Annotated in this window: 45 protein-coding genes (1 of these 45 running past the window's edge); 22 read left to right on the forward strand and 23 right to left on the reverse strand. The window is 62.5% G+C overall.

Annotated features, from left to right (window positions below; translation table 11 throughout):
• The 3 genes from LQ956_RS04385 to LQ956_RS04395 form a co-directional block, all read left to right on the forward strand.
• The coding region (locus LQ956_RS04385; RefSeq protein ID WP_238629639.1) for a sensor domain-containing diguanylate cyclase at nt 1-723 on the forward strand (723 nt) is incomplete at its 5' end.
• 227 nt (nt 724-950) lie between these two features.
• The gene (locus LQ956_RS04390) at nt 951-1,592 is read left to right on the forward strand and encodes a Vat family streptogramin A O-acetyltransferase (protein ID WP_238629638.1); all 642 of its coding nucleotides are present in this window, start codon (nt 951-953) and stop codon (nt 1,590-1,592) included.
• 144 nt (nt 1,593-1,736) lie between these two features.
• A complete protein-coding gene (locus LQ956_RS04395) occupies nt 1,737-6,374 on the forward strand; it encodes an acyl-CoA dehydratase activase-related protein (protein WP_238629637.1) in 4,638 nt (1,545 codons plus the stop codon).
• A 78-nt stretch (nt 6,375-6,452) separates the two neighbouring features.
• On the opposite strand, the gene LQ956_RS04400 is transcribed toward LQ956_RS04395, so the two are convergent.
• The 3 genes from LQ956_RS04400 to LQ956_RS04410 are packed head-to-tail and all read right to left on the reverse strand — an operon-like array spanning nt 6,453 to nt 8,504.
• The gene (locus tag LQ956_RS04400) at nt 6,453-7,151 is read right to left on the reverse strand and encodes a DUF6064 family protein (protein WP_238623111.1); all 699 of its coding nucleotides are present in this window, start codon (nt 7,149-7,151) and stop codon (nt 6,453-6,455) included.
• A 7-nt stretch (nt 7,152-7,158) separates the two neighbouring features.
• Entirely contained in the window at nt 7,159-8,088 is a 930-nt protein-coding gene (locus tag LQ956_RS04405) for an aldo/keto reductase (RefSeq protein ID WP_238623112.1), read from the reverse strand.
• Nucleotides 8,085-8,504, reverse strand: a complete 420-nt coding sequence (locus LQ956_RS04410) for a hypothetical protein (protein WP_238623113.1) — start codon at nt 8,502-8,504, stop codon at nt 8,085-8,087. Before LQ956_RS04410 ends, LQ956_RS04405 begins: the two co-directional genes overlap by 4 nt.
• Nucleotides 8,505-8,771: 267 nt before the next feature.
• Between LQ956_RS04410 and corA the strand changes: the two genes are divergently transcribed.
• Entirely contained in the window at nt 8,772-9,842 is a 1,071-nt protein-coding gene (corA, locus tag LQ956_RS04415) for a magnesium/cobalt transporter CorA (RefSeq protein ID WP_238629636.1), read from the forward strand.
• Between the two features lie 153 nt (nt 9,843-9,995).
• Here corA and LQ956_RS04420 read toward each other — a convergent pair whose 3' ends face one another.
• From LQ956_RS04420 to LQ956_RS04465, 10 genes are all read right to left on the reverse strand, one after another.
• Nucleotides 9,996-10,391 carry a hypothetical protein gene (locus tag LQ956_RS04420; protein ID WP_238629635.1) on the reverse strand — a complete coding sequence of 132 codons (396 nt, stop codon included), beginning with the start codon at nt 10,389-10,391 and terminating at the stop codon, nt 9,996-9,998.
• Nucleotides 10,392-10,438: 47 nt separating this feature from the next.
• Entirely contained in the window at nt 10,439-10,738 is a 300-nt protein-coding gene (locus LQ956_RS04425) for a DUF3240 family protein (protein ID WP_238630363.1), read from the reverse strand.
• A gap of 11 nt (nt 10,739-10,749) precedes the next feature.
• Entirely contained in the window at nt 10,750-13,836 is a 3,087-nt protein-coding gene (locus LQ956_RS04430; RefSeq protein ID WP_238629634.1) for an efflux RND transporter permease subunit, read from the reverse strand.
• Between the two features lie 5 nt (nt 13,837-13,841).
• On the reverse strand, nt 13,842-14,930 hold the full coding sequence (locus tag LQ956_RS04435) for an efflux RND transporter periplasmic adaptor subunit (protein ID WP_238629633.1): 1,089 nt from the start codon (nt 14,928-14,930) through the stop codon (nt 13,842-13,844).
• Nucleotides 14,927-16,153, reverse strand: a complete 1,227-nt coding sequence (locus LQ956_RS04440) for a TolC family protein (RefSeq protein WP_238629632.1) — start codon at nt 16,151-16,153, stop codon at nt 14,927-14,929. Before LQ956_RS04440 ends, LQ956_RS04435 begins: the two co-directional genes overlap by 4 nt.
• 114 nt (nt 16,154-16,267) lie before the next feature.
• Nucleotides 16,268-16,582 carry a PepSY domain-containing protein gene (locus LQ956_RS04445; RefSeq protein ID WP_238629631.1) on the reverse strand — a complete coding sequence of 105 codons (315 nt, stop codon included), beginning with the start codon at nt 16,580-16,582 and terminating at the stop codon, nt 16,268-16,270.
• Between the two features lie 204 nt (nt 16,583-16,786).
• Nucleotides 16,787-17,359 (reverse strand): cytochrome b/b6 domain-containing protein, encoded by a 573-nt coding sequence (locus LQ956_RS04450; protein ID WP_238623474.1) that lies wholly within the window; start codon nt 17,357-17,359, stop codon nt 16,787-16,789.
• Between the two features lie 63 nt (nt 17,360-17,422).
• Complete coding sequence (locus LQ956_RS04455) at nt 17,423-18,109, reverse strand: response regulator transcription factor (RefSeq protein WP_238629630.1); 687 nt, start codon at nt 18,107-18,109, stop codon at nt 17,423-17,425.
• Entirely contained in the window at nt 18,090-19,478 is a 1,389-nt protein-coding gene (locus LQ956_RS04460; protein WP_238629629.1) for a sensor histidine kinase, read from the reverse strand. The genes LQ956_RS04455 and LQ956_RS04460 overlap by 20 nt, the downstream gene beginning before the upstream one ends.
• A gap of 99 nt (nt 19,479-19,577) precedes the next feature.
• Nucleotides 19,578-19,889 carry a PepSY domain-containing protein gene (locus LQ956_RS04465; protein WP_238623471.1) on the reverse strand — a complete coding sequence of 104 codons (312 nt, stop codon included), beginning with the start codon at nt 19,887-19,889 and terminating at the stop codon, nt 19,578-19,580.
• A gap of 183 nt (nt 19,890-20,072) precedes the next feature.
• On the opposite strand from LQ956_RS04465, the gene LQ956_RS04470 reads away from it, so the two are divergent.
• Nucleotides 20,073-20,813 carry a tellurite resistance TerB family protein gene (locus tag LQ956_RS04470; protein ID WP_238629628.1) on the forward strand — a complete coding sequence of 247 codons (741 nt, stop codon included), beginning with the start codon at nt 20,073-20,075 and terminating at the stop codon, nt 20,811-20,813.
• 432 nt (nt 20,814-21,245) lie between these two features.
• Here the strand turns inward: LQ956_RS04470 and LQ956_RS04475 are convergent, their stop codons facing one another.
• The gene (locus LQ956_RS04475) at nt 21,246-22,322 is read right to left on the reverse strand and encodes a GGDEF domain-containing protein (protein ID WP_238629627.1); all 1,077 of its coding nucleotides are present in this window, start codon (nt 22,320-22,322) and stop codon (nt 21,246-21,248) included.
• Between the two features lie 43 nt (nt 22,323-22,365).
• Entirely contained in the window at nt 22,366-22,509 is a 144-nt protein-coding gene (locus LQ956_RS04480) for a type II toxin-antitoxin system RelE/ParE family toxin (protein WP_238629626.1), read from the reverse strand.
• A 705-nt stretch (nt 22,510-23,214) separates the two neighbouring features.
• Between LQ956_RS04480 and LQ956_RS04485 the strand changes: the two genes are divergently transcribed.
• Nucleotides 23,215-23,754: a DUF2939 domain-containing protein gene (locus tag LQ956_RS04485; RefSeq protein WP_238623358.1), complete on the forward strand. Its 540-nt coding sequence runs from the start codon at nt 23,215-23,217 to the stop codon at nt 23,752-23,754.
• Nucleotides 23,755-23,768: 14 nt separating this feature from the next.
• On the opposite strand, the gene LQ956_RS04490 is transcribed toward LQ956_RS04485, so the two are convergent.
• Both LQ956_RS04490 and LQ956_RS04495 read right to left on the reverse strand, forming a co-directional pair.
• On the reverse strand, nt 23,769-25,091 hold the full coding sequence (locus tag LQ956_RS04490; RefSeq protein ID WP_238623359.1) for a citrate synthase: 1,323 nt from the start codon (nt 25,089-25,091) through the stop codon (nt 23,769-23,771).
• A 141-nt stretch (nt 25,092-25,232) separates the two neighbouring features.
• Nucleotides 25,233-26,375: a MinD/ParA family protein gene (locus LQ956_RS04495; RefSeq protein WP_238623360.1), complete on the reverse strand. Its 1,143-nt coding sequence runs from the start codon at nt 26,373-26,375 to the stop codon at nt 25,233-25,235.
• A gap of 272 nt (nt 26,376-26,647) precedes the next feature.
• On the opposite strand from LQ956_RS04495, the gene LQ956_RS04500 reads away from it, so the two are divergent.
• From LQ956_RS04500 to LQ956_RS04530, 7 genes are all read left to right on the forward strand, one after another.
• Nucleotides 26,648-28,699 (forward strand): HDOD domain-containing protein, encoded by a 2,052-nt coding sequence (locus LQ956_RS04500; protein ID WP_238629625.1) that lies wholly within the window; start codon nt 26,648-26,650, stop codon nt 28,697-28,699.
• Nucleotides 28,700-28,731: 32 nt separating this feature from the next.
• Nucleotides 28,732-30,909: a putative bifunctional diguanylate cyclase/phosphodiesterase gene (locus tag LQ956_RS04505; protein ID WP_238623362.1), complete on the forward strand. Its 2,178-nt coding sequence runs from the start codon at nt 28,732-28,734 to the stop codon at nt 30,907-30,909.
• 97 nt (nt 30,910-31,006) lie between these two features.
• Nucleotides 31,007-32,803, forward strand: coding sequence for a bifunctional diguanylate cyclase/phosphodiesterase (locus tag LQ956_RS15040; protein ID WP_238629624.1), 1,797 nt, complete (start codon nt 31,007-31,009; stop codon nt 32,801-32,803).
• Nucleotides 32,800-34,077 (forward strand): SpoIIE family protein phosphatase, encoded by a 1,278-nt coding sequence (locus LQ956_RS04515; RefSeq protein WP_238623321.1) that lies wholly within the window; start codon nt 32,800-32,802, stop codon nt 34,075-34,077. The genes LQ956_RS15040 and LQ956_RS04515 overlap by 4 nt, the downstream gene beginning before the upstream one ends.
• 11 nt (nt 34,078-34,088) lie before the next feature.
• Complete coding sequence (locus LQ956_RS04520; RefSeq protein ID WP_238623322.1) at nt 34,089-34,649, forward strand: SiaB family protein kinase; 561 nt, start codon at nt 34,089-34,091, stop codon at nt 34,647-34,649.
• A gap of 19 nt (nt 34,650-34,668) precedes the next feature.
• Nucleotides 34,669-35,061 carry a DUF1987 domain-containing protein gene (locus tag LQ956_RS04525; protein ID WP_238623323.1) on the forward strand — a complete coding sequence of 131 codons (393 nt, stop codon included), beginning with the start codon at nt 34,669-34,671 and terminating at the stop codon, nt 35,059-35,061.
• Nucleotides 35,062-35,089: 28 nt separating this feature from the next.
• A complete protein-coding gene (locus LQ956_RS04530; protein ID WP_238623324.1) occupies nt 35,090-35,812 on the forward strand; it encodes a GGDEF domain-containing protein in 723 nt (240 codons plus the stop codon).
• A gap of 230 nt (nt 35,813-36,042) precedes the next feature.
• Here the strand turns inward: LQ956_RS04530 and LQ956_RS04535 are convergent, their stop codons facing one another.
• The 5 genes from LQ956_RS04535 to LQ956_RS04555 all read right to left on the reverse strand — a co-directional run bounded on the left by LQ956_RS04535 (nt 36,043) and on the right by LQ956_RS04555 (nt 44,728).
• Nucleotides 36,043-37,548 carry an alkaline phosphatase gene (locus tag LQ956_RS04535; protein ID WP_238629623.1) on the reverse strand — a complete coding sequence of 502 codons (1,506 nt, stop codon included), beginning with the start codon at nt 37,546-37,548 and terminating at the stop codon, nt 36,043-36,045.
• Nucleotides 37,549-37,666: 118 nt separating this feature from the next.
• Nucleotides 37,667-39,703: a TonB-dependent receptor plug domain-containing protein gene (locus LQ956_RS04540; RefSeq protein WP_238630364.1), complete on the reverse strand. Its 2,037-nt coding sequence runs from the start codon at nt 39,701-39,703 to the stop codon at nt 37,667-37,669.
• A 74-nt stretch (nt 39,704-39,777) separates the two neighbouring features.
• Complete coding sequence (locus tag LQ956_RS04545) at nt 39,778-41,862, reverse strand: EAL domain-containing response regulator (protein WP_238629621.1); 2,085 nt, start codon at nt 41,860-41,862, stop codon at nt 39,778-39,780.
• On the reverse strand, nt 41,859-44,216 hold the full coding sequence (locus LQ956_RS04550; protein WP_238629620.1) for an ATP-binding protein: 2,358 nt from the start codon (nt 44,214-44,216) through the stop codon (nt 41,859-41,861). The genes LQ956_RS04545 and LQ956_RS04550 overlap by 4 nt, the downstream gene beginning before the upstream one ends.
• Nucleotides 44,213-44,728, reverse strand: coding sequence for a YfiR family protein (locus tag LQ956_RS04555; RefSeq protein WP_238629619.1), 516 nt, complete (start codon nt 44,726-44,728; stop codon nt 44,213-44,215). Before LQ956_RS04555 ends, LQ956_RS04550 begins: the two co-directional genes overlap by 4 nt.
• A gap of 190 nt (nt 44,729-44,918) precedes the next feature.
• On the opposite strand from LQ956_RS04555, the gene LQ956_RS04560 reads away from it, so the two are divergent.
• The 9 genes from LQ956_RS04560 (at nt 44,919) to LQ956_RS04600 (ending at nt 56,243) form a co-directional block, all read left to right on the forward strand.
• Nucleotides 44,919-45,359, forward strand: coding sequence for a DUF1841 family protein (locus LQ956_RS04560; RefSeq protein WP_238622521.1), 441 nt, complete (start codon nt 44,919-44,921; stop codon nt 45,357-45,359).
• A 353-nt stretch (nt 45,360-45,712) separates the two neighbouring features.
• A complete protein-coding gene (locus LQ956_RS04565) occupies nt 45,713-46,606 on the forward strand; it encodes an RnfABCDGE type electron transport complex subunit B (RefSeq protein ID WP_347402067.1) in 894 nt (297 codons plus the stop codon).
• A gap of 131 nt (nt 46,607-46,737) precedes the next feature.
• Nucleotides 46,738-51,759 (forward strand): 2-oxoacid:acceptor oxidoreductase family protein, encoded by a 5,022-nt coding sequence (locus LQ956_RS04570; protein WP_238622522.1) that lies wholly within the window; start codon nt 46,738-46,740, stop codon nt 51,757-51,759.
• Nucleotides 51,760-51,761: 2 nt separating this feature from the next.
• Nucleotides 51,762-53,099, forward strand: coding sequence for an electron transport complex subunit RsxC (gene rsxC, locus LQ956_RS04575; RefSeq protein WP_238622523.1), 1,338 nt, complete (start codon nt 51,762-51,764; stop codon nt 53,097-53,099).
• Nucleotides 53,096-54,118: an RnfABCDGE type electron transport complex subunit D gene (locus LQ956_RS04580; protein WP_238622524.1), complete on the forward strand. Its 1,023-nt coding sequence runs from the start codon at nt 53,096-53,098 to the stop codon at nt 54,116-54,118. Before rsxC ends, LQ956_RS04580 begins: the two co-directional genes overlap by 4 nt.
• Nucleotides 54,115-54,804 carry an RnfABCDGE type electron transport complex subunit G gene (locus LQ956_RS04585; RefSeq protein WP_238622525.1) on the forward strand — a complete coding sequence of 230 codons (690 nt, stop codon included), beginning with the start codon at nt 54,115-54,117 and terminating at the stop codon, nt 54,802-54,804. The genes LQ956_RS04580 and LQ956_RS04585 overlap by 4 nt, the downstream gene beginning before the upstream one ends.
• A gap of 2 nt (nt 54,805-54,806) precedes the next feature.
• Complete coding sequence (gene rsxE, locus LQ956_RS04590) at nt 54,807-55,466, forward strand: electron transport complex subunit RsxE (protein ID WP_238622526.1); 660 nt, start codon at nt 54,807-54,809, stop codon at nt 55,464-55,466.
• Nucleotides 55,456-56,046, forward strand: coding sequence for an electron transport complex protein RnfA (locus LQ956_RS04595; protein WP_008932382.1), 591 nt, complete (start codon nt 55,456-55,458; stop codon nt 56,044-56,046). The genes rsxE and LQ956_RS04595 overlap by 11 nt, the downstream gene beginning before the upstream one ends.
• On the forward strand, nt 56,043-56,243 hold the full coding sequence (locus LQ956_RS04600; RefSeq protein ID WP_238622527.1) for a hypothetical protein: 201 nt from the start codon (nt 56,043-56,045) through the stop codon (nt 56,241-56,243). The genes LQ956_RS04595 and LQ956_RS04600 overlap by 4 nt, the downstream gene beginning before the upstream one ends.
• Before the next feature lie 31 nt (nt 56,244-56,274).
• On the opposite strand, the gene LQ956_RS04605 is transcribed toward LQ956_RS04600, so the two are convergent.
• Nucleotides 56,275-57,671, reverse strand: the 3' portion of a protein-coding gene (locus tag LQ956_RS04605; RefSeq protein ID WP_238629618.1) for a sensor domain-containing protein. 1,039 nt of this gene lie beyond the right edge of the window; only the last 1,397 of its 2,436 coding nucleotides appear in the window; the start codon falls outside the window, past its right edge; its stop codon occupies nt 56,275-56,277.

Genomic DNA, 57,671 nt, shown 5'->3' on the forward strand with positions numbered 1-57,671 from the left:
CTAGAGCATCTGAACGAACACTTATGCTCGCACCTGGATGGACGTTTGTCGCATTTCGCTTGTGAGCATCGGGTTCGCACGGACCAGGGTGGATGGAAGTGGATATTGTCCCGGGGGCTGGTGGTGCGCCGCGATCCGCATGGCAAGCCGCTGCGTATGGTGGGTACTATCACCGATATCAGCGAGCGCAAACGTATGGAGCAGGAGCTCCGAGAAATGGCCACGACCGATTACCTCACGGGCTTGGCCAATCGCCGCCATTTTCTGGAGCGCGTGACCGAGGAGCTGGCCCGCCTGAAGCGGGATGGGGGCCATCAGGCGGTGGTGCTGCTGCTGGATCTGGATTACTTCAAGGCGGTGAATGACACCTACGGCCATTCTGCCGGTGATGCCGTCATCAGGCATTTTGCCCGGTTGATGCGTGATTGCCTGCGCAGGATGGATGTACCCGGGCGTGTGGGTGGCGAGGAGTTTTCGGTACTACTGCCCGACACCGATATCGATGCGGCCCTGCATCTGGCGGAAAGGCTGAGAGCTCGGGTCGCCGAGGCTCCCGTGCAGGTCGATCACCAGCAGATCCCGGTGACGGTCAGCATCGGGCTGACCTTGCTGACTCAGGCGGACGCCTCACCGTATGCTGCCCTGCAGCGCGCCGATTTGGCCCTTTACCGGGCCAAGGATAGGGGGCGTAATCGGGTGGAGGTGCTGTCCGCGGGGGATTAGAGCAGGGCGGTAGGGTCAGAAATGCCGGCACCAAGGTGTGCTATGCAGTTCCTGAAGGCAGGTGAGCAGTCGCCGAAAGGTATCGCGGTGCCTGCCTGGCCACCGACTGGAGGCCCTGTTCGGAGGGCCGAAAAGGAGAGGGCGCAGGCTCTCTGCACCCGGCTCCGATCACAGCCGTCCCGGTGGTCGCCGAGGCTCTTTATTAACCGCGAAACATAGGAGCAGTCATGCACGGCCCGAGCCCAGAGACGAAGCACCCGATGGAGGGGTTCCCGCAGGTTTGCTTCATCCGCAATACGGTGCGCAATCCGAACATCATCATCGGCGAGTACACGTATTACGACGACCCGGAGGACGCCGAGGATTTCGAACGCAACGTGCTCTATCACTTCCCGTTTGTCGGCGACCGCCTGATCATCGGAAAATTCTGCGCGATCGCGCGCGGCGTGCGGTTCATCATGAACGGCGCGAATCACGCGCTGTCCGGCATTTCGACCTATCCGTTCTACATCTTCGGCAACGGGTGGGAAGGGGCGGAACCGGCAGCGGCCGACCTTGCGTATAAGGGCGACACGATTGTCGGAAACGATGTCTGGATCGGCTACGAGACGCTGATCATGCCCGGGGTACATATCGGCAACGGCGCGATCGTTTCGGCACGTTCCGTGGTGGTGCGTGACGTGCCGCCGTACACCATCGTCGGCGGCAACCCGGCGCAGCCGATTCGCCCGCGCTTTGCGCCTGATGTCATCGCTCGCCTTGAGGCCGTCGCCTGGTGGGACTGGCCGATCCAGAAGATCACCGCCCACCTGGACAGAATCACGGGCGCCGATGTCGACGCGCTGGAGGCGGTTGCTGCGAGCAATTGAGTGTCACCGCCAGGCCGGTTGGGCAGCCCGAGCGCGACCGATTCTCGTCACGCCTTGATGTTCGGTGATCGGCAGAGTAATTAACAGCTTCACTCAATCAGATGACTTGTTGAGACCTGGCGCCAGCAGGACGACAATAAACGCATGTTGCGGAACGACTCGCCCAAGCTCTACATCGATGCCGGGATCAGCCAGGTGAGGGCGGCACTGTACGTCCACGGGTCACCGGTACGTGAGTGGGATCTGGCGGCTACCGGGGAATTACCCGGGCAGGTGCGCGACAGCGGCCTGAGGGCCGCAAGCCAGGACAGCGCGGTGCGCATCACCGGCAAACTCGCCGAACCGGTACGCCGGCTGCTAGGGCGGGGTACCCTCATCCTGCCCGCCGCAGCCCTGTGGGCTGCCTTGCGTGAGCGCCAGCAGCGTGACTATCCCGGACAGCGGGTAGGCCTTCTGGAGATCTCCGCTTCCGGCTATCTGGCCCTTGCCCTGGATTGCCACGGTGGCGCCGGTGACACCGGCCTGGTCATCCACCCCCGCTGTGGCGCCGGTTCCGGCACCAACCTCACCCGTGTGTTGCAAAAGCTGGATGTCCCCCCCGAGGCCGTGGACACGCTGCTCGCGGAATACCTGGGCGAGACCGGCCGGGAGCGGCGGTCGGCCCTGCCGGTGCGGGCTGACCGCTGTGGCGTCTTCGGGGCCTCGGCCACCATCTCCGACAAGAACCAGGGTATCCCGGTGGCCCATGCCCTGGCGGTCACCCTGAAGTCCGAGATCAACAAGGCCTGCCGAAGGCTGCCCCTGCCTGTGGATCGGGTACTGTTGTGCGGTGGCCTGTTCCGATGGGCCTTCGCCCGGGATTGCGCCGTGGATGCCCTGACCGCCGTCGGTGTGCCCCACGTCACCCACATGGCCGACGCCAACCTGACGCTGGAGGGGTTGCGGGCGCTGGATGCAACGGCGCCGGATCCGACCACCGCGCCATCCCCACCTGCGGCCGCGGCGCCGGCGTTTGATCACCCGGCTTTCACCGCCCTGGAGTCTCAACTGGAGGAACGGGACCAGTTGCACCGCCTGCCCGCGCCTGCGTTGGACCCCGATGACTGGCGCCCTGGCCATCCGGTGAACATCGGCCTGGACGTGGGTTCCACCATGGCCAAGATGGTCATCGCCGATGCCGAGGACGGCCGTCTGCTGCACGCCGCCTCCCAGAGCAACGCCGGCGAGACCATCGCCACGCTCAAGGCCCTGTTCACTGCCCTGCAGGATGCCGGCCACCGTCACCTGAACGTGGGCCGCATCGGCATCACCGGCAGCGCCCGCTACCAGGTGCGCGAGGCCCTCACCCGGCTTTATCCGGCACTTGAGGGACGGGTGGCGGTGATGGTGGAGAACTACGCCCACGCCCGGGGCTCCCTGGCGGTGGCCCGCGAGCACGTGGGCGCGCTGGCCGAGGCCGGGCATGATGTGGACACCCGCTGGTGCATCCTGGTGGATATCGGCGGTGAGGACACGAAGATCTCCACCCTGTTGCTGGAGCGCGGTGACCTGTTCGACAACGCCATGAACATCAAGTGCTCCGCCGGCACCGGCAGCCTCATGGACACCCTGGCCAGTCTGTTTGGTCTGCCCTCGGCCCGCGAGGCCTACGAACAGGCCCAGGCGGCGCCCGGCGCCCATGACCTGGATGCCACCTGCTCGGTGTTTCTCATGGAGCACGCCCGCACTCTGCAGGCCCGTGGCGTGGGCAACGATGTGATTCTCGCCTCCGCCTGTTGGGCGGTGGTGGAGAACATGGCCCGTACGCTATGGAACCAGATCAGCCTGCCGCCCCGGACCGTGGTGCTGTTGCACGGTCAGCCGATGCTGGGTCGGCCGCTCCCCGCGGCGGTGGTCAGCCGCCTGCAGCGCCTGGTGGGGGCGCCAATCCATGGCCTGGTGCCCCCCTTGCCGGGTCACCGGGCCTGCCTGGGCCTGCTGCCGGGACCGGCAGAGACCCAGGACACCGTCAGCGTGCACCTGAACACCTTCATCCAGCGTGAGTACGACAAGCGCATCATCACCTGCAAGGGGGCTGTCTGCGGCGATCCCCAGGCCCGTTGCCACCGCACGGCCCTGAAGAGCATTGATCCCATGCAGGGCACGCTGCGCCTCACCTTGGGTGGCTGCAGTGCCATCAATGAGGCCACCGGCCGCAAGGGTGTGCGGGCATCGCCACGGGTGGCGGATCCCTACCAGGCGCTCTGGCGGCAAAGCGACCAGCACCTGCCGCGCAGCGAGGCACCGGATCGACTGGTCATTCCCAGGGCCTTTGCCGTTTCCGAATGGGCGGGGTTTTTCGCCGAGCTGTTCACCCAACTGGATCTCCCCGTGCATGTGGACAATCCGCAAACCGACGATGTCCTGGCCGGGCAGTCGCGATTTCGCGTGGATACCTGCGCCCCGCATCTGGGGGCCGTGGGCCAGTTGACCCGACTGGCGGGCGAACCCCATGGCTATATCCTGGCACCGCAGATCGAGTTCCTGCCGCTGACCGGGGCCGGACTGGGACGCAGTTGCACCGTCAATCAGGGAGGACTGGCCACTGCGCGGGCCATGGCACAGGAGACCCACCCAAAGGCGAGGATCCAGCTGTTTCACCTCAACCTGCGCCATCCCGATGCGGCCGCCCTGGCCGCCCAGCTGTGGCCGCAGTTGCGATCGGTGTTCGCCCATTACCACCGCAAGGTCGACCGGACCCGCCTGGAGTCGGCCATCGACCAGGCGCTGGCGGCCCAGCGGGCCTGGCGTCAGGCCCTGCAGGACACCCTGGCCGCCCAGTTGGAAGAGGCCATGGCGGATGGTCAGGAGATCGCGCTGGTGCTGGGCCGGGAATACATCCTCACCCCGGGGCTCTACGACAGCCACGCCGGCCGCCTGCTGCGTGACCGCGCTCTGGTGCCGGTGCCCGCCCATGTGCTGGACGTGACGGCGGATGACGACCTGGCCCATCTTTACTGGCGCAATCCCCAGGTCATGACCACTTTGGTGAGGGCGGTCAGCCGGCGCCGGCTGCATACCCGTCTGCGACATGAGCGCTTGCGGCGACTGTTCCAGCAGCTGGAGGCCCCGGACCGCCAGCCGTTGGCCCTGGTCTTCGTCTCCACCTTCCTGTGCGGCCCCGACAGCGTCACCCTGCCGCTGATGGCGGAGTTTGCCCGGCAACGGCCCTTCCTGCTGATCCAGTCGGATGCGGCCATCCAGGAACTGGCCCACCTGGAGAACCGGGTCAACACCCATGCCCAGCAGGTGCGGCAGTATCTCTCCCAGGGGGTGTGGCAGGCCCCGGAGGAGGGCTTCGAGGTCCAGACCCTGCAGCGGCTCACCGATCTCTCCGACGGCATCGATCCGGAGCGGGACGTGCTGGCCCTGCCCACTTTGGCGGACAACCGCTTCGTGACCTCGGTGCTGCAGAGCACCCCGCTGACCTGCCTGGACAACTACGACGACACCTACGACCTGGAGGCGGCCATCCGCCGCGGCCGCGCCGCGGCCGGCGAGTCGGTATGCGCCCCCCTGGCCGCGGTCTACGGCGACACCCTGTCCCTGGTGGAACGCTTTCGCCGCTTGCGGCAGGACCCGCAATCCCCGCTGTACGGCAAACGCCGCCTGCTGGTGTTCAACAACAAGGGGCTGGGCCCCTGCCGTCAGGGGCAGTACGTGGAGACCCACAAACTCCTGTTTCATCGTAATCCGGGTGACATCCGCGACGAGGCCGACGAGGGCGAGGCGGAGGATCTACTAAGGTTCCTGGTGGCCATGGAAGACCGGGGCTTTGACGTGGGCCTGGGCAAGGCGGTGTTGCTGCGTTGCATGCAGGGCGCGGTGCTGCAGGGCGTGTGTCATCAGTTGTTGTTCGAGGCAGCGGCCCGCTGCCCCGACACCGATGCCCTGGCGCGTCTGCGCCATGACCATCGTGCCCTGACGGAAGCCATCTTCCAGCGACAGCGCGAGTTCACGGCACCGGAACGTGCGTTGTCCTGGTGGCCGGCCTGGACCCGCCACCGGCGCGCGCTGCAGCGGCCCTTGCGGGATTTCGCCGGGCGCTGGCTGGATCGCCCACCGGTCGCGGCGTCGCCGTTGAAGATCCATGTGGAAGGGGAGACCTACATGCGTGTGGCCCAGGTGGAAGCCCTGTTCGACTGCCTGCTCAGGCTGCTCGGACCGGGCCGTTTTCGCCTGACCTACACCCCGGTGTGGTCCTATCTGGACTACAAGAACGCCAGCCGGCGCTGGCGCAGCCTGGAGACGGTTCGGGAAAGTCACGCCCGGCTGTCCCGCACCACGGATCCAGATACCCGGTTATCGCTGCGTCGCCTGCGCAACGCCCGCACGGGTCGCTATCTTGGCGCCCTGGCCGTGGAATGGGGCTTTCGCCAGTGGCTGGCCCGGCCCCTCTACCGGGCGGCGGGCTTGCCGCTGCCTGAGAGCATGGCCCAGGCGTTGACCCGCTCCCGGCGATTGATCCCCACCGGCCGACCGGGCGGGGAACTCTCCCCCTACGTGGGCGAGGCCCTGGGCAAACTGGAAGCCGGTTACGACATCGTCTTCAATGTCGCCCCCGAGGGCTGCATGGTATCGAGCATGGGGGATGCCATGAGCGGACGCCTCACTGAAGAAGCCGGCGGCCGGGGCCGCATCCAGCCCCTGTTCTCCGCCCAGGGCACCCTGGACGAAGACCTGGTCTCCCAGGCACTGCTCCAGGCCGTGGGCCCCGAGGGGCTCTATCGTCGCTGGGGCTGAGCAGCAGGAAGGTATCGATGATGTGAGTGTTACCCGGACGATGCCATGGCGCACCCGTATGATTCCGCAACAGAATGTTCAATTGATGCTTCGGCTGGGATGATTTTGCGCGGCTGACTGGATCGAGCACGCTATCGCAGTCCCGGCAATGATGGTCGCCGCCGCCAGCGGGATCAGTGCCCCGGTTGCGTCAATCGCCATCAAGGTCAGCGACCCGATCACGCACCAGAGGGTGGGAATGGTCAGGGCGAGCCAGAGAGCGGGGCCGCGCAGGATGATCAACAGCACGCCCAGAGTGGCGATGGCAGTGGGGTCGGGGTGCAGCCCGTAGGTCTCGGCATGGCTCAGGCCTGGGCCGATGGTTGCCGCGATCAGAGGATAGCCAAACAGGGAAACCACCGTGATGGTCGTTCCGATCCAGGCCGAGAGCCCTTTGGATGGTCCTTGCGTCCTGATTGATCCGGCGAAAAAAGCGAAGGTGAGCAACAAAACGGCCTGGGCGACAAAGCCCCAGCCAAACCACGGGGCGGCCCAGTTCAGTTCGGCGTAATAGGTCAGGTGGAAGAGGATTCCGCTCGTCAGCCAGGCGGGGGCGAGCAGGACCAGGGCCATGCGCTTATTGCCGCGAAGCGCGAGCAGCAGGGCGGCCAGGCCGATAGATACAGCAACAATGTGCAGTGGCCAGAAGGTCTCGTTGATGCGCTCCAGCAAACGCCAGTAGATATCCGCGGTGAACGGGATGAAGTCTTCGAGGCGGTAGGTCTGCCAGTCACTCATTGGGCGATTACAGCGACGCCACGTGGCGGATCATGCGTTCCCGCGTTGCCGGCGTTGGCATGGGGTCGTGGCCGGCGCGCATGTTCTCGATGACGTGCTCAACGCGGGTCGTTGCCGGGATGGCGCAGGTCAGCGCCGGATGGCTGACAATGAACTTGAGCAGGAAGTCGGCCCAGTTGCGGCAATCGAATTCTTCAGCGGCCCATTCAGGGACTTCGTGTCGACGCTGGATGTTCTTGATCAGGCTGCCACCGTCGTACGGGCGATTAGCGATCACGGCAATGCCTTTTTCCTGCGCCAGCGGCAGCAGGCGATCTTCGACCCGGCGATGGGTGATGTTGTAGGTCAGTTGCACGAAATCGATGTCGTGTTCTCGCATGATGCGCTCGATTTGGTCGTGGCGGCGACCGTGCGAGGTGGTGATGCCGACATGAGCGATTTCGCCATCGGCCTTCATCTGCTTGAGTACGTCCAGGTGCTCGCGCCAGTCGGTGAGGTTGTGGACCTGGACCAGATCGAAACGGTCGACCCCCCAACGGTCGGACAGATCGCTGATCTGCTCGCGTGTGCTGCCGCCGGCCGGGCTCCAGACCTTCTCCGCCGCGTAGAGCGAGTCCGGCTTGCCCAGTTTGTCGAGTGCATGGCCCATGACGTCGGGTGCGGAGCCGTACATCGGTGAAGAATCCACCAGGCCGCCACCGTGTTCGAAGAAGGCACGAACGACCTCGGCCCGTGCGTCGAGCAGTTGCGGATCCCTGCCGACATTGAACGTCCGCCAGGTACCCAGGCCGATGACCGGCAGATGCCCGCCACCGGGGATGGCCTTGCGGAGCAGGCCGCCGGAGTCGGCAAAAGACGGATGCGGTGTAAACCAGGCCGCGGCGATGCCGCCAACGAGGAGTTTCAGGGCAGTTCGGCGCGAGTGGAGATGACTCATGACGACCTCGTTCGGAAAAGCTCAGGTTTGACTGCCACCGTAGCAAGAATCAGTGTGAAGGCGGAGAGCACGAAAACCTTGTTGACGAACCAGTTGGTCTTCCAGCTACTCCAGTCCGGTTCGGCCAGAAAGAGGGCGAACAGGGTCAGGATGATGATGATCTCGATGACCGACATGCTAACGGCCAGCCAGCGCGTGTACCAGGGCTGCATCAACAGCGCCCAGCCCAGCCAGACATGCGCGACCGGCCACAAGTCCCAGAAGACGTAAGTGGCCCAGGGCTCGTCCGTGAACAGGGCGAAGGTGATCGGAAAGACGTACTTGATGAATGCCGACCAGGCGGCCAACACGAAAAGCAGGTGGGCGAGGAAGGTGATCCAGCCGGAATAGGGGGCTTGTAATCGGAATCGAGTCATGTCGGGTCTCGGATTGTGGGCAACCACGGTGGCTGACCGGCCGGCGCGTTCAGGTCCACGCCATCCAGGGCACGGGTGCCGCCAAAGTCCCTTATCAGCCCTTCCATTTCGATCGCATCGCTCATCCCTACCTCAGGGGAGCCGGATTCGAATCCGAGTGCTATCGTATGTGAAGACAGTCTGCTGGAGATACACCCTCATGCTTGGCTGCCACGGGCACGGACTTGTTCGGGCCTCTCCCGGACGTTGGAGTGGAGGATATTCGTGATGGGCCACCTGTTCAGGAAATCTTATCATCCGCCGGGCACGGCTCCGGGAACGTTGCCCGAACAGGGGGCGGGAAAAGGGGCCGCCCAGATCCATCTCGTCCGTTACAGCGGGCGGAAGGTCGTTGAACACGAGGACTGTGATCTCGCGCAATGCCTGGACACTGAAGGAGACGGCACTCTCTGGTGTCATCTGCAAGGGCAACCCTCTCCCGAGCAACTGGCCCGGCTTGGCGAGATGTTCTCGCTGCATCCCCTTGCGGTGGAAGACGTCGGAAATCACGGGCAGCGGCCGAAGGCCGACATTTTCGACGAGGGTGTGTTCGTGATCCTGAACCAGCCGCGCTGGGACGAGAGCAACCTGGCGCTGGACCAGGTCAGCGTGTTCTTGGGCCAGAGTTTCGTGATTACCGTGCATGCGGGGCCGGGCGATCCCTTTGCTCCTATCCGTCGCCGGATCCGAAACACGAACCGAAATTTCTCCGGATTGGGCGCCCCATACCTGGCCTACGCCGTGATCGACATGGTCGTGGACCAGGCCTTTCCGATTCTGGAGGAACTTGGGTCACAGATCACGGACCTTGAGGATCGCGTGATGGAAACACCGGAACGGTCGACCTACGAGCAGATTCACCTATTGCGGCGCGATCTGCTCGTGCTGCGTCGGCAGTTCTGGCCGGTGCGCGACATGCTCGGGAAATTGATGCGCGATGGCGAGGATCGGTTCAGCGAGGAAGTGATTCCTTACCTGCGTGATGTGCACGACCATACGATCCAAATTATGGACATCCTGGAGTCGTATCGCGAGATGAGCGCGAGCATGGTCGATGTCTTCATGTCATCGGTCAATCACCGGCTGAACGAAGTCATGAAGGTCCTGACGATCATCGCGACGATCTTCATTCCGCTGACGTTTCTGGTGGGTGTCTACGGGATGAACTTCGCACATCCCGAGAGCCCGTGGTCCATGCCCGAACTCCACAGTTATTACGGGTATCCGGTGATCTGGATCGTGATGCTGGCCATCGCGGGGACGATGCTGTATCTGTTCCGGCGCCGGGACTGGTTCTGATCTGTCCGACCGTCGGGCGGGTCGCCGGGGTAACTCCGTGAGGGTCCGGTTGCCGGGTGGTTCGCTGGCGGTTGGCCCGGCGCTCAGCGATCGTCACCACCGGTGAGCATGATGGGTAGACAGGCCAGCGCCACCGCAAGCATCACCCACAGATCAGGGCTGATGGGTGACTCTGATCCGCTTGCCAGCCTCCGGGGCCACCGGAAGCCAGGTACCGAACTGGGCGGAGTACGCCTGGCGGTTTTTGCGCATGGGGTAGGCGTCGGTTTCGGCCAGCAGATGACCGTCCTGGGCTAATACCTCGATATGAATGGTTCCGGGAATGGCGCCGCGGCGGTGGATATCATGGGCGATGGTCCCTCTGACCTGCAGACCTTCTTCGTATTGCATGACCCGGACGGGGCCGAACCTATAATCGGTTGAGTCGATGGTCTCGACTTCGAGCGTGCTTTGCGTGATCTGTTCGGGCAGCAGGCTGCATGCCGGCGCCAGCGCCGCGAGGCCGAGGGCCAGCAGGATGGGTAACAACAACCGGTATCTGTCTTGCACGTTGATCTACCTTTTCGGGGATGAATGGGTTGGATGAAAAACGGGACCTAGAGGCGCCCTTGGTCCATGACCGGTACGCGCCAGTGATGAATGCCGCTGTCGGAAAAGTCCTTGCCAAGATCGTCCAGTACCGATTGGCTGGCTTCAGGGGGCAGGTGGATGAGTAACAGGGTCTTCGCCGTGTAACCCGCCACCTGTTCCGCCACCGTCATGGAGTGTTCCGATGAGCCATGTCCGGCCGCGGGCACACTGGTAAAGCCAGGGACATCGGGGCGATCCAGCAGCCATTCCGTGACCAGATCGGCGGTCTGGGGGGGCATGACCAGATAGAGCAACTGATACGTCATCTTGGATATCCTCAGGAAGGCAAAGGTTCGGTCTTGGCAGGTGAAGAACCAAAGCGCCGATACAGGATGGGCAGCAGGATCAGGGTAAGCAGCGTGGCCGATGCCAGGCCGCCGATCACCACGATGGCCAGAGGGCGCTGGATCTCGGAGCCCGGGCCGGTGGCAAACAGCAGGGGCACCAGACCCAGTGCCGCGATGCTGGCCGTCATCAGGACGGGCCGCAGGCGTCGACGTGCACCTTCAACCACCACGACGTCCATGGGCTGTCCCTGGGCTCGCAGTTGGTTGAAATAGGTCACCATAACCACGCCATTGAGTACGGCGATCCCCAGCAGGGCGATGAAACCCACCGAAGCCGGTACCGACAGGTATTCCCCAGTGATGGCCAGGGCAAATATACCGCCGATCATGGCAAAGGGGACGTTGGACAACACCAGCAGGGCCTGGCGCACCGAGCGGAAGGTGGAAAACAGCACCAGGAAGATCAACCCCAGGGCCATGGGTACCACCAGGGCCAGTCGGGCGGATGCCCGTTGCTGATTCTCGAACTCACCTCCCCACTCCAGGCGGTAGCCGCTGGGCAGATCCACCTCCTGCGCCACGGTTTGCTGGGCTTCTTCGACAAAGCCCACCAGATCGCGTCCCTCGACGTTGGCAATGGCCACGGCATAGGCCTGACCTCTTTCCCGGGTCAGCGCTACGTGCCCTTCCGTGATTTCAAAACGAGCCAGTTGGGTCAGCGGCACGGACTGGCCGCTGGGCAAGGTCACCTGCATGGCTTCTAAACGGGCGGGTGACTGGCGCAGTGCCTCGGTTCCACCGATCACCAGCGGGATGCGGCGGCCTTCGTCAAATACATGGCCGATGGGCCATCCTTCCAGCTGTGTCCTGAGCAGTGTGGACAGCGTGTCGGCGTCGATGCCCAGCCGGCCGGCCTCCATCCGGTCAATGGTGATATTCATATACTGAGCCCCCTCGTTGCGGGTGGTATAGACGTCCCGGGCTCCTGGTAAGGTCTGCAGCGTGTCGACGATGGCCCCAGCGATGCGGTTGAGCTGTTGTGGATCGGGACCCAGAACCTTGACGGCCAGATCGCCCCGGACGCCTGTGAGCATTTCCGAGACACGCATCTCGATGGGTTGTGTAAAGGCGTAACCCACACCGGGAAACTGGTTCAGCACCTCACGGATGCCATCAATCAGGGCCTCGCGGTCTTCAAATCGCCATTCGGAGCGGGGGGCCAGGACCAGGAAACTGTCGGTCTGATTGAGCCCCATGGGGTCCAGTCCCAGCTCATCGGAGCCGGTCCGGGCGACGACGCCCCGTATCTCCGGGATCTGTTCCAGTAAGGCCGACTGGATTCGTTGGTCCAGGGCCAGGGATTCGTCCAGGGTGATGGAGGGCAGCTTTTCCAGCTGCACGATCAGATCGCCTTCATTCATGGTGGGCATGAAGGTCTTACCCACCAGGCCAAAAACGCCGGCCGCGGCCACCAGCAGCAACCCGGCAATGGCCACCACCACCTTTTCATGGCGCATGGCAAGCCCCAGCGTGGGCATGTAGAGGCGGCTGAGCTGACGGGACAACCAGGGTTCATGATGGGCGCCCGTACCCAGCAGGAACGAGGCCAACACAGGGATGACCGTCAGTGAGAGCAGTAACGAAGACGCCAGGGCAAAGATGATGGTCAGGGCAACGGGCTTGAAGAGCTTGCCCTCCAGGCCTTGCAGGGTGAGCAGGGGCAGGAAAACAATGATGATGATCAGGATGCCCGAGACCATGGGTACGGCCACTTCCCGGGTGGCCCGATAGATCAGGTTCAGCCTGGGAAGGCGCCCGCCAGCGCCATGGGACAGTCGCGTGACCACGTTTTCCACCACGACCACGGCGGCATCCACCAGCATGCCGATGGCAATCGCCAGGCCCCCCAGGGACATGAGATTGGCAGACAGGCCGAATTGGCGCATCAGCACGAAGGTACCCATGGCGGCCAAGGGCAGGATCAGGGCCACGGTGAGGGCCGCACGCAGGTTGCCCAAAAACAGGACCAGCAGAATCAGGACCAGTACCGTGGCTTCGATGAGCGCCTTGGTGACCGTATGCACGGCACGATTCACCAGCATGCTCCGGTCATAGAAGGGCTCGATGCGCACGCCTTCCGGTAGCACGGATTCGAGCGCCGCCAGCTCAGCCTTGACGCCTTCCACCACGGCCTGGGCATTGGCTCCACGTAGACCCAGGACCAGTCCTTGCACAGTCTCCCCCTCGCCGTTGCGGGTGACGGCACCATAGCGACTGAGCGCGGCCAGATGCACGTCTGCCACGTCACCCACCCGCAGGGGTTGCTGGGGATCCGGGACCACGACAATGGCGGCCAGGTCGTCCAGGGTCCTGATGGCCCCTTCGCTGCGGACCAGCAGGGTTTCCTCACCCGCATCCAGGCGCCCCGCGCCGTCATTGCGATTGTTGGCGCTGATGGCGGCCTGTAGCGTGTCCAGACCGATGCCATGCGCTGTCATGCGGGCCGGATCCGGCACCACCTCAAAGGTGGTGACGAATCCCCCCAGGGAATTGACCTCGGCCACGCCGGGAACGGACCGCAGTGCAGGGCGGATGGTCCAGTCCAGCAGCTCCCGTCGTTGCGCCAGCGTCAGGCCTTCGCCTTCGACGGTGAACATGAACATCTCCCCCAGCGGAGTGGTCATGGGGGCCATGCCGCCTTCGATGCCCTCAGGCAGGTTGTCCCAGGCCGTGTTCAGGCGTTCAGCCACTTGCTGGCGCGCCCAGTAGATGTCGGTACCCTCTGCAAAGTCCACGGTGATGTCGGTCAGCCCATACTTGGCAATGGAACGCATCATGGTCTGACGAGGAATGCCGAGCATCTCCACTTCAACAAGGCTGGTAATCCGGGTGGCGATCTCCTCGGGCGTCATACCCGGCGCCTTGATGATGATCTTCACCTGGGTGGTGGAGACATCGGGAAAGGCATCGATGGGGGTGTCCTGAAAGGCACGCCAGCCGGCGCCCATGAGGATCAGCACCACCAGGCACACGAGCAGGCGCTGGCTGAGGGAAAACTGTATCAAACGTGTCAGCATGTTAATTACTCACCCAGCCAGATGGCCTTCATTGCCGCAACACCGCGTATTGCCACCCGGTTGGAAGGCTCTAGTGGCGCGCGCACCACAACGGTCTGGTCTTCCTTTGCCACCACCTGTACTGGCTGGGGGAGGAATGCGTTGTCCGCATCCACAAGGATCCAGGTCTCGCCGCCATGGCGCACCAGTGCCGTGGCGGGGAGGCGCCAGTGCCCCGGTTGCAGCGGCTGGGCCAGTTGGATCTCCAGAAACTGCCCGGGCCGCAACCGCTCAGAGGCATCCGGGATTTGTGCCCGGAGCAAGATGCCCTGATCCTTGTCATGCACCATACTGCCGATGGCAATGACCTGGCCTTGCAGCCCCTGGGCCGGGAGCAGGACCGAGGTACCCACGGTGACTGTGTCCAGTTGCGTCAAGGGGACATGGATTTCCAGCCACAAGGGGTTCAGTTGGGCCAGGCGGTAGAGGGGCTCCGCCGTGTCCACGGACTGACCGGTTTCCACCAACTGCTTGATGATGGTGCCGGCGATGGGTGCGTGTACCGAAAGGGTGCCACTCAGTCGCCGGGTCCGTGCCAGTTGCCTTAAATCATCCTCACCCAGGCCGGCCAGGAAGAGCTGTTGCCTGAACTGATCCCGTTGATTGCTCAACTCCCGTTGCCGGGACTGGGTTTCCAGCAGCCGACGTTGGGGAATCAATCCTTCGCGAAACAGGGTCTGATCCCTTGTCAGTGCCTGCTGGGCCAGCTCCAGCCGGTTCAGTGCATCCAGGTACTGGCGCTGTGTATCCAGCAGCTCCGGGCTTCTCAGTTCGGCCAGCAGGGTGCCGCTGGACACGTGTTGGCCCTCTGCCACTGTCAGGTGTTCAATAACGCCGCTCTGGCGGGCGGTGATCACCCGCAGCTGCGCCGTGGGTATGGCCACCACCCCGGGATAGCGCCCGCTGAGGAAATGGTCGGCTGCCAAGGGGCTGGCCCACTCCACCCCCAGGGCTTGTGCCTGGGTCTTTGTCAACGGCAGTGAAGGAGGGGCCGCCGCGGCGATCTGGCCGCCGAGAAGGGCGGCCAGGAGCAAGGGAAATAGGGTGTATTTCATTCGGGTATGACTCCCAGAGCCTGATTGAGACGTGCCTGGGCACGACCCAGTTCGATACGACGCTGTTCAAGATCCAATGCGCTGCTGCGGGCCAGCGCCTGGGCTCGCAAGAGTTGCACCAGATCGGTTTCTCCCAGATCAAAGGCGCGTTGCGCCATGTGCAGGGCATCCCGGGCCAGGGCTTCACGGTGCGTTGCCAGGTTCAGGGCCTCTTCAGCGCCCTGATGGGCCAGACGGGCCGATAACAACGCCTGCTCGGCGGTCAGCCGCGCCTGCTGGAGTGCCACGTCCTGTTCGGTCTGGGTCCGCATTGCCGAGGCGATGGCAGGCGCGGACTGCCCTGCGAGTCCAAAGGGGAGGGTGAGTGAAATCTGCACGGCATCGTCGCTCTTTGCACCGCTGAACTCCCGGTTATTTCGGCCCCCGATACCCAATATCGGAGTCCCCGCCCGGGAACGCCGGGCCTGGACGGTTTCAGCCCGGGCAAGGGCCAGGGCTTGCTGCGCTTCCTGTACCCGGGGATGGCCCGGTGGGAGCTCGGTGACGGGGGCAGGGGGTTCGTATAACGGCTCGGGTAAGGCCATCTGGCCTGTCAGTTGTCGGTACCCTGCCAGTGCAATCCGATGCGCGGACTGAGCATCACTCACGTCGGCCTCTCGATCGGCCACCTCCTGACGGATGGTCAGCAGGTCAAACTGCGCAAGCTCTCCAACGGCGACAAGCCTGGCGACCTTGGTCTCCAGATCCCGGCTGGTCTGTAGTGAAAGATGCATCTGCTGCAGGGTGGCTTCGGTGAGAACCACTTCCCACACCTGTTCCCGAACCCGGCCGGCCATGGTCCAGCGCTGCCGCAGGTCCAGGACGTCCGCCTGATCTCCCAGGGCCTGAGCGACCCCTTGCCGTGCACCGCGCTGGCCCTGCCACCACAGGGGCAACTCAAGCATGGCCTCAATCTCCCGGAAGCCCTCATCATCCGTGATCTGGTCGGAGAGATAGTTCAGGGCCAGTGAGGGATCGGCGGCGAGAAAGCCGCTGCTCTGGCGATGCACGGCCTCTCCCTGCTGCCGCAGGCTGTTGCCCAAGGCCTGTTCGCCGCTACGTGCCAGGGCCTCCGATATCACCTGACCCAGCGTGTCGGCGCTTGCGGCCGTACTCGTCAGCACAAGGCACAGGGGGAGCAGCACGTTCAGAGCCACTCGTTTGAAGCAGGGATGCGTTTTCATGGCCACAGCGTAGGCTCGCAAGCTTAAATCAACCTTAAATGACAGCCGGCTGTTTCCTGGTGCCAGCGGACCACCTGGCCTTTCCAGCCGGGTGGGTGCGGTTGGAAGGATTTTTCAGCGCATGCCGGAATCATGTCGCAACAGGTGCCCGTCTTCCGCGTCCACGGTCATCCGGTGCAGGACGCCATCGACGCCGAGCGTCTTGACCCTGTAGACGTATCGCTCCTGTTCACGCTCCAGGCGGGATTCGAGGATCTGTCCGTAGGCGGTCTTTCCGGATGTCTTGAGTACATGGTCCATGGGCTGGATCCGGTGGTCTGCCTGGAACTGGAGCACTTCCTGGGGATCAATGGTTTCCGCCGCCGGGCCCACCGCGGGGATTAGAAGGGCCGCAAGCAGGGCAAGGGGAATGGTCTTCAAGGTTTTCATGGCGGGTACTCCCAGGGTTCAACGTCAACCGGTAAATGTGTCGATCAGGATTGTTCTTCGCAGGCTCGGCGGTAGATACGGGATGTTCTGAAAAAGCCCCTTGCCGTCACTCCCGCGAAGGCGGGAGTCCAGGGTTTTCAGTCTGTGACTGGATTACCGCTTTCGCAGGAATGACAGGGATGCCGCACGCAACGTCCGAATGGCTTATTCAGAGCGTCTCTTGCGGCCGGTGATCATGGCGCGCACCAGGTTCTCCTTCTGGGTCAGGCTGCCCAGCAGCACGCCGGTGAGATGGATCAGCACCAGGCCCAGGGTGAAGTTGGCAAGGAACTCGTGGATCTCCTCCACCGCCTCGGCCGTGCCGTGGCCGGCGCTTGCCATGAGTCCGGCCAGGGGACCCGCCGATTCCTCGGCTCCCAGGGTGGCGATGCCGCTGACAGTGAGGCCGATGAGACTGATGAACATCAGCACATAGATCCAGCCCGCCAGGGGGTTATGACCCCGGTGGTATTCGGGCTGCCCCCGCAGCAGCCCGCGGATGTGGGCCATGACCTCGCCTGGCGGCCGCACGAAATCCCGGAAGCGGGCATGGGTGCCGCCGATGAAGCCCCAGGGGATGCGGGCCAGGACCAGCACAAGGACCGCGTAGCCAGCCAGCGTGTGTATGTCCATGGCGTCGTCACCGACGGCATAGGCGATGATGAAGGCGCTGGCCAGGCCCCAGTGGAAGATGCGAACGAAGGGGTCCCAGACCGTGATCTGACGGGAGGTGTTCATGGTATTGCTGCCCTCATGTGAGTGGAGATGGGGGCAGTGTGACGCGGCAAGCTTAATCCACGCTTAATCCTTCTCCCGTTCCGGACCGGGAGCGGGCGGCTGCAGACAATATCCCTGGCCGCGGCGGGTCTGGATGAGATCCGGGCCCAGCTTCTCCCGCAGCCGGGAGATGTACACCTCCAGCACGTTGCTGTCCCGTTCGCTCTCGTATTCGTACAGATGCTCCGCCAGCCGGGTCTTGGACAGCACTTGTCCGGGATGACGCAGAAAGTAGCGCAGCAACTTGAATTCGGTGGCGGTGAGGGGTAACTCGTCGGGACCGTCCACCAGCACTTGACGCTGCTCGTCCAGGCGCCAGGAGCCCACTCGCAATGTGGTGTCCCTTACCGGTGCCGCACGGCGCAGCAGGGCCAGGATCCGGGCCAGCAGTTCTTCCACGTGAAAGGGCTTGCCCAGGTAGTCATCGGCCCCCTGCCGCAGTCCGTCCACCCGATCCCGCCAGCTGTTGCGGGCGGTGAGGATCAGCACCGGGGTGGTGACGCCGATCTCGCGCCAAGCGGCCAACACCGCCATGCCCGGCAGGTCGGGTAGTCCCAGATCCAGCACGATCAGGTCATAGGGCTCGGTCTCCCCCAGGTGCCGGCCGTCCACGCCGTTCAGGGCCAGATCCACCGCCAGCCCTTCCCGTTGCAGGCGCCGTTGCAGGCGCGCACCCAGTTCCGCATCATCTTCAACGATCAGGATTCTCATCAAACTGTTCCCATAGTGTGTTCGGGGTGGAGCTTGAGGATGACGGAAACGATAGGGGCAGGGTCACGGTGACTCTCAGCCCGCCCAGGCCGGGGGAGGGGCCGTAAGTGATCCGGCCCTCATACTGGTCCACCACGTCCTGCACGATGCCCAGACCCAGGCCATGTCCGTCCCCCCGTTCGTCCAGGGGGCGGCCCGGGCGCCCCGGCAGCGGCATGTCCTCCGAGGGGATGCCGGGGCCATCGTCCTCAATGACCGCCCGTAGGGTGTGTTCACGGGTCGGGCTCACCGTCACCCGTACCCGGGAGGTTGCCCAGCGACAGGCGTTGTCCAGCAGATTGCCGAACATCTCCAGCATGTCTTCCCCATCCAGCGGCCAGGTGCCGGCGGTCACTTGCAGTTGCATCGTCACCCGATGTCGGTGGAGACGGTCCAGGGCCTCCACCAGGTCAGTCAGTTCCTTGCGGGCGTCAAAGCCGGCCCCGGGATGTCCCCGTCCGGCCAGACTGGCGCGGCGCATCTCCCGTTCCACGGTCTGGTGCATGGCATGCAGCTGTCGCCGGAGGGTCCCGGCGGTGTCTTCATCGCCCCGGGTCGAGAGTTCGTCCGCCAGTTGGGAGAGCACGGCCAGGGGGGTCTTCAGGGCATGGCTAACGTTGCCCAGCGCCCGGCGGCTGCGGGTCAGGCGCAGGCCGTGGTGACGGATGAGCCGGTTGACGGCCTCCAGCATGGGGGTGATCTCCCGGGGGGCGGGCAGGTTCACCGGCACCGCCTCGCCGGTCTCCAGCCGGCGGCAGGCGTCCACCGCCGCGTCCAGGGGGCGCAATGCGCGCTGGATCACCAGAAATTGCAGCAGCAGGGCCAGCCCCAGGGCCGCCAGGGTCATGGCCATGAAGCGCCCTTCCAGTTCGTCCACGGCGGTCTGCATGGGCCCCAGTTCCTGGGCAACCGAGATCACCACGGCCTCGCCGTCGATGCGATAGCCGCGGCTGAGCATCAGCAAGGTCTGCCCCGCGGGTCCCTCCATGCGGGTGAGCCACTGCTCGCCTTCCGGTACCAGAGGCGATGTCAGGTCTTCGTCCCAGAGGGAGCGGGAGCGCACCACCGTGTGGGGGGACTGAATCCGGAAATAGTGCCCGGAGAGCGGGGTGCTGTAGATGATGCCCAGGGTGCGGTTGAAGGCGGCAGGCCCTTCCTCGCTGTCCAGCAGGTGTACGTACAGGGTATCGGCGTCATGTTCCAGCCGGTCCACCAGGTAGCCGTCCACCAGGACTCGGGACAAGGTCTTCAGACCCAGCCCCTGGGCCGCCAGCAGGGCCAGCAGGCAGAGGGCGGCCAGCAGGCTCAAGCGGAATTTGAGGGAGTTCATTGCCTTGTGCTCAAAAAAACGGTGTGCCCGTCCATGGACGGGCACACCGGAACCGGGACAGCCGCCGGGACTTCAAGCGCCGCGTCCGGATCCTCCTGCTCAGCGGTCGCGTTCACGCTTGATCAGACTGGCGTCGCTGGCGTTGAGATAGAGCTTGTGACGTACCCCGTCCGCGTCGAGGATCTTGAGTTCGTACACGTAACGGCCGTCTTCCCGTTCCAGTTCGGCCTCGATGAACTGCCCCGGCACGATCCCGGCGGCCTGCCTGAGCACCTCCTCCATGGGCATGATCTCCCCGGCGGCCCGCAGGCGCAGGATCTCGTTGTGTTCCATGCGGTCCCCGGCCGGACTCAGGCCGGGGGCGAGCAGTGCAAGGCACAGAAACGGTGTGGTCAATGATCGGATATGCATGGGCGTGCGCCTCTTGGTGTGGGTGTGGAGGGCAGTGTGCCACCGTAAGCTGAAACCAAGCTGAATTCGAGTTCACGATCTCGGTCATCAATACCCTTGACCCGTTTTCAACAATTGCCGAAGTCGCGATTTGGTGTCAGATTGAAGGCCCGCTGCCGCGCAGTCCTTCAACGAGGGTAAGACATGAACGCCAGCAAGATATTGGACCAGTTGATTCGGCAGGCCGGTGGTCAGTCAGGCGGCGCTCGGCAAGGTGCGGGGGGCGTGGATCTCAAGGGTGTGCTGGATGGCCTGTCTCGTCAGCTGGGCGGCGGAGGGGGATCTGCCCGGCAGGGCGGCGGTCCGAGCCTGGATATGAAAAGCGTGCTGGGCGGTGGTGCACTGGGACTGCTGTTGGGTTCCAAGCGTGGCCGCAAGCTCGGTGGCAAAGCGCTGAAGTACGGCGCGCTTGCCGGTGTGGGCGCATTGGCCTGGAAGGCGTGGCAGAACACGCAAGGGTCAAATCAGGTCTCTCCCATAGGCGGAGAACCTGTGGAACGCCTGTCCGGTCCGGCGCGCGAGCATCGAAGCCTTGAACTCTTGCAGGCGATGATCATGGCGGCCCGTGCCGACGGCCATATCGATGATCAGGAACGTGCGTTGATCACCGAACAGATCGATGCGTTAGGGGCGGATCAGGAACTTCACGCCTGGGTTGAGCGCCAGCTCTTAGTGCCGTTGGATGCCCGGGCGCTGGCGGCCCGGGTTGATTCACCCCAGGGGGCACGCGAGATGTATCTGGTCAGCGTGGCAATCGTGGATGAGCAAAATCCGATGGAGCGGGCCTGGCTCGATCAACTGGCTCAGGCTCTTGCATTGCCCAAGGATGTTGCCGATGAGCTGGAGCGGCTCGGGCGCGACCAAGTCACAGGGACATCCTACTGATGATCAGGCGGGTGAGCATGCGGCGGGTACCTTCCTCGCGCCCTTGTTCAAGGCCCTCCTGTCGCCAGTGTTTGGGCCACGTCTTGATCCGCTCAGCCAACATGGTGTGCCTCGTGCGGTTCCTGTAAATCGTTCAGTTCGGGCAACTCCACGTCGGGTGCCCGGTGGGGGAGGAGTACGCGCCGTATCCAGACCATGAAGGCCCGGCCGGTGCTTCGACGGCAGGCTGCATATCCGACGGCAACCTGTTTCTTCCAGCCGAGCTGGAACCTCCGGGTAGTGGCAGATCAGTCTTTGCGCTTTGGGCAATCCTTGCAGTGCTTGCGCTCTTTGTATTTCTTGCAACATTTGGTTTTTTTGTTTTTTTTTGACATCAGGGCGGCTGTCGCGAGGTTGGGTCGTGGTGGATGTCGGTAACCGGTTCAATGCAGATCAGACGAAGTTAGCCGATACGACCACTGACGTCGGCTTGCTCGACCCCGTTTCTTCATCGATGCAGATGCGATCCCGGCCCGCAGACTTCGCGGCGTACAGGGCGCGGTCGGCGCGCGACAACCATTCGCCTGGATCGGTGGCAGCGTTGAGCCCGGCTGCGCCGATGGACACGGTCACCATCCCGTCGGGTCCGCGCAGCCGTTCGTGAATCGCTTCTTGCAACTTCTCGAGGGCGGGTGCAATCCCTTCTGGTGGAGTGCCTGGCATGACCAGAACGAATTCTTCACCGCCATACCGGTAGAAGCTGTCGCAGGCTCGCACCGTATCTACTACGATCCTCGCGAGGTCAACCAGCACTTTGTCGCCCGCATCGTGGCCGTGGCGGTCGTTCACTTTCTTGAAGTGATCCAGGTCGATAAGTGCCAGGGCCGACGGCTCACCGCTGATCCTGGTGGCTTCTACGCGTGCGGTGATCTCGCGGCGAAGGGCGCGGCGGTTGCCGGCCCCGGTCAGCGGATCATGGTTGGCGATGACGTCGAGTTGGCGATGCTGGCGTGAGGTTTGCCAGGCAAAACCGAGGGAGAACACCGCGACCTGCACCGCGACAGCGATGTACGTGAACTGTTCAACACGGTGGGCGAACACCTCCTGCGTGCTGCCGACGGCACCGATAACCAACAATGAGAGCGCAACGCTCATACTCCTGCTGGCCATCAGGAAGATGCCGATCATCAGCGAGAACGACCACAAGTAGGACATTCCCATGACAAGGATCATGAACAGCGCACCGGTCGCAAGCACTATCGCAATCAGGTTGCCTGCCAGCACGGTGCGCCCGGTTTTCCAGGCATAGGCAAGGTTCCCCAGCATCGCCGCGACAAGCAGGCCATCAATCAACCCCACGATGACTTCGCCCTGAACCAGGCGGTAGATGGCGAACGGTGTTAAGGCCAGGGATGCAACGATGCTGAATATGCTCAGAATCAGCAAGTGGGTGTTGGACTTCAGTCGCTCGAGCGCACATGCACCGAGAGAGGTACCAGTTCCGATCCCTTTGGTATTTTCTTTGGTCACGGCGTCATTCTCGCGCGATTCGGTCGCCTGAGCAGGAGGATCCTCAGTGGTCGTCCTGATAGTCGACCAGGATCGTATCACCGTTATCGAACTTGAAGGTCAGCCGCCACTTGCAATTGACCGAAACAGACCAATGCTCCGACGGGCTGCCCCTCAGTAGGTGCAGAGACCAGCCCGGTAGATTCATGTCCGCCGGCCGGATTCAGCACGGCGAGTTGATGCGACCCCCAAAGGTTTTCCGAGGCGGTTCGTTTTGGATAGGGCCGGCATGGGGCAAGTACCGATAGTGGCGGCGATCCCGAACGCAGCCGTTGGGTGAAGACGTTGGTGTAGGCCCCTCCAAATCCTTGATCGTCCGTTGTAGCGGATGCGTCGGCGCTTTTCCCAACCATGGTGTTTTCGGGCCGTTGCACCACTTGGTGAGTCAACGGGCCAGAGATGTTCTGAACAGGTTATTCCCGCGCAAGTGGGAATCCAGTGCAGACTGAAAAGCCCTGGACTCCCGCTTTCGCGGGAGTGACGGAAAGGGAGGGCGGGAGTGAAGGGAAAGGAGGGAGTGATGGAAAGGAGGGAGTGATGGAAAGGAGGGAGTGATGGAAAGGAGGGAGTGATGGAAAGGGAGGGCGGGAGTGAAAGATAGCGGGGCGGAGTGACGGAAAGAGGATTTTTCAGAGCTTCCTCGGTGTGTTTCTACCGCTGGACGAGGTGAGTGGTGTGGGTGCTTTTTCTGGTGCTGAGGGTGCGAGAGGTCGTTTAAGTCCGTTCAGCCACATGCCTGAAACCGCCGATTCCGCTAGGATATCGGTGACAACTCCGCTCCTGCCCGTCGATGGCGGGCTTTGGCCGGGGGTTCCCAGCCTTCCAGTTCAGCTCATATGGTCGTCCTTACATCATGAATATGCTTGTCAAACCCCTGGTCATTGTCGGCCTGCTTGCCCTTGGTGGCTGGTATTACTACGCGCCTTACTACACCGTGTCCCAGATGCAGGCAGCAGTGGAATCCCGGGATACCGATAAGCTGGCCCGCCACGTGGATTTCCCGGCCCTGCGGGAAGACGTGCGTCAGAGCCTCAATGAGGTCCTGGCCCAGGAACTGGCGGATTTTCGCCGGGATAACCCCTTCGGGGGGCTCGGCGTGGCCGTGGCGGGGGCGTTGCTCAAGCCGCTGGTGGATGCCGTGGTTTCTCCCGCCGGGGTATTCACCATTATGGAGGGGTATATCCCCGAGCCCGATGGCCGCGGCATGAGCTTTACTGCCCAGGGAGAAACCCGGACCCGCATGGGGTATGCGGGTCTGGACCGCTTCGTGGTCACCATCGAAAGTGAGCGTGACCCCGTTCAGCAGGTGGATCTGATCCTGCATCGACAGGGGAATTTTTCGTGGAAACTGGCCTCCCTGGGCCTCCCCTGGGCTTCCGGGGTCCGGCCCTAGGGGACGGGCCGGCCTCACTCCGCCCTGTTGCGCTCCTCCATGGGCAGATAATGGGCGTCGGTGGTCCCCGTATAGATCTGCCGCGGCCGTGCAATGCGGCTGACCGGGGCCTGGTGCTGTTCCCACCAGTGGGCGATCCAGCCGGGCAACCGGCCGATGGCGAAGATCACCGTGAACATGTTGGTGGGAATGCCCATGGCCCGCAGGATGATGCCGCTGTAGAAATCCACGTTGGGATAGAGCTTGCGATCCGCGAAGTAGGGGTCCGACAGGGCGATCTCCTCCAGCCGGCGGGCGATGTCCAGCAGGGGGTCGTTGCGGTTGAGCACCGGCACCAGTTCCTGGGCGATCTTCTGCAGCATCTGGGCGCGGGGATCGAAGTTCTTGTAGACCCGGTGACCAAAGCCCATCAGGCGGACCTTGCTGTCCTTGTCCTTGGCCAGCTTCACGTATTCCTCCGGTGTGATGTTGCCCCGGTGGATCTGATCCAGCATGTTGAGTACTTCCACGTTGGCACCGCCGTGCAGCGGCCCCCACAGGGCGCAGACACCGGCGGCACAGGAGGCGAACAGATTGGCGCCGCTGGAACCCACCATGCGCACGGTGGAGGTAGAGCAGTTCTGTTCGTGGTCCGCGTGCAGGATCAGGATCAGGTTCAGGGCCTTGCTGACGATCTCCGGACAGACGTACTGCTCGTAGGGCTGGGAGAACATCATGTGCAGGAAGTTGGGCACGTACCGCATCGCCGGATGGGGGTACATGTAAGGCAGGCCCTTGGAATGCCGGTAGGCGTAGGCCGCGACGGTGCGTACCTTGCTGATGAGGCGGGCCGAGGCCTGACGGAACTGCTGCTCGTCTTCGAGTTCGTGCAGTTCCGGATAGAAGCAGGAGAGGGCATTGATCATGGCGGACAGGATGGCCATGGGCGGCGCGGCCCGGGGGAAACCCTGGAAGTGATATTTCATGCCTTCATCGATGTTGGCGAAGCGGGTCAGATCCGCCGAGAAGGAGGCGTATTCCTCGGCCGTGGGCAAGGTGCCGTTGATCAGCAACATGGCCACTTCGATGAAGGAGGGGCTGTCTGCAAACTCCTCGATGGGGATGCCCCGGTAACGCAGGATGCCCTGGTCACCGTCGATGAAGGTGATGCCGCTCTCGCAGCTGCCGGTATTGCCGTAGCCCGGGTCCAGGGTGATGTGGTTGGTCTGGCTGCGCAGGTTGGAGATATCAATGGCGCGCTCGCCCTCGCTGCCCTCCACCACAGGGAGGCTGAGGGTCTGCCCGTCCAGGGTCAGGGTGGCGTTGCCTCGGGACGTGGATGGGTTCGGATTGGTCATGGAAGGACCTCCAGGGCGGGTGGGGGACAAAGTGACGGTTGGGCCGTAAGAGACTCAAGATATTCAATGCGGGCATCACTCTGCAATGGGCAAGCAGGTGCACCCCGATCGGATGCATGGCTTGAAGCGCTGATCGGGCACCTAAGGCGTTTTCTGCAGGCGTCTCAGCCGTTCCATGAGGCTAAGGCCTTGGTGTCCCAGTTGCCTGAGTTGGTCAGCCAATTGCTGTTGCGGCCCGAAGCGGGCTTCATCATAGCCATGGTGGCGGGCAGGCAAGTCCAGGCCATGGTCACCGACCGTGAATGTGTTGTCTCGGCTGAACAGGGCCTCCGAGCGCGGTGAGGGTGGCGGTGGTGATTCGGCTGGTGACGCCTCATCGGGTTCTTCCGGAGCCGCTCCGGTATCGTCAGGTGCCTTGGTATCGAGCCAGCACTGACTGAACAGGCGCCCGGGCGCCGTCACGGGCGGGGCGTTTTCCAGGGCATCCGCCATGCGCTGGAATGTCCTGTGGGAAGGGTCGTGTTCGGGGAACAAGGCCACAGGGTACTGCAGCAGTACGGCGTTTCGCAGGCTCTCATCCCGCTGGATGAAACTCAGGAAATTGACCCGGGCCTTGAGATATTTTTCAACGGCGCCGCTGAAGCGCTGGAAGACATCCCGTGCCTCATGCACATCGCCCACCATGTTGACCAGGACCTGACAGTTCACGTCCCCCCGCCGCAGGGCCAGCCGCAGCAACGAATAAGCGTCGGTCAGGGAAGTGGGCTCGGGGGTCAGTATCAGCAGCATGCGGTGGGCGGCACCGATGAATGCCAGAGTAGTATTGGAAATGCCCGCCGCAGTATCCAGCAGTAGATAGTCGAACTCCCCCTCAATGCGGGCCAGTTCATTGGCCAGGTGCCGGCGCTGGGGTGTGTCCAGATCCACGCACTCGGCGATGCCGTTGGCTCCCGGGACCAGTTTCAGACCATGGGGGCCTTTCTGAATGACCGCTTCGATGGAGTGCTCGCCCGAGAGTACGTGTTCCAGACTGTACTCAGGCCGCATCCCGAGCAGGAGGCCGGCATTGGCCAGCCCCGTATCCGCGTCCAGAATGCAGACCTTGCGCCCACGCATGGAGAGGCACAGCCCCAGGTTGATTGCAATACTGGATTTGCCCACGCCACCCTTGCCGCTGGTAATGGCAATGACCTGGGGCCGCCGATCCTCTGCGCTGTTTGCCGATCCGGGTGGGCGCGTCGGATCTCGCGGGGCCTCGGTTTGAAGGTTGTCGGTGCTGGGCATGGTCCTGCTGTGCCTGTGGGCGCTGACATGGAGAGGAAGGCCGATGGGGTGATCCATGGGCGGGTCGAGTGACAGCCCTGATCGGCAGTTTGTCGAGAGACGTACTTTATCTCAAAATCCGCACTATCATTGCGACTAAACAATATTTGTGATTAAACAGTTTAGTGTTGTAATTCTCACACCCGGCACGGCTGACCGGGGCTTTTCTGTTTGCCACCAGAGCGAGGGACAAGCGGTATGCATGTAACGACCCGCCGGGCCGTGGGGTAGTCATGGCTCAGGAAAATCCACTGATGGAGACGATGCCGAGCCTGCCGCAGGTCCTGTTGAATATCCTGGATGCGATTCAGGATGAGCAGGCCGATCTGCGCAGCCTGGGCGAGATCATCCTGCAGGACCCGGCCATGACCGCACGCCTGATCGCGGTTGCCAACTCTGCTCACTACGCCAGGGCCGGAGGCTGTCGTTCTCTGGATCGCGCCATCATGGTCCTGGGGCAGCGCACGGTGAAAAACGTGGTCATGACGGCGGCGATGAAGCAGATGTTTGACGAACTTGGCCGCCGTCATCGCCGCTTCCTCAAGGAATCCTGGCGCGGCACGCTGGTCACCGCCACCCTCGCCCAGGCCCTGGCCGCCCTGACCCGTTATCCTCGTCCGGAAGAGGCTTACCTGTGCGGCTTACTGGTCAACCTGGGACGCCTGGCCCGGCTGACCCTGGATGAGTCCCGTTATCCCGGACTTCTGGAGACGGCGGAGGACGATCAGGATCTGATCCGCCGGGAACAGGCCACCTACGGCAGCAGTCATTGCGAAGAGGCGGCCGGCCTGATGGCGCAGTGGGGGCTGAATCCCCTGCTGAGCGACGCCGTTCGCTATCATCTGGAACCGGCGCGGCAGGTGCGGGATGCCCATCACCTGGTGAAGCTGGTGAATCTGGCACATGCGCTGGGTGCGGGTGAGGCGATCACTGAGGGCGCAGCGGAGGCCGCAGACCTCCTGTTCGGACTCAACGAAGGCTTGAGCAGTGAATTGAGGGATAGCGTACAGGAAGATACCCGACGTCTGGCGGCGGCACTGGAGATTGAGCTTGATGATCGGGACCGGACGGCTTCCGACCGTCGCGCCGAGCAGCGGCTGGGTCAGTGTCTGGGTGATCTCGGTCAGCTGGATAGGGTCCAGGGAGAACTCAGCCAGGTTCGAGAGCTCAGACAATGTTGCCGGGCGGTGCGCAAGGTCCTGTTCATGACCCTGGGGGTGGAACACAGCCTGCTTTTTCTGGTCGATGCACGCCGCGAGCTCTTGAGTGCCTGGACCGATCCGGCGGATGATCCCGCCTTTGTGCTGCCCCTGGAGCGGGGCCGAAGTGCCGTCACCGACACCTGCCTGGATGGCCGCCTACAGGTGCTGTCCCGGTCCAAGGGCGATGATCTTCCCGTGGTGGATCGTCAGCTCTTTGGGGTCTGCCATGCACGGCGGCTCTGGCTTCTACCTCTTGTCGGGACGGACCGTACCGTCGTCGGGGTGCTGGTGCTGGGGGTCGTCTCCGATACTCAGGCCGCCCAGCTGGAAGAACGTCGTGGTTTTGTGCGGGCCCTGACCGGAGAAATCGCCCGGGCGTTGGGCAATGGTCCCCCCCTTCCCGCGGGTGGCGACCCCGATTTGCAGCGGCGCATCAGTGAAGTCATCCATGAGGCGGGCAATCCCCTGACCATCATCCAGAATTATCTGGCCATGCTGCGTATCAAGCTGGGAGAGACCTATGATGTGCAGCAGGATCTGGACCTGATCCGTGAGGAGATTGATCGGGTGGGGCGCATCCTGCTACGGATGAAGGACGTGCCGGCCCTGGGGCAGGCGGATGACGTGCCCATGGATCAGCTGGTTCGGCAGGTGGCCGAAATCTTCAAGGGTTCCCTGTGCCGGACTCGTGATGTCGGGCTTTCCCTGAGTCTGGCGGCGGGTGAGGCGGGCACTTTCGGTCACGCCGACCACCTGCGTCAGGTCCTGACCAATCTGCTGAAAAATGCCATTGAGGCAGTGAACACGGGGGGTGAAATTCACGTTGCCACGAGCGCCCCGGTGAACCTCAACGGCTCTCGCTACGTGGAGTTGACGGTTCGGGATAACGGCCCCGGTATCCCGGAGTCGATCCAGTCGCACCTTTTCTCTCCCGTGACCTCCACCAAGGGTGAAGGGCATTCCGGCCTGGGCCTGAGCATCACCCGGCGCCTGATCGACGAAATGGGCGGGAGTATCGTCTGTGCCAGTGGCGCACAGGGTACCCGCTTCCAGATTCTGTTTCCGCTCGATGGTCAGGGATGATGCGACCATGAACACTTCCCGGACCCTGACTGATGAACTCAGCATCACCTTTTCACGAACCGCAAGATCCCGCCTCCGCCCGCATTCTGCTGGTGGATGATGACCTTCGCCTGTTGACGAGTCTGCGTTCACTGCTGGAGTTGCATGGTTTTCGGGCGGATACGGCGGGAGGCGGGCGTGAGGCCATGGACAAGCTGCGGGAACGCAGCTACGACCTGGTGCTGCTGGATCTGGCCATGCCCGAGGTGGGGGGGCGGGAGGTGCTGCGCTTCATGGCCGCCGAACAACTGCCCTGCATCACGGTGGTGGTCAGTGCCAATAGTTCGATCCAGGACACGACGGGTGCCCTTCGGGATGGGGCCTACGATTACCTGAAAAAACCCTTTGTATCGGAAGAGCTGCTGGCCACCGTCAACAATGCCCTGCGTCGCAAGCATCTTGAGGAGATGAATCGTTGCATGCGGGGGCGCCTGGAACGCTCGGAACGCCTGCACCGACTGATCGTGAACAATTCTCCCGATATCGTCTTCATTCTGGACGAGGCGGGACACTTCAGTTTCATCAACTCCCGGGTGACGGATCTGCTGGGTTATGCACGGGAAGTCCTGCTGGGGTGCCCGTTATTGTCGTTGGTGGACGAGGAAGACCAGGAAAAGGCACATTATTTTCTGGGTCAGGTGATGCGCCGACATCGGGATGTCCGTTCCGTGGAGTTGATTTTGCGTCCTTCCGGGCAGATACATAGCCGAAGACACTTCGAGGTGGCGGTCTGGCCCCAGCAGGAAGAGCTGGAGCATGGTCCCTTCGGTGATATGGCCCATTCCATCTACGGGACCGCCCGGGACATCACCGAGCGCAAGGAATCCGAGGCCTTCATCACTTTTCAGGCCTATCACGACCTGCTGACTCGCCTGCCTAATCGGGCCCTGTTCAAGGACCGGGTCAGCCTTGCCATTGCCCAGGCCCGGCGCAAAGGGGTGCGGCTGGCCGTCATGTTCATCGACCTCAACCGTTTCAAGGTCATCAATGATTCCCTGGGACATACTCTGGGGGACCGGCTGCTGCAGGCAGTGAGTCAGCGGCTACTGGCTTCCATCCGACAGGGTGACACCCTGTCCCGTTTCGGCGGTGATGAATTCACTCTGTTGCTGCCGGAGGTCCAGGATGCCCACGCCGCCGGACAGGTGGCGCAGAAGATCATCGACTGTCTGAGCCGTCCCTTCCAGATCGGTGGTCACGAGCTCTATGTGGGAGCCAGTATCGGTATCGCCCTGTATCCGGAGCAGGGGCAGGGGCTGGATGAGCTGATCAAGCACGCCGACATCGCCATGTACCGGGAAAAGCGTTCCCGCAGGAACGGGTTCCGTGTCTTCGACCCCGAGATGGGCAGCGATGCCCAGCCTCTGCAGCTGGAACAGGATTTTCGGCGGGCGCTGGAGCGGCGGGAGTTTCAGATCCTCTATCAGCCCCAGGTGGATGCGGACCGAGGCCGCTTGGCCGGCGTGGAGGCGCTGGTCCGTTGGCCTCACCCTGTCCATGGTGTGCTCAGTCCTGCGGATTTCATTCCCTTGGCGGAAGAAACCCGTCTGATCATCGACCTGGATCATCTGACGCTGCGTTCGGCTCTGGAAGAGGTGGGGCGGCGTCATCTCGGGGGCTGCGCCGACATGAGACTGGCCGTGAATCTCTCGGCCATCGTGGTCGAGCATGACGATTTCGTTGCGCGGATCAGCGAGACGTTGTCGGAGACCCGTTTCCCGCCCCATCTGCTGGAGCTGGAAATCACCGAAAGCCTGCTGATGAGCGATGCCCATGCCACGGTGGAGAAGCTCGCTGCCCTGAGTCGGCGGGGGATACGCATTGCCATTGACGATTTTGGGACGGGCTATTCGTCCCTGAGCTATCTGCAGAAACTGCCGGTGCATACCCTGAAGATCGATCGCAGTTTCACTCAGGGGATCAACGCCCGCGAAGATCAGTCCTGCCTGGTGAATGCCATCGTGTCCATGGCCAAGGGGCTGCAGATGGGGGTGGTTACAGAAGGGGTGGAGACCGAGGTGCAGATGGATTATTTACGCAGCCTGGGTTGTCCGATGATGCAGGGGTATCTGTTCGGGCGGCCGGCGCCGTTGTCGGACATTCTCGAACGACCGTTGCCGTTGGGTAATCGGGTAAATGGTCACCTTGATGAAGCTCCGCGACAAGCCTAGGGGCGGTCTGTCAACGGCGTGTCACAGTGTCCGGTTAAAGTGACGCACCTATCGCGCCCCGGGATCGGGCGAATTCCCTCCGTTCCGGACCTGTACCGTGACTACCTGCCAGACCATAGAATGCATCCTTGCCCGCGGTGAACTGCATGCCCTGTTCCAGCCGGTCGTAGCCTTGCAGCAAGGCGGGATCATGGGTTACGAAGGCCTGATCCGCGGTCCCTCCGACAGCCCCCTGCATGCCCCGCAGAAATTACTGGCCGAAGCAGCCCGCGCGGGGTGTCTGTTTGAACTGGATCTGCTCTGTCGTCGAGTGATTTTGGCGCGCTTTGCCGAGCTGGGGCTCCAGGGCCGCCTTTTCCTGAACGTCAATCCGGATGTGCTGGCGGATCGCAATGCGGTTCATGGCATGACGCTGCAGCTCTTGCAGGAGAACGGCATCGCCGCTGAGCAGGTGGTGATCGAGCTCACCGAGCAGCAGCCCATCCATGAGTACGACATCATGCGCGAGGCGGTACGACATTACCGGGAAATGGGTTTCGCCATTGCGCTGGATGACTTGGGGGCGGGTTACAGCTGTCTGCGCCACTGGTCGGAGCTGCGGCCGGATTATGTGAAGATCGACATGCACTTTGTACAGAATGTGCACAATGATCCGGTCAAGCGCCATTTCCTGCATTCCATCCGGGAGATTGCCCACAGTCTGGGTACCCGTCTGATTGCCGAAGGCATTGAGACCGAAGCCGAGTACGAGGTGGTGCGCAGCCTGGAGATTCCCTATGGGCAGGGTTATCACTTTGCCAGACCGGCCGCGAACCCGCCGCGGGAGCTGCGTTGTCTTGTTCGGCATCGGGGCGGTGAGATGTCCCGCTTGCGTCACCGGGGAGAGACGGTGGCTGTGCTGGCCCAGACCAATCCGACCACTTCCCCCGAACAGCCCCTGGGTACCACGGTCAGCCGCTTCCAGGCGGAGCCCGGCCTGCATTGTCTCCCGGTCATTCACGACGGCTGTCCCGTGGGCATCATCCGTCGCCATGACATCCTCGCGCTTTATTCACAACGGTTCAGTCGTGAACTGCACGACCGTAGTCCCATCCGTTTCTTCATGAAACGGGACCCGCTGCTGGTTTATCAGGACCAGCCCCTGGAGCACTTGAGTGAAACCCTTACGGCTCGGGACACCATCGATGATGAGTTCATCATCATCGATGGGGATGGCCATTATGTGGGTGTCGGTCGACTGCTGGAGTTGCTGCGCCGGATCACCGCCCTGCAGGTGCGTTACGCACGCTATGCCAACCCCCTGACTCAGCTTCCCGGCAGTGTCCCCGTCAATGAGCACGTGGATCGTCTGATCGAGTTGGGGGCGCCCTTCGTGGTGGCCTATTGTGATCTGGATAACTTCAAGCCCTTCAACGACTACTACGGTTACGCCCGGGGGGATCAGGTCATCTGTGCACTGGGAGAAATATTGCGGGAGGCACAGGAGGAGACCGAGGATTTCCTGGGGCATGTGGGGGGGGATGATTTCATCCTGGTGCTTACCGGGACCGAGTGGCGCCGTCAGTGCAGGACGGTGCTGGATCGCTTTGCGGTTTCCGTCAGTGGTTTCTACGATGAACCGGAGCGGCGCATGGGGGGAATCCACACCCTGGACCGGCGGGGGGAGGAATGCTTTTTCCCCTTGCTGAGCCTGTCCATCGGAGCCGTGCAGGTGCAATCCGGCAGTTTCCGTTCTCATCTGGAGATCTCCCAGCGGGCTTCCGAAGTCAAATGCCGCGCCAAGGCGGAGGCAGGCAATGCCCTGTTCCTGGACAGACGGACCGCAAGGGACGGCACCTTGACTGGAATCTCCTCTGAGCCCACCTGCCTGCCAAGGCCGTTGCTGCAGCCATGACATCGTTATCCGCTCAGGTTCGGGATCGGGGTTATCTTCCCCTGACCCTCTCCAGTCACCCCGTCGGGTCTGCCCAGGATCTGCTGATTCACGTGGACCCCGTGACTCCCGGCCATACCAACGAGCAGGTGGCCGAATTATTCAGCCTCAAGCGACAGGTGCAGAACCTGCCGGTGGTGCATGGCGAGCGCCCCATGGGGCTGATCAACCGCAGCCTGTTCCATAACATGATGGCCAAGCCTTATTACCCGGAACTCTACAGCCGCCAGAGTTGCATCGCCTTCATGGACAAGAATCCTCTGGTAGTGGAAACGGATACACGTATCGACACCCTCATGGCGTTGGCGGTGCAGACCGGAGAGAAGGTGTTTGCGGACGGCTTCATCGTCGTGGATGGCGGTTGTTACCGCGGGGTGGGGCAGGTCTTGGACCTCATGCGTGCGATGAACGAACTCCAGGCCCGCCAGCACCGCCAGCTCGTTGACAGTATCGACTATGCCAGCACGATCCAGTCCTCCCTGCTCAAGTCTTCCCGTCAGGCCCTGAACCGGAGCTTGCCGGATCGACACTGGGTGTTATGGCAGCCCAGAGATACGGTGGGTGGGGACATCTTCCATTGCCTCACCCTGGAGGATGGTTTCCTGGTGTCCGTGTTCGACTGCACCGGTCACGGGGTCCCCGGCGCCTTTATGACGCTGATCGCCGGTGCCGCCCTGGAACGGGCCATCGCCCGCCATGGCCATGATGATCCGGCGCTGCTGCTGGCCTCCATGAACCGGTACATCAAGCAGACCCTTAGCCAGCACGACATTGCCCAGCGGAGCCAGGCGTTGCCCGATAATTCCGATGACGGCCTGGAGGGCGTCATCCTGCGGGGCTATCCCAGCGCCGGATATGTCTTGCATACGGGCGCCCGGATGCCTCTGATCCATGTCCGAACGGAAGGGGAGGGGCAGGCTGAGATCATCCGTTCGGAGCGTTGTGGTGTGGGTTACATGGCGACGCCGTCGGGGCAGGTGTGGCGGAATCAGCGACTGGAGATGGCTGCCGGGCAGCGACTCTATCTGGCGAGCGACGGAGTGATCGACCAGATCGGCGGCCCCCGTCGGATCGCCTTTGGCAAGAAGCGGCTCCTTCAGTGCCTGCTGGACACCCGCACGCTGGACATGGCCGGTCAGAAGAATGCTTTCATGCAATGTTTCATTGACTATCGTGGCCGCCAGGCACCGCGGGATGATCTCACCCTGCTGGCTCTGCAGTGGCCTGATGAGTGACGGAGACGCCCATGAATCAGTATCTCTCACCCTGTCATGATCATGATGAGTGCATCATCCGCAACCAAGGGCTGGTGTTTTACTACGTGGGCTATTTTTCCCAGAATATCATCAATGCCATCGGAGACGCGGTGCGCTTGAGACTGGAATGTTCCGAGACACCGGGCAGTCTGCGTCGCAAGATCTTTTCCATCTTTATCGAAATGGCTCAGAACATCGTTCATTACTCCAGCGATCAGCTCACCCGAGGGGCCGATGAGGACCATGTGATGCGAGCCGGTTCGGTGTGCATCACCCAGGAGGAAGGGCGCTTCATGATCATTTGCAAGAATCCGGTGACTCCCGAGTGGGCGCAGCAACTGAGACAGGACCTGGAGGCCTTGCGTGTCATGTCCATGGATCAGATCAGGCAGTCTTATCGGGAGCAGTTGCGCAAGGCCGCCCCGGAGCACAGCAAGGGAGCGGGACTGGGTCTTCTCACCATCGCCCGGGATAGTAGCGGCCCCATCGAATTCGCGTTGGAGCCCGACTCCGCCGGAGACGTGATGTTTACCCTCAAGGCCACCCTCTAGGGCACGCAGGAGCTTCAACATGGATCACAGACTCTACATTCCTGCTTCCAGCAATACCCCCGAGGTGGATTTTGATTTTGCCGCCCGTCGCCTGAGTCTTCGCGGGGAGTCCTACCCCGAAAGTGCGGTGGGTTTCTATCACGAGATCCTGCTGCGTACGAAGGCGTTTCTGGCCACGCTGGAAAATGACTCGGTGCGTTTGGTCATCGAACTCAGATATTTCAACAGTTCCAGCACCAAGATGCTGTTCAATCTGGTGGATGAACTCAATGTCGCCGCGGAGGCCGGTAACCAAGTGGCTCTGGACTGGTACCACGACGCCGAGGATGACACCATGCTGGAGTTTGGCCAAGAGCTGGCGGAGGATTTTCCGGAGATTGATTTCCGGACGCTGGCCATCGAATCTCCATGAGCAACGATACTCCGAGCGGGTACGGCTCATGAAATCTCCAGACCTTTTCGATGCAGAGATACGGGTTCTGGAAAGTGCCCGTCAAGCGATGGAAAGCCGGGATGTCGAAGCCCATCGCGCCGCTCTGGACGGGCTGATTCGGGAATTTGATCGGGTCATCCGGGACATGCGACGTCTTATCAATCATGCCGATCGCACCGAGCGGGAACTGAACCGAGCGAATCGGCGCCTGACGGAGCTGACTCGCAGCCTGGCCTACCGGAACCGGCATGACGGCCTCACGGGCCTGCTCAACCGGGAAACCCTCATCGACGAGGCGGAGGCCCTGCTGGCGGTGCAGGGAATCGCCTTGATTCTCCTGGATATCGATCATTTCAAGCAGGTCAATGACCGCTATGGGCACCCGGTGGGTGACCGGATTCTGAAGGACGTGGCCGGTGCCATGCGCATCCAGGCCCCGGAGAATGGTCTGTGTGGTCGATTGGGGGGAGAAGAGTTTGCCGTGATTTTGCCTGGGCAGATCGGCGGCAAGGCACTGGGATGTGCCGGCTGTATTGCTGATGCCATTCGTGCCGTACGTCGGGAAGGTCATCCCGGACTTCGGGTGACGGCTTCCTTCGGCATCGCTTTTGCCGCAGCCGGAACCTCTTTTGACCGGCTCTACATCTGCGCCGATGATGCCCTCTACCGGGCCAAGCATAGCGGCCGGGATCGTATCGAGGTGGTGGGGGACTGCATCACCCAGAGCTGATCGATACCCTGGGGTGTCTTTGCTTCAAGTAAAGATTCATACAGGTATGGGGTTGCTTTAATTTCATGGCGTCTTCCTGGAATGAGTGGCAGGGCGAGATTGGCCAAGGAAGTGAGCCATAGTGACCATGATTCTCCTTGCGTGGTTTTGGTACACCTTCCTCCTTGAAAAAGGGGATGCGGCCCGAGCCGGCCGCATCCCCTGGGGTCTGTCCGTGATCGAGCCCGGCATCAGGGCGTGGTGAGCTCCAAGTTCAGAGCGCGGGAGATCACCCGGTGCACGGCCGAGTTATCGATGTAGCGGCCGTCGCTGAAACCGATGATGTCCCGCAGTCCTGCGTCCGTCCCGATGACCAGATCGTAGAAATGTTCGGCACCGGCACCGTGGGCGAACATCAGGGTGTTTTCGTTGGTGTGGGTGCCGTAATGCCAGCGCACGCCGGGGAGGACGCCGGCGCCGTTGTTCTGGATGGGCTGGAAGGGGATGGTGTCGGAGTCCGGCCCCATGGGCATGGCGTTGCCATGGTCGGTGAGCACGATGACCAGAGTCTCATCCCAACTGCTGTTCTGCTCCACCCACTCCACCACGGCGGTCACGGAACGGTTGAAATCCACCTGCTCCTCGATGATGCGCGCAGTATCGTTGGCATGGGCGGCCCAGTCCACGGCGCCGCCTTCGATCATCACGAAGAAGCCGTCAGGATCCTGGCTCAGGTAGTTCAGTGCACCACGGGTCATGGTTTCCAGGGAAGGAACGTTAAGGTTGAAGGCCACGCCGCTGGGGTTGGCGGCGTCGGTGCCCATGACGGCCTCGGAGCGGTTGTACTGCAGGGTGTCATAGACTCGGGGGATCCCGATCAGACGCTCGGCCGTCAAGGACAGGGTGCCAGCGGCCAGGGCCTCGAAGTCCGACTTGTCCTCAACCAGCTGCCAGGGGCGAGCACCACCGGCGGTGCTGTTGCGTAGGCCTTCCCAGGTGGTGCGGGGGATGAAGCCACCTCCGGTGCCCACCTCATTGGCATAACGGGGTTCGGATCTGGGCTGTCCGTTGGAGTCATACTCCGGGTGGCCACCACCCATGATCAGGTCCAGATGATCCCGTTGCACCATGAAGGTGGCGATCTCACCGTAATTGTTGCGACTGATGTTCTGGGCGCCGAAGGCCGCCGGGGTGGCGTGGCTGAAGGGCACGCTGCTCAGCACGCCGGTGGCCTTGCCCTGCTCACGAATTTCCTGGGTGATGAAGGTCAGGGGCTGGGCAAAGTCATCGTAGTCGATAGCATTGTTGTAGGTCTTTTGGCCGGTGGCCAGTACGGTGCCGGCGGCGGCGGAGTCGGTGTAATCCTCCTTGAGATATTCGTAACCGGCGAAGTGGTTGGGTCGTCCGCCGGTGGTGGAATTCACCGGGGTGGTGTCCCAGGCCTGCTCCGGATCGTAGGTCACCTGGGGAATGCCGGTGAAGGTGGGGGTGTTGGAAGTGTTCAGAGGCGGGGTGATCATGCCGAGCTTGACGTCGAACCGGTCATAGGGCTGTTTGCCTTTCTCCCCGTATTCCCAGTAGCTGGCCATGTCCCAGGTTCCCCAGCTGGCGCCGTCGGTGATCATGAGGATCACATTTTTGGCCTGAGGACTCTGTTCGGCTTGATTGTTGCCGGAGTCATTGTCGTCGGAGCAGCCATGCAGCGATAACGCCGCCGTCAGCACGGCTAAGGAAAGCGCACTTTTACGAAAGTTCATACCTTGCCTCGTGATTTGGTGAAAAGATCACGAGGAATCTAAAGTGTCTATGTTTAGCGGGGATTGGCCGTGCGTGAATATTGTGTAAAAGCCGCTCGCTGCCGCCGTTTCCGGCTATTCAGAAACCGAGTCTGATTTGCCCGTAGAGGCCGCGACGGGTCCGTGCCGGCTGGAAGGTGGGTGTCAGGGAATAATATTCCGTGCGCTCGGAATCCAGCAGGTTCTGGGCCACCAGGGCCAGCTCTATCTTCTGCTGCGGCCGCCAGGCCAACCTTATATCCATCGTGGTATAAGCATCCAGGGGAGCAAGAAAGCGTTGGTAGCGTTGACCCACATATCTTATCCACAGATCCAGGTCCATCTGATGATTGAGGTTCCACGAGCTGCGCAAAGACGCGATGTGCCTGGGGATGAAGCTGGAAAAAAGGCGTTCACCGCCTGTAAATTCACCGACGTCGTTGTAGCTGTAGGCGAGCTGAAAACGTAGTTTCTCACCGGCTCGCCAGTCGCCCGCCAACTCAATGCCCGTCACGGTGAGTTCACCGGTGTTGATGAACTGTGTGGGTGAGATCAGGTACGCCTCGTTTTCTCCCATCAAAAGGGTGTCGGGATCGGTCTCCGTCGTGGCTGATCTGAGATTGTCATAGCGATGCACGAAGGCAGTCAGATCCAGGTAAAGATTAGGCGAGGGATGGCCCCGATAACCTGCCTCGAAGGCTGTCAGGCGCTCGGAGCCGTATGCATCATGGCCGCGTACTTCGCCCTGTATGGGTAGGTGCGCCAGAGATTCATCCACGGGTCGGTCGAGTCTGTATTGGCCTGGACGGGCCACGGTCAGGATGTAGTCCGCCGTGCGTTCGCCTCGGGAGGGGATACGTTTGGCGCGCGACAGGGACGTCCAGAGGCTGTGCCGGGGCGTCATGTTCCACAGCATGCGGATCGTCGGCTGGAATTCCGTGCTTGTGTAACTGTTGTGGTCCAGGCGCCCACCCAAGGTCAGGCGCAGTCCCTGATTCAGCAGGACTTCATTCTGGGCAAACAGGCTGGCGATGTAGAGGGTTTCCCCGGGCCGGTCAAAGCGGGTGGTCAGGCCGCCGGAGATGCTGTCTTCGTACCAGCGATAGCCAGCCCCCCAGGTGATGGTGTGCCGATCGGGAACATCCAGGCGCTGTTGGAACTCCAGGTCCACGATATGCTGCTGCTGGTCCGCGAGCATGACCGCTTCCAGATCGGAGTAACTCCAGGAGGCGTTGAACCTGATCTCTGACTGTTCCGAGGTCTGTCGGGTCAGGCCGGCCTGCACGTCCATGCCGGAGAAACGGTCGGTGATGGTTTCCACCCGCCGGTAAGTGGGTGGGAAGAGGGGGTCTCGGACGACACCGATATCGTCCGAGTCGACTCGAAACAGATTCCCCGCCACTATCCATCGGCCGAACGGCTCATCTCCATCCAGGCGGAAACCGGCCGAAACGTGATCCGCTTTGTCATGGTGATCATCACCGGATTCCGTCAGGGAGGCACGACCTTCACGGTTTTGCAGATAAACGCTGAAACTGCGGTCTTCTCCCCAGTGCCCCCCCTGTCTCAACAGGGCGAACGGACCGGTGTCACCCCCGTACCCGGCGCTGATCAGGGTGCCGTGAATGGCATGGGAGGAGCGGGTGATGATGTTGATGACCCCATTGACGGCATTCACGCCCCAGGTCGCGCCCCCGGGGCCCCGGATGACTTCGATGCGGTCGATGTTTTCAAGGGGAATCTGCAGGGTGTTCCAGAGTACGCCGGAAAAGCTCGGGCTATAGGCGTTGCGGCCATCCACCAGCACCATGAGCTTGTTGGACAGGTATTCGGTGTGGCTGCGAATGGAGATGGCCCAGCGATCCTCGCTGATGCGGGCAACGTCCACCCCCGGGGCCAGGCGGAGTACCTCCGGCAGGGATCGCGCCCCCGAACGCCGGATATCCTCGGCAGTAATGACATGCACGGCAGCGGCGACATCGGACAGACGCTGTGATCGACGACTGACTGTAATCACTTCCTGCTGTAGGAGATCCTCCAGGGAGAGTTCGAGGAAATGCTCGATGTCTGCCGCCTGGACCAAGGATAGGGTGAAGCCGAGCACCATCAGGACGAGTACACAGGAGAGGCTTTGCATTGAGTGTGTCAGTCTGCCCGTGATGTGCGCACTCATGATGGGGGTCCTGTTGGAAGGCGCATGCCGCAGAATGATCAGGATAGCGTATGGGTATCCCAGTTCCGGCCAAACAGTGCGGGAATTTGGTCGGGTGCAATCGGCTGACTGAAGTAATAACCCTGCAGGGTATGGCAGCACTGTCGGCTCAGCATTTGAGCCTGTTCCATGGTTTCAACGCCTTCGGCGGTGACTGTGAAACCCAGGCTTTCCCCCAGAGAAATAATGGCCCTGATGATCGCCAGGCTCTCGTTATCATGGGGCAAGCCGCTGACGAAGCTGCGATCCACCTTGAGATTATGCAAGGGCAGTCGCTTGAGATAACTCATTGAGGAATAGCCGGTGCCGAAATCATCCAGGGAAAATTTCAGGCCCAGTTCATGCAATTCGCGCAGGGTCTGCAGCGTTGTAACGCGCTCATCCATCAAGGTGCTTTCCGTGATTTCCAGTTCCAGATAACCGGCCTTGAGCCCCGTGTCCCGGAGAATATTCCGGACGGTACTGATCAATGTGCCATTTCTGAACTGAACCGGTGAAAGATTCACTGCGACCTGCAGGGGATAGCCTTGGTCGTGCCAGCTTGCGGCCTCCCGGCAGGCCGTGCGTAACACCCATTCGCCGATGGGAATGATCAGCCCGTTGTCTTCCGCCAAGGGAATGAATTCCATGGGAGAGACCACTCCCTGCCGAGGATGTGCCCAGCGGATCAGGGCCTCAACGGACAGGATGCGCCCTGTGTTCAGATCCAGTTGCGGTTGATAAACGAGAAAAAACTCTTCCGCTTCCAGGGCGCGGCGCAGGTCCGATTCCATGTTCATGCGTCGCATGGCCTGATGGGTGAGCGACGGGCTGTAAAATTGCGTATTGTTTCGTCCCAGGGACTTGGCGTGGTACATGGCTGTGTCCGCGTGCTTGATCAGGGTATCGGCATCTTTGCCGTCATCCGGATACACGGCGATGCCGATGCTGGCGGTCAGTACCATTTCCCGTCCCGCAAGAAAAAACGGCCGGCGCAGGAGTTCCTGTATTCGGTGGGCCACCATCAGGGCATCTTCGGGGTGGGCCATATCCGGAATGATCACGGTAAATTCATCACCGCCCAGGCGGGCCAGATTGATTCCCCGGGATTCAAACGCCGGACGGGACACCGTGTCAGTGGGACGCACTCCCAGGCGTAGACGCTGGGAGGCATGCTGCAGCAGCATGTCGCCGGTGGCATGGCCCAAGGTATCGTTGATGTGTTTGAAACCATCCAGGTCCAGGAACAACACCCCCAGCTGACAGTGACTGTTTCCGGCCCGGCGGATCTCTCCCTCCAGGCGTTCTACGAGATGCCGGCGGTTTGCCAACCCTGTCAGAGTGTCGAAGTAGGCCAGCCGATATATTTCGGAGTCGGCTTCCTTGCGGGCCGTGATGTCCCGGACCAGGCAGAGCGTTTCCTGGTCGTCGATGATCACGATCCGGGTTTCAAAGTAGCGAAGGGACCGATCCTGGTCCTGCAGGGTGTACTCGACGTACTGCATACCGCCTTCCTCACGCGCCTTTTTGACCGCGGCCAGATAGGACTGGAAAACCTCGTCGGGCAGGTTTTGTTGCAGATGTGTACCGGGTGGGGGGTGGGAATGGTCGTTCTGGCCGGCCAGCCTGTCCAGCACCATGCCGTCATCGGTAAGCCGGAACAGGGTGTCCGGTAGTGCGCTCAGGATGGCGGCGTTACGGGCATTGGCCCGGTGCAGGTCCAGGCGTGTCAGGTGAGCGCGCCACAGGTACTTCACCCGGTGTCCGATGAGGTCCCAGTGGATGGGCTTGGAAATGAAGTCCGTTGCGCCCACCTCGAAAGCCCGGGTGATGGAGCCTACATCGTCCATGCCGGTGACCATGACGATGGGCAACTCATCGCCGGCCTGCTGACGCAGGCGTTGACAGACCTCGAAGCCATCCAGGTCGGGCATGTCCACATCCAGCAGTACCATGTGGCAGTGCGCCTGTTCAAACGCGGCCAGTGTCTGCTCGCCATTCTGCGCGATGCAGGTGGTGAAGCCGGCCTTTTCCAGGGCGGTCGTCATCAGCATGAGCGTGGTGACGTCGTCGTCAGCCAGCAGAATCCGGACCCTGTCGCTCATGTGGCTGCCTGTACCCGGGCACGGATTTCGTTCAGGGTTGTACGGGAAACCTGTCGGAATGCCGTTGATAGACCATCGGTCACGCCCATGGGGTTTTCACGGGCACAGGTTTCCAGTTGTCGGCAGACCTCGGACAGGCGCATGGCGCCTACGTTACCCGAGCTGGACTTCAAGGCATGTGCGGCACTGCGCAAGGCCTCGGCATCGCCCGTGGTCATGGCTTCTTCGATCTGTCGAATCAGTGGAAGGGATGTTTCCAGATAGGCCTTGAATACCTTCATCAGAAGGTCCTGATCGGAGCCGCCGCCCAGGCGCAGCAGTCCATCAAGGGCCGGCTGGTGAAGCATCGAAGGGGTATCGGGGTGATCGAAAGGGGCCTGTGTCAGGTCATGGTCGGTCCGGGCGGCGGGCAGCCATTGCTGCAGCAGGCTGTAAAGTTGTTGGAGGGTATAGGGTTTCGGCAGGCAGGCCTGCATGCCGGCCGCAAGGCACTGATGCTGCTCCCGCACCGAGGCATTGGCGGTCAGTGCGATGACGGGTACCTCCCGGTGCCCCGGCGCCTGTCCCCCGCGTATCGCCGCGGTCGCCTGATAGCCGTCCATCACCGGCATCCGGCAATCCATCAGGATCAGGTCGGCCTTGATTGCATCCAGCATGGACACTGCCTCTTCTCCATTATTGGCAATGCTGACCCGGAGTCCCAGTTGTTCCAGCATGGCCTTGGCAACCAGCTGATTGACCGGATTGTCTTCCGCCAACAGGATATGCCCATCCAGAGGCCGGATATCGCCCCGCCCTTCCTGCGACCCGCCGCTCTCCTGCATGGATTCCGGGTTCCCGAAGCAGGTGCTGCGCAGCAGCCTCAAGTGGACAACAAATGTTGAGCCTTGTCCAGGGGCGCTATGCATGTCGATGGCCCCCCCCATGAGTTCCACCAGACGCCTGCAGATCGCCAGCCCCAGGCCGGTTCCTCCATAGCGCCGGGTGGTTGATCCATCTGCCTGAGCGAAGCGCTTGAATATTCTGTCCTTGGCCTCGGGTGCAATCCCGATGCCGGTGTCTTTCACTCGCAAATGGATCGAGTCCGCCTGGCCGGGGACCCTGTTGATCCGGGTAAACACCTGGATCTCCCCCTGGTCTGTGAACTTGATGGCGTTGCTCAGCAGATTGGTCACCACTTGCCGAAGCCTCAGGGGGTCGCCCTGAAACCACTGGGGCTGATCCGTCGGTGAGAAGTGCAGGGACAGCGTCAGGCCTTTCCTCTCCGCCGGTTCCTGGAACAGCTGGGCGCTGTCCTGGATCAGCGTCACCAGTTCGAAGTCCACTGACTCCAGTTGCATATGACCGGACTCCGCCTTGGAGAAGTCCAGGATATCGTCAATGATCCCCAGCAGGTGGCGGCTGGCCTGGAGGGCGGTTTCGGCATAGTGACGCTGCGCGGTTTCCAGCGGTGTGTTCAGCAGCAGTTCAGTCATTCCCAGTACCCCGTTCATCGGGGTTCTGATCTCATGACTCATGGTGGCCAGAAACTCACTTTTGGCCCGGTTGGCGGCTTCTGCGGCCTCCTTGGCCTGGAGCAACTCGTAGGTTCGGGCCGCCACGTCTTCCTCCAGTTGCTCCTTTTGTCGGCCGAGACGCCGGTCCCGCTCCTGGATTTCGCCCAACATGCTGTTGAGGCCCTGCGCGAGGGTGCTGATCTCATGGATATTGCTGGTGCCGGCGCGGACGCCGAGATCCGCGTCCTGGGTGACGCGTTTCATCAGGGCGGTCAGATTCGATACCGGCTGGATCACCCTGTCCCCCAGGCGTGTCATCAGCATCCGGCTGGCAAGCAGGGCCAGCGCCGCGGCCAGTACGGTGATCAGGATCAGTACCAACATCTGCACGTAGAGTGATCGCAGGCCGATGACGATCTGAATTGACCCCAAAGCCTCGCCTTCCATGATGATCGGCTGGGTCAGTCTGACCGCCGTCAGTCCATAGTCCGTGTCCTCCCGCAGCTTCCCTGGGTCATCGATCCGGACAGCGGCAGTGGGCTGATAGCGGGCGAAGGGTCGGCCGTTCCTGTCGTAGATCACCGCCGCCCGGGCATCGGGGGAATGGCGCAGAGATGAGAGCAGGTCCCGGGCGGCCTTGTTGTCATCGAACATCAGGCTGGCGGCGGCATTTTCCGCCAGGACCCTGGTCTTGACCCGATTGGCATCCAGCAGGCTGAGAAGGCTGACGGTCAATCCGCCGAGGATGGTGATCACGGCCATGATCGCGACCGAGATCCCCAGCGCCGTGCCGTTGATGCGCCGCAGCCGCTCCGCCAGGGAGAGGTGCCGACTTTCCGGGGCCGTGGTGGGCTTCATTGTTCCACCACCGTCGCCAGGCGCAGCAGTCTGGAACTGAGATTCAGGCCCTGTGAGCGAGCGGCCGTCAGGTTGGCTTCAAAGGCAATACGGTTGTGCTGCGTGACCATGTTGAGCGCCACGCCCTGCTGCACGGCGCCGGGTGAGTCGGCGACCGTCAGTATCGGTGAGCCCTGTACGCTATCCAGTATCCGGGGCAGTTGCCCGATGACGGCTCGGCTGATAAAGACCACCTGGCAGTTCGGTAGCTCGGCCAGCGTCGAGGTGCGGTGGGTGACGATCCGGCGTGTCCCCACCCGGCGTCGGTCGAGCTTGGCCAGGTACTCGTCGAAGGGGTCGCGACCATGGACACAAAGGTTGAGGGTATCCCCGACGTACTCAGGCCATTCGGTGAACAGGGCGAAATTGTAGAGAAAGGCTGCCTTGAGCTGGTATTCGGAGGGGCTGCCCGCCGAGCTTTGGATGGGTGTGAAAACGAAGGGGATATAAAGGAATAGAAAAGGGACGAGCATTCTCATCTGCGGTATGTCGCCCGCATGAGACCGCATGTCCTTTCTTCGAATGGTGTCCAGGTAAGCATTTCGAAGAGGGGCGCCGCCATGGCTTATTGAGTACGGGAAACAGTGTAGGACAAGCCCGCTCGCTTGTCTGCAGCCGGCCGGGGCGATAGGCTTTAGCCCCCTTTCAGCCCGGGTCCCAGTCATGTTTGCCAACCAGAGCCGAGAGCAACTCAGACAGATGTATTGCCGGGCCTGGAAAAAATCCCGGGCCGGTGAGCCCCTGCAGCCGCTGGAACAACAGGTCGCCCGGGTGATTCAGGACCACCCGGAGTATCAGGCCATGCTGGAGGCGCCGGAGGCAGCCTTGGCGGCAGAGTTCACGCCGGAGCAGGGGGCGGTCAATCCCTTCCTGCACATGGGCATGCACCTGGCCATCCGGGATCAGGTGGCCACGGACCGTCCGCAGGGTATTCGCACGGTCTTCGAGCGATTGCTGCCCCGACTCGGCCCCCTGGAGGCGGAACACGTCATGATGGACTGTCTCGGCCAAGCCCTGTGGGAGGCGCAGCGTTTCGGCAGGGCACCGGATGAGGCCGGCTATCTGGAATGCCTTCGTCGGGCAGCGGGCGGTACTTCGGCTTGAACCCTGCTGCCGGGCATTCCGGGGGTAGGATGTAGACAATTTTTTCGGCACGTCACATGAATCCGCGGCACATGCCCCGCCCGGCTCGGAAGGCACGCCTTGCCGGGGTGATCCTGGGTGAATGAGAACCGGTCAAGCCGTATCTCCCTGTAGAAACTGAGTTTATAGCCCTCATGACCGGTTGCGAAATATCACTGCAACCCTTGTGAATTCGCAAACTCTCACCCGGAGTAGCGATTTTTCGTCGCCTTTGGCCCCTAATCCGCTTGACCCGACCAGCCCCGCAATGTACGTTTTGTCATCAATTGTTCACTGCACAAAAACCTGGTTATTAACTAAGAAATGTGTTCACTGTGACTTCTCCGATCCTGCAAATTGCGCTGGCAAGCGGTTTCATGGCCGGTCTGGGGGTGCTCCTGGCCGGTATTCTGGCCATTGCCAATCGGCGTCTCTACGTCTTTGAAGACCCGCGCATCGATCAGCTGGAGGACCTGTTGCCGCGTGCCAACTGCGGGGCCTGCGGTGTCGCCGGCTGTCGCCCGTTTGCCGAGGCCCTGCTGGAAGGTCGTCTGGAACCGGCGCGCTGCACGGTGAATTCCAACGACATGAATCAGCAGATCGCCGACATGCTGGGCGTGGCCCTGGGCAGCCATGAGCGCCGCATCGCCCGCCTGGCCTGTGCCGGCGGCTCTCATGTGGCCGCCACCCGCGCCCGCTACCAAGGCCTCAAGTCCTGCCGTGCTGCCGCCCTGGTGTCCGGGGGCGGCAAGGGTTGCAGCTGGGGCTGTCTGGGCTTGGGGGATTGCGAAGTCGTTTGCGATTTCGATGCCATTCGCCTGGATCGTCATGGTCTTCCCGTGGTGGATCCGGTCCACTGCACCGGTTGCGGCGATTGCGTGGATGTCTGCCCGAAGAGTTTGTTCAGCCTGCAGCCGGAAAGTCATCGCCTCTGGGTGGCCTGCCTCAATAAAGACCTCCAGGATGAGGCCATGGCCCATTGCCAGGTGGTCTGCACCGCCTGCGGCCGCTGCGCCGCCGATGCGCCGGAGGGTCTGATCCGGATGGACGCCAACCTGGCCGTCATCGATTACACCAAGAATGCCCTGGCCTCTCCCGTGGCCATCCAGCGCTGCCCCACGGGGGCCATTGTCTGGCTGGAAGGGCAGGCGCCCCGCAAGGGGGCGGGCGCCCGCAAAGTCACCCGCAAGGAACCATTGCCACGCATGGAGCCCCTGCCGCGCGTCTGACCGCACGCTCGGCAGCTTCAGGGCTCGCCGGTCGACATGCCGTCGATCGGCTCTTTGGCATCCCCGCATGGAAAGCGCAGATACCGATTACAAAAACGTGACGGCCCATGAGCCGGCAGGAGAGAAACGACATGCTGTTCAAGCGCAAGTCATCGCAGGACTTCAAGTACCAGGGTACCCGTGCGGCCCTGGACGGCAATACGGCCGTTATCTATTGCGAACGTGAGTCTTCGGATGCGGCGGGGGCCTACCCCATCACCCCGTCCACGCAGATGGGTGAGATGTGGGCCGAAGAGGTGTCCAATGGCCATATCAACATCTCCGGTCGCTCCCTGGTGTTCATCGAACCGGAATCCGAGCATGCCGCCGCCGCCGTGACGGCCGGTCTGGCCATGACCGGTATGCGGGCCATCAATTTCTCCTCGGCCCAGGGCGTGGCGTTCATGCACGAGTCCCTGTATGCCGCCGCCGGCAAGCGTCTGCCCTATATCCTGAATATCGGCTGCCGTGCCATCACCAAGGCGGCGCTGAATGTGCACGCCTCCCACGATGACTACCACTGCGTGGACGACACCGGCTTCTTCCAGGTCTTCGCCAAGAATGCTCAGGAAGCGGCTGACTTGAACATCATCTCCCACAAGGTGGCCGAGCTGGCCCTGAATCCCGGTATCGTCGGTCAGGACGGCTTCCTCACTACCCATCTGATCGAGTCCATGAAGGTACCGGAACGGGCGCTGATCGCCGAGTTCCTGGGCCGCCCTGATGACATGATCGAGTGCCCGACCCCGGCCCAGAAGATGGTCTTCGGTGAGAAGCGTCGTCGCATCCCCGCCACCTGGGACGTGGACAACCCCATGGTCTCCGGTGCCCTGCAGAACCAGGATGCCTACATGCAGCAGGTGGCGGCCCAGCGGCCCTACTTCTACGATCATGTGGCCGAACTCACCGATCAGTGCATGGAAGAGTTCTATCAGCTCACCGGTCGCCGCTATGCCCGTGCCTCCGGCTATCGTACCGACGACGCCGAGTACCTGATCGTGGGGCAGGGCAGCATGGTGGCCACTGCCGAGGCCGTGGCCGACCACCTGCGTGAAACCCGCGGCATCAAGCTGGGTGTGGTGAACATCACCATGTTCCGTCCCTTCCCCGGTGCCCTGCTGGCCGCCCTGCTCAAGGGCCGCAAGGGCGTGGCCGTGCTGGAGCGGACCGACCAGCCCCTGGCGGAAGACCTGCCGCTGATGCGCGAGACCCGTTCCGCCCTGGGCAAGGCCATCGAGAACGGCCTGGCCGGCAAGGGCGAGGCCAAGCCGTATTCCGATTATCCGGCCTTTGATCGCAACGGCGACATCCCGCGCCTGTACTCCGGCGCTTACGGCCTGGGTTCCCGCGATCTGCAGCCCGAAGGACTGATCGCCGCAGTGGAAAACATGCTGCCCGAGGGCGGCAAGCGCACCTTCTTCTATCTGTCGGTGGACTTCATTCGTGATCAGGCCGCCAGCCCCAAGCAGGAACTGCATCAGCAGGCCCTGCTGGAGGCCTATCCAAACATCAAGAGCATGGCCCTGCGGGGGTCCGAGAACCCGAGCCTGATGCCTGATGGTGCCATCGCAGTGCGTCTGCACTCCGTGGGTGGTTGGGGCGCCATGACCACCGGTAAGAACCTGGCCATGACCCTGTTCGACCTGCTGGACTTCCACATCAAGGCCAACCCCAAGTACGGTTCCGAGAAGAAGGGCCAGCCTACTACCTACTACCTGGCTGCGGCGCCGGAGCCCATCCGCGTCAGCAACGAGCTCAAGCAGGTGGACGTGGTGCTGTCCCCCGATCCCAACGTGTTCGATCACTCCGATCCCCTGTCCGGTCTGAACAAGGGCGGCGTGTTCATCATTCAGTCTTCCCTGGAGAACCCGGAGGCGGTGTGGCGCAGTTTCCCGCCGGCGGCCCAGCGCTATATTCGTGACAATGAGATCCGCGTCTTCTACCTGGACGCCTTCAAGATCGCCCGTGACGAGGCCTCCAATGCGGACCTGCAGTTCCGCATGCAGGGCATCGCCTTCCAGGGTGCCTTCTTCGCCGCCTCCCCGGTGATGCAGCGCAAGAACCTCACCGAGCAGACCCTGTTCAAGGCCATCGAAGACCAGTTGCAGGAGAAGTTCGGCGGCAAGGGTGCCCGTGTGGTGCAGGACAACCTGCGCGTGGTGCGGCGTGGTTTCGACGAACTGGTGGAGATCACCGAGAAGCAGCCCACCACCGACAACCTGGCAGCCCTGGTGGATCGCAGCGCCCCGGAAATGCCGGTGATGCTCAAACGCATGCCTCAGTCTCTGAGTGCCTCCGGCGACATCCATCGCTTCTGGGAACAGACCGGCAGCTTCTATCTCTCCGGTCAGGGCAATGACAATCTGGCGGACCCCTTCATCGGCATGTCTCTGATTCCGGCTTCCACCGGCATCTTCCGCGACATGACCCAGATCCGCTTCGACTATCCGGAGTGGCTGCCGGAGAAGTGCACTGCCTGCGGCGACTGCTATACCGTCTGCCCCGACAGTGCCATTCCCGGCCTGGTCCATACCCTGGGCGAAGTGTTCGAAACCGCCGTGCGTCGTATCGAGATCGGCGGCAAGCCCACCCGTCACCTGCGCCGTGCCGTACGTGACCTGGAAAAGCGCCTGCGTAATGCCCTGACCCAGGCCGGTGACGGTGCCGACGTGCGCGCCGAGCTGGATTTTGCCATTACCCATCTGCTGGCCGAGACCGACCTGCAGGGCGACGACAAGACCCGTCTGGAAAAGGAACTGGGCTGGCTCAAGGAGTCCATCGGCGACTTCCAGTTCGCCGCCACCCGCCCCTTCTTCAGTGCCATGGAAAAGCGCACCAAGGGCAGCGGCGGTCTGTTCTCCCTGACCCTCAATCCCTACACCTGCAAGGGCTGCATGGAGTGCGTGCGCATCTGTGAGGACGAGGCCCTGGTGGTGACCCCGCAGACCCCGGAAAGCGTGGACACCATGCGCCGCAACTGGGACCTCTGGATGGATCTGCCCACCACCCGTCCGGACTATATCCGCATCGAGGACCTGGATGAGGGCATCGGCGCCCTGGAAACTCTGCTGCTGGATAAGAAGGCCTACGGCTCCATGAACTGCGGCGACTCCGCCTGCCTGGGCTGCGGCGAAAAGACCACCGTGCATCTGTTCACCGCCACCGTGACCGCCCTGATGCAGCCCCGCGTCAAGGCTCAGCTCAAGAAGCTGGATGACCTCATCGGCCGTCTGGAACAGCATGTGCGTCTGAAGCTGGCGGAAGGCATGGACCTGTCCAACGTCCAGGCCGTCAATCAGGTGATCGGTGAGCATGCCGACAAGGACCTGACCCTGGCCCGCCTGTCCACCGCCCTGGATGCCGGCGGTAGCCATACCGTCGATCCGGACTGGTTGCAGTGGATTACCGGCGTGCTGGCCAGGCTCAAGGATCTGCGCTGGCGTTATCTGGAGGGCCCATCCGGCCGTGGTCGCACCGAGATGGGCGTCATCAACGCCACCGGTTGTACCTCCGTATGGGGTTCCACCTTCCCCTACAGCCCGTACCCGTTCCCCTGGGCCAGCCATCTGTTCCAGGACACCCCGTCCATGGCCATGGGCATTTTCGAAGGCCATATGGCCAAGATGGCCGACGGCTTCAAGGCCATCCGCATGGCGGAGCTGGAGCTGGCCGGCACCTACAATCCGGTGGAGCATGAGCCCTTCTTCGCCCAGTTCAACTGGGAGCAGTTCAGCGACGAAGAATTCCACCTCTGCCCGCCGGTAGTGGGGATCGGCGGCGACGGTGCCATGTACGACATCGGCTTCCAGAACCTGTCCCGTGCCCTGATGTCGGGCATGCCCATCAAGGTGCTGGTGGTGGATACCCAGGTGTACTCCAACACCGGTGGCCAGGCCTGTACCTCCGGTTTCGTCAGCCAGGTGTCCGACATGGCCCCCTACGGCAAGGCCTGGAAAGGCAAGGAAGAGATCCGCAAGGAGATCAGCCTGATCGGCCTGGCCCACCGCACCAGCTACGTGATGCAGGGTGCCATCTCCCATGTGACCCACCTGCTGGAGAGCTTCATCGAGGGTCTCAACGCCCGTCGTCCGGCCCTGTTCAACGTCTATGCCGTATGCCCGCCGGAGCATGGGGTGGGTGATGACGTGGCCTTCGCCCAGTCGAAACTGGCGGTAGAGTCCCGTGCCTATCCGTTGTTCCGCTACAACCCGGACAAGGGTGTGACCTTCCGCGAATGCTGCACCCTGGAAGGCAACCCGGCCATCGATCAGGACTGGCCCACCTACACCCTGACGTATCAGGAAGAGGACGGTAGCCAGGCCACCATGGAACTGCCCATGACCTTCGCCGACTTCGCCCTGACCGAAGGTCGCTTCCGCAAGCACTTCCGCAAGGCCCCGGTGGAGACCTGGAACGACGACATGGTGCCCATGGCCGAGTTCCTGCAGTTGTCCGAGGATGAGCGGGAAGGTCGTTTCCCTTACATCTGGGCCGTGGATGCCAAGAACCGCCTGACCCGGGTGCTGGTGTCCGAGGAACTGGTGCTGTCCGCCGAAGAACGTCTGGAGTTCTGGCATCAGCTCAAGGGCCTGCTGGGTCTGGATCACGAGGTGGTGGACGTGGACGCCGTGGCGGCCCAGACCCGCGCCGACATGGCCCAGCGTCTGTCCAGTGCCCTATTGTCCCTGGTCAGCGGCGAGGGCGCCGCGAAGCTGGCGGATACCCTGCAGGCACCCGCGCCTGCACCGGTGGTGATTCCCGCCGCCCCGACGGCACCGGCCCCCGCCGTGTCGGCAGCGTCGGTCAATGGCAGCAACGGCAACGGCAACGGCAACGGCCATGCGGCTCAGGGCAACGGGCTGGAATACGAACCGGTCTGGGTGGAAACCACCGAATGCACCGCCTGCGACGAGTGTGTGCAGATCGCGCCCGGGGTGTTTGTCTATGACGACAACCGCCAGGCAGTGGTGACCAATCCCCAGGGGGCGCCGTACAAGGACATCGTGCGGGCCGCCGAGAAATGCACCGTGATGGCGGTGCATCCGGGCACCCCCTTCAACCCCAACGAGCCCGATGCTGAAAAGCTGATGAAGCGGGCCCTGAAGTTCAACTGACCATGGGCATCCTGTCATTTCTGACGGGGCTCACCTTCCCCCGGGGGGTCCATCCCCCCGGGTTGAAGGAAGACACCCGTGGCAAGCCCATTCGTCGGTTGCCCTTTGCACCCCGTATGGTGATACCCCTGCAGCAGCACTTCGGCCGGCCCTCCCGACCCTTGGTGCTCAAGCACCAAGAGGTGCTGCGAGGGCAGCCCATCGCCGAGGCGGATGGTTTTGAGTCCGTGACCTTGCATGCCCCGGTGACCGGGGTGGTGGAGGGGATCGAACTCATGCCTACGGCCAGAGGACCCAAGACCGAATCCATCCTGATCCGTACCGCGCCCGGTGACAGTCAGGCCATTCACTGGTCCCGGCCCCGGGATCTGGAACGGCTCAACCGCCCGCAACTGATCCAGGCGATTCAGGAAATCGGCCTGGTGGGGCAGGGCGGGGCGGCGTTTCCGACCCACATGAAGCTGTCGGTGCCGGATGGCTTCGACATCGATACCTTGGTGATCAATGGCTGCGAGTGCGAGCCCTATCTCAGTGCCGATCACCGCATCATGCTGGAACAGACCGATGCGGTGATCGTCGGTATCCGTATCGCCATGAAGGCCGTGGGGGCCACCCGTGCCGTCATCGGGGTGGAGGATGACAAACCCGACGCCATCGAGGCCCTGCAGGCCCGGCTGGACAAGGAAGGCCCCATCTCCGTGGGCAAGGTCCGGAGTAAATACCCCCAGGGTTCGGAGAAGATGCTCATCAAGGCCCTGCTCAAGCGGGAGGTGCCCTCCGGACATTTCCCGTACCACATCGGGGTGGTGGTCAACAACGTGGGCACCATGGCTCAGCTGGGTACCCTGCTGCCCCGGGGCGAGGGTCTGGTGGAGCGCGTGGTGACCGTGGCCGGTCCCGGCATCACCCGTCCGGGGAATTACCGGGTACCCATCGGTACCCCGCTGCGCTATCTGTTGCAGCACGTGGGTTTCACGGGCAGTGACGCCAGCCACATCATCCTGGGTGGCCCCATGATGGGCAATACCGTCTCATCCCTGGACGTGCCCGTCACCAAGGGGGTGTCCGGCGTGGTGGTGCTGCCCGATCCCGAGGCGGAGGACACTCGCATGCAGCCCTGCATCCGCTGCGGACGCTGTGTGGAGGCCTGTCCGGTGGGACTGAACCCCTCGGACCTGGGCAAGCTGGCCGCCGTGCGCCAGTACGAGGTGATGGAGGAGCGCTACCATCTCAATGACTGCTTTGAGTGCGGCTGCTGCAGCTATGTGTGCCCCTCCAATATCCCTCTGGTGCAGTACTTCCGCATCGCCAAGTCCCTGAACCGGGAGCGCCTCAAGTGACCCCGCTGAAAATCGAACTCAAGACCTCGCCGCACCTGAAGCAGGCGGGCAGCGTGGAGCAGATCATGCGCCACGTCACCTATGCCCTCCTGCCCATCTGCGCCTTTTCGGTCTATCACTTCGGCATCAGCGCCCTGGCGCTGATGATCACTGCCACGGTGACCTGCGTCCTGACCGAGCACCTGTTCGCCAAGCTCTCGGGCAAGCGCACCAGCGTGTCCGATTTCAGCGCCGTCATCACCGGCCTGCTGCTGGCCCTGACCCTGCCGCCATCCTTCCCCCTGTGGATGGCCGCCCTGTCCGGTTTCATCGGTATTTCATTGGCCAAGGTCATGTTCGGCGGCATGGGGTATAACCTGTTCAACCCGGCCCTGGTGGGGCGGGCGTTTGCCCAGGCGGCCTTCCCGGTTTCCGTCTCCACCTGGACGGTGCCGGGTCATCCGGACCGCTTCACCGAGTTCCTGCCGTCCACCCTGGCCATGCCCTTCACCACGCCGGCGCCGGTGGATGCCTGGACGGCGGCTACGCCCTTGGCCCAGTGGAAGTTCGACGGTATCCATGCGGATGCCTGGTCCCTGTTCACCGGCATGACGCCGGGTTCCGTGGGCGAGACCTCGGCCATCCTGATCCTGCTCTGCGGCCTCTACCTGATCGCCCGGGGCATGATGAACTGGCGTATCCCGGCCGCAGTGCTGGGCAGCGCCTTTGTCACCGCCTCGGTGTTCTACTGGATGGATCCCGCGTTTTACCCCACACCCTGGTTCGTGTTGCTCTCCGGTGGTCTGATGCTGGGCGCGATGTTCATGGCCAGTGACATGGTGGCTTCGCCCATTACCCGGTCGGGGATCTGGATCTACGGCATCCTGATCGGTTTCCTGGCGGTGATCATCCGGTTCTTCGGCGGTCTGCCGGAAGGCATCATGTACGCCATCTTGCTGGGTAACGCGGTGGCACCGCTGATCGAACGCATCACCCAGCCCAGGCCCTACGGCAGTCGCAAGCGGAGGGACGCGGCATGAGTACGACCCAGACTTCTTCCGTGGCCCGCCCAGCGCCCACCTCCAGCTTCAGGCTGGTGGGCACCCTGGGATTGATCGCCCTGTTTTCGGGATTGCTGGTGGTGAGCGTGTTCGAGTTCACCAAACCCTATATCGAGGAAAACCAGCGGCGCGCCCTGGAGGCCGCTGTATTCCAGGTGGTGCCCGGCGCGGTGTCCCGTCAGGACTACGTGCTCACCGCCGAGGGCCTGTTCCCGGCCGCCGAGGCCCCGGCACCCGGGCAGCGGGTGTTTGCCGCCTACGATGCCGAGGGCAGTCTGCGGGGCATTGCACTGCAGGCCTCGGCCCGCGGCTATGCAGACGTGATCCGCGTCCTCTACGGCTATGATCCGTCCTGTGAATGCATTATCGGCATGACCGTACTGGAGACCCGGGAAACCCCCGGGCTGGGCGACAAGATCGAGACCGATGCCCGTTTCGTGGCCAACTTCGAGCGTCTGGATGCCCGACTCAATCCGACCGGCACCGGCCTGGCCAATGCCATCGTCACGGTGAAGCAGGGCCACAAGGAACAGCCCTGGGAGATCGACGGCATCACCGGGGCCACCATCTCCGCCAATGCCATCGGACGCATGCTGAGCGACAGTGCCGATACAGTGCTGCCGCGACTGGTGCCCTACTGGACCGTGCTTGAAGGAGGCGCCTGAACATGGCGGCCAATACCGAAAAACCCATCACCCTGGATACCTTTCTGATCGGTCTCTGGCGGGAGAATCCGGTGTTCGTCATGCTGCTGGGCATGTGTCCCGTGCTGGCGGTGACCAACTCCGTGGTCAACGCCCTGGCCATGGGGCTGGCCACCACCTTCGTGCTGCTGTGCTCCACCGCCCTGGTGGCGCTATTGCGCCGGCACATCCCCAAGGAAGTGCGCATCGCGTCCTATATCGTGATCATCGCCACCTTCGTGACCGTGGTGGACTATCTGATCCATGCCATCAGCCTGGAGATCTATCAGGCCCTGGGCGCCTTTATCCAGCTCATCGTGGCCAACTGCATGATCCTGGGCCGGGCCGAGGCGTTTGCCTCCCGCAACCGGGTGAGCACCACCGTGGTGAACTCGTTGGGCATGGGCATCGGCTTTACCATCGCCCTGCTGTGCCTGGGTTCGGTGCGTGAACTGCTGGGGGCCGGTACGTTGCTGGGCATTCCGGTGTTCGGTGAAGGGTTCGAGCCCTGGATCATCATGCTGCTGCCGCCGGGTGGTTTCTTCGTCCTGGGGGCCTGGCTGCTTCTGTTCGCCTGGGTCAAGGAGCGGCAGCTCAAACAGAAGACGGCCGACGCCGGGGAGGCGGGTGTCCATGCACGCTGATTCACTGACCTACATCTTTTTGAATGCGGCCATCATCAATAACTTCGTGCTGGCCCTGTTTCTGGGGATCTGCCCCCTGCTGGGGGTCTCCGGCAAGATCAGCACGGCCTTCTCCATGGGGCTGGCCACCGCCTTCGTGATGCTGATCAGCTCGGTGTCGGCCTGGCTGATCAATGAGTTTTTGCTGTACTTCAATCTGGAGTTCCTGCGCCTGATCGCCTATATCGCGGTGATCGCCTCGGCGGTGCAACTGGTGGAGATGACCATCAAGAAGTTCAGTCCGCCCCTGTACCGGGCGCTGGGGATCTTCCTGCCCCTGATCACCACCAACTGCGCCATCCTGGGTGTGGCCCTGTTCCAGACCAACTATGAGTACAGCTTCAGCCAGTCCCTGGTGTACAGCCTGGGGGCCGGCGCGGGCTTCATTATTGCCATCGTGTTGATGGCGGGGCTACGAGAGAAGCTGGAACTGGCGGATGTGCCGGCCATCGCCCGGGGCGCGGCCATGAGTCTGATGCTGGCGGGGATCCTGTCCCTGGCCTTCATGGGCTTTGCAGGCCTGGGCGGCAGCACGGCATGATGACCTATCTGCTGGCGGTGGGCCTGATCTTCCTGATGTTTGCCGGCTGGGTGCTGGTGCAGGCGGCGGCCCGCCGCCTGGCCCGGCGTCACCCGGAGCTGGGGCCGTTCCGGGAAGGGGGGGGCTGCGGTACGGGGCAGTGCGGTTGCGGCTCGCCCTGTAGCAAGCGTCGTCAGGCAGTGCGGGACGCTCACTGACTCCGTCGCAGCCGGCCTGTGCCCTCAGGCGTTAGGCGGCGAACTGCGCCTCGATCTCCGCCGCCGACACCGGGCGGCTGAACAGGAATCCCTGGCCCACCCGGCAGCCGTGCTCCAGCAGAAAATCCCGCTGGGCGGTGGTTTCCACCCCCTCTGCGATGACCTCCAGGCCCAGGTTCCCGGCCAGACCGATGATGGCGCGGATGATGGCGGCATCCTCCGGGTGGGCGGCGGGGTCGTCCGCCAGATCCCTGACGAAGGACTGATCGATCTTCAGGCTTTGCACCGGCAGGCGCTTGAGATAGTTCAGGGAGGAATAGGCGGTGCCGAAGTCGTCAATGGAGATGCGAAAGCCCATGCGGGTGAGCTGCGACAGAATGTCGATGGTCTGTTCCACGGAACTCATGGCGGCGCTCTCGGTGATCTCAAACTCGATCAGCCGGGTGTCCACCGCGAACTCCTCCATGATCTCCATGATCCGTTCCAGCAGATCCGACTGATGAAACTCCCGCGGGGACAGATTGATGGCCAGCGGCAGCAGGGGCTGCCCCTCCGACTGCCAGGCCCGAATCTGCAGGCAGGCCTGCCTGAGCACTTCCGAACCCAGCTCCAGGATCAGCCCGGTCTCTTCCGCCAGTGGGATGAAACGTCCAGGCATCACCATGCCCCAGTCCGGGTGTTGCCAGCGGATCAGGGCTTCCATGCTGAGTATGCGGTTGGTGCGCATGTCTACGCGGGGCTGGTAGTGAAGTAGAAACTGCCCCTGCTCCAGGCCCTGGCGCATGGCCTGCTCCAGCTGCATGCGCTCATGGAGTTGCTCGTCCAGGTCGCGGGTATAGAAGTGATAACTGCGAGGGCCGTGTGCCTTGGCCCGTGACAGGGCGACATCCGCATGCCGGATCAGGTCTTCGGCGCGTGCGCTGTCGGCGGGGTACATGGCCAGGCCGATGCTAAAGCCGGTGACCAGCGTGACCTTATCCAGCGTAATGGGCTGGGTGAAGGCCATTTGCAGTTTTTCCACCACGGGCACCACATCCCGGGGGGCATGGAGCTGGGTGAGCATGAGGATGAATTCGTCACCACCAAAGCGCGCCACCGTGTCTCCCTCGCGCAGCAGCCCCTTCAGGCGAGCGGCCACGCGGCGCAGCAGCTGGTCCCCCTGCCCATGGCCGAGGGAGTCGTTGATGGTCTTGAAGTCGTCCAGGTCCAGAAAGGCGACGGCGAGCATGGTCTTGTCACGGCGCGCCTGGGCCAGGGCCTGGGTCAGTCGGTCCATCATGAGATCCCGGTTGGGCAGCCCGGTGAGGTTGTCGTGGAAGGCCAGGAAGTCCAGGCGGTCCGTGAGCTGCTTGCGATCGGTGATGTCCTCCGCGAGCTTGATGTACTGGACAATGGTGCCGTCTTCATCGCGAACCGGGTAGATGCGGG

It is taken from the genome of Ectothiorhodospira lacustris (assembly GCF_022227845.1).
GTDB lineage: Bacteria > Pseudomonadota > Gammaproteobacteria > Ectothiorhodospirales > Ectothiorhodospiraceae > Ectothiorhodospira > Ectothiorhodospira lacustris.

Bases quoted from the DNA above. Each gene is read 5' to 3' on its own strand.
- LQ956_RS04390 (WP_238629638.1), top strand. From the start codon at position 951: ATGCACGGCCCGAGCCCAGAGACGAAGCACCCGATGGAGGGGTTCCCG.
- LQ956_RS04395 (WP_238629637.1), top strand. From the start codon at position 1,737: ATGTTGCGGAACGACTCGCCCAAGCTCTACATCGATGCCGGGATCAGC.
- LQ956_RS04400 (WP_238623111.1), bottom strand. From the start codon at position 7,151: ATGAGTGACTGGCAGACCTACCGCCTCGAAGACTTCATCCCGTTCACC.
- LQ956_RS04405 (WP_238623112.1), bottom strand. From the start codon at position 8,088: ATGAGTCATCTCCACTCGCGCCGAACTGCCCTGAAACTCCTCGTTGGC.
- LQ956_RS04410 (WP_238623113.1), bottom strand. From the start codon at position 8,504: ATGACTCGATTCCGATTACAAGCCCCCTATTCCGGCTGGATCACCTTC.
- corA (WP_238629636.1), top strand. From the start codon at position 8,772: ATGGGCCACCTGTTCAGGAAATCTTATCATCCGCCGGGCACGGCTCCG.
- LQ956_RS04425 (WP_238630363.1), bottom strand. From the start codon at position 10,738: ATGACGTATCAGTTGCTCTATCTGGTCATGCCCCCCCAGACCGCCGAT.
- LQ956_RS04430 (WP_238629634.1), bottom strand. From the start codon at position 13,836: ATGCTGACACGTTTGATACAGTTTTCCCTCAGCCAGCGCCTGCTCGTG.
- LQ956_RS04435 (WP_238629633.1), bottom strand. From the start codon at position 14,930: ATGAAATACACCCTATTTCCCTTGCTCCTGGCCGCCCTTCTCGGCGGC.
- LQ956_RS04440 (WP_238629632.1), bottom strand. From the start codon at position 16,153: ATGAAAACGCATCCCTGCTTCAAACGAGTGGCTCTGAACGTGCTGCTC.
- LQ956_RS04445 (WP_238629631.1), bottom strand. From the start codon at position 16,582: ATGAAAACCTTGAAGACCATTCCCCTTGCCCTGCTTGCGGCCCTTCTA.
- LQ956_RS04450 (WP_238623474.1), bottom strand. From the start codon at position 17,359: ATGAACACCTCCCGTCAGATCACGGTCTGGGACCCCTTCGTTCGCATC.
- LQ956_RS04455 (WP_238629630.1), bottom strand. From the start codon at position 18,109: ATGAGAATCCTGATCGTTGAAGATGATGCGGAACTGGGTGCGCGCCTG.
- LQ956_RS04460 (WP_238629629.1), bottom strand. From the start codon at position 19,478: ATGAACTCCCTCAAATTCCGCTTGAGCCTGCTGGCCGCCCTCTGCCTG.
- LQ956_RS04465 (WP_238623471.1), bottom strand. From the start codon at position 19,889: ATGCATATCCGATCATTGACCACACCGTTTCTGTGCCTTGCACTGCTC.
- LQ956_RS04470 (WP_238629628.1), top strand. From the start codon at position 20,073: ATGAACGCCAGCAAGATATTGGACCAGTTGATTCGGCAGGCCGGTGGT.
- LQ956_RS04480 (WP_238629626.1), bottom strand. From the start codon at position 22,509: ATGAATCTACCGGGCTGGTCTCTGCACCTACTGAGGGGCAGCCCGTCG.
- LQ956_RS04485 (WP_238623358.1), top strand. From the start codon at position 23,215: ATGAATATGCTTGTCAAACCCCTGGTCATTGTCGGCCTGCTTGCCCTT.
- LQ956_RS04490 (WP_238623359.1), bottom strand. From the start codon at position 25,091: ATGACCAATCCGAACCCATCCACGTCCCGAGGCAACGCCACCCTGACC.
- LQ956_RS04495 (WP_238623360.1), bottom strand. From the start codon at position 26,375: ATGCCCAGCACCGACAACCTTCAAACCGAGGCCCCGCGAGATCCGACG.
- LQ956_RS04500 (WP_238629625.1), top strand. From the start codon at position 26,648: ATGGCTCAGGAAAATCCACTGATGGAGACGATGCCGAGCCTGCCGCAG.
- LQ956_RS04505 (WP_238623362.1), top strand. From the start codon at position 28,732: ATGAACTCAGCATCACCTTTTCACGAACCGCAAGATCCCGCCTCCGCC.
- LQ956_RS04515 (WP_238623321.1), top strand. From the start codon at position 32,800: ATGACATCGTTATCCGCTCAGGTTCGGGATCGGGGTTATCTTCCCCTG.
- LQ956_RS04520 (WP_238623322.1), top strand. From the start codon at position 34,089: ATGAATCAGTATCTCTCACCCTGTCATGATCATGATGAGTGCATCATC.
- LQ956_RS04525 (WP_238623323.1), top strand. From the start codon at position 34,669: ATGGATCACAGACTCTACATTCCTGCTTCCAGCAATACCCCCGAGGTG.
- LQ956_RS04530 (WP_238623324.1), top strand. From the start codon at position 35,090: ATGAAATCTCCAGACCTTTTCGATGCAGAGATACGGGTTCTGGAAAGT.
- LQ956_RS04535 (WP_238629623.1), bottom strand. From the start codon at position 37,548: ATGAACTTTCGTAAAAGTGCGCTTTCCTTAGCCGTGCTGACGGCGGCG.
- LQ956_RS04540 (WP_238630364.1), bottom strand. From the start codon at position 39,703: ATGCAAAGCCTCTCCTGTGTACTCGTCCTGATGGTGCTCGGCTTCACC.
- LQ956_RS04545 (WP_238629621.1), bottom strand. From the start codon at position 41,862: ATGAGCGACAGGGTCCGGATTCTGCTGGCTGACGACGACGTCACCACG.
- LQ956_RS04550 (WP_238629620.1), bottom strand. From the start codon at position 44,216: ATGAAGCCCACCACGGCCCCGGAAAGTCGGCACCTCTCCCTGGCGGAG.
- LQ956_RS04555 (WP_238629619.1), bottom strand. From the start codon at position 44,728: ATGCTCGTCCCTTTTCTATTCCTTTATATCCCCTTCGTTTTCACACCC.
- LQ956_RS04560 (WP_238622521.1), top strand. From the start codon at position 44,919: ATGTTTGCCAACCAGAGCCGAGAGCAACTCAGACAGATGTATTGCCGG.
- LQ956_RS04570 (WP_238622522.1), top strand. From the start codon at position 46,738: ATGCTGTTCAAGCGCAAGTCATCGCAGGACTTCAAGTACCAGGGTACC.
- rsxC (WP_238622523.1), top strand. From the start codon at position 51,762: ATGGGCATCCTGTCATTTCTGACGGGGCTCACCTTCCCCCGGGGGGTC.
- LQ956_RS04585 (WP_238622525.1), top strand. From the start codon at position 54,115: ATGAGTACGACCCAGACTTCTTCCGTGGCCCGCCCAGCGCCCACCTCC.
- rsxE (WP_238622526.1), top strand. From the start codon at position 54,807: ATGGCGGCCAATACCGAAAAACCCATCACCCTGGATACCTTTCTGATC.
- LQ956_RS04595 (WP_008932382.1), top strand. From the start codon at position 55,456: ATGCACGCTGATTCACTGACCTACATCTTTTTGAATGCGGCCATCATC.
- LQ956_RS04600 (WP_238622527.1), top strand. From the start codon at position 56,043: ATGATGACCTATCTGCTGGCGGTGGGCCTGATCTTCCTGATGTTTGCC.